This window comes from Sphingobacterium sp. (genome assembly GCF_039596235.1).
Lineage (GTDB): Bacteria > Bacteroidota > Bacteroidia > Sphingobacteriales > Sphingobacteriaceae > Sphingobacterium.
In genome coordinates this window covers 288,357-346,027 of record NZ_JBCNKE010000004.1, presented here as the reverse complement: position 1 = coordinate 346,027, position 57,671 = coordinate 288,357, and the positions used below count along the sequence as shown (strand labels likewise).

The 57,671-nt window shown below is 41.4% G+C and carries 45 protein-coding genes (2 of these 45 cut by a window edge); 24 read left to right on the top strand and 21 right to left on the bottom strand.

Features of this window, described 5'->3' with window-relative positions; genetic code table 11:
* From ABDW32_RS11255 to ABDW32_RS11225, 7 genes are all read right to left on the bottom strand, one after another.
* Positions 1 to 773: the 5' portion of a glycosyltransferase gene (locus ABDW32_RS11255; protein WP_343562413.1), read on the bottom strand. 142 nt of this gene lie to the left of the window's left edge; 773 of the gene's 915 nt are visible here — the first part of the coding sequence; it begins with the start codon at positions 771 to 773; its stop codon lies beyond the left edge, outside the window.
* A 3-nt stretch (positions 774 to 776) separates the two neighbouring features.
* Positions 777 to 1,649, bottom strand: coding sequence for a glycosyltransferase (locus tag ABDW32_RS11250; RefSeq protein WP_343562411.1), 873 nt, complete (start codon positions 1,647 to 1,649; stop codon positions 777 to 779).
* Positions 1,650 to 3,110, bottom strand: coding sequence for a lipopolysaccharide biosynthesis protein (locus tag ABDW32_RS11245; RefSeq protein WP_343562409.1), 1,461 nt, complete (start codon positions 3,108 to 3,110; stop codon positions 1,650 to 1,652).
* Between the two features lie 23 nt (positions 3,111 to 3,133).
* Positions 3,134 to 3,877: a DeoR/GlpR family DNA-binding transcription regulator gene (locus tag ABDW32_RS11240; RefSeq protein ID WP_120260408.1), complete on the bottom strand. Its 744-nt coding sequence runs from the start codon at positions 3,875 to 3,877 to the stop codon at positions 3,134 to 3,136.
* A 64-nt stretch (positions 3,878 to 3,941) separates the two neighbouring features.
* Positions 3,942 to 5,285, bottom strand: coding sequence for a hypothetical protein (locus tag ABDW32_RS11235; RefSeq protein ID WP_343562406.1), 1,344 nt, complete (start codon positions 5,283 to 5,285; stop codon positions 3,942 to 3,944).
* A gap of 121 nt (positions 5,286 to 5,406) precedes the next feature.
* Positions 5,407 to 6,132: a YebC/PmpR family DNA-binding transcriptional regulator gene (locus ABDW32_RS11230; RefSeq protein ID WP_077437239.1), complete on the bottom strand. Its 726-nt coding sequence runs from the start codon at positions 6,130 to 6,132 to the stop codon at positions 5,407 to 5,409.
* Positions 6,133 to 6,134: 2 nt separating this feature from the next.
* A complete protein-coding gene (locus ABDW32_RS11225) occupies positions 6,135 to 7,082 on the bottom strand; it encodes an NAD-dependent epimerase/dehydratase family protein (protein ID WP_343562404.1) in 948 nt (315 codons plus the stop codon).
* Between the two features lie 397 nt (positions 7,083 to 7,479).
* Between ABDW32_RS11225 and ABDW32_RS11220 the strand changes: the two genes are divergently transcribed.
* On the top strand, positions 7,480 to 8,469 hold the full coding sequence (locus tag ABDW32_RS11220; protein ID WP_120260404.1) for an aspartate-semialdehyde dehydrogenase: 990 nt from the start codon (positions 7,480 to 7,482) through the stop codon (positions 8,467 to 8,469).
* Between the two features lie 117 nt (positions 8,470 to 8,586).
* Here the strand turns inward: ABDW32_RS11220 and def are convergent, their stop codons facing one another.
* Positions 8,587 to 9,708, bottom strand: coding sequence for a peptide deformylase (def, locus tag ABDW32_RS11215; RefSeq protein WP_343562397.1), 1,122 nt, complete (start codon positions 9,706 to 9,708; stop codon positions 8,587 to 8,589).
* Between the two features lie 282 nt (positions 9,709 to 9,990).
* On the opposite strand from def, the gene ruvX reads away from it, so the two are divergent.
* The 3 genes from ruvX (at position 9,991) to ABDW32_RS11200 (ending at position 12,070) form a co-directional block, all read left to right on the top strand.
* Positions 9,991 to 10,404 carry a Holliday junction resolvase RuvX gene (gene ruvX / locus ABDW32_RS11210; RefSeq protein WP_343562395.1) on the top strand — a complete coding sequence of 138 codons (414 nt, stop codon included), beginning with the start codon at positions 9,991 to 9,993 and terminating at the stop codon, positions 10,402 to 10,404.
* A 137-nt stretch (positions 10,405 to 10,541) separates the two neighbouring features.
* Positions 10,542 to 10,970: an rRNA maturation RNase YbeY gene (ybeY, locus tag ABDW32_RS11205; protein ID WP_343562393.1), complete on the top strand. Its 429-nt coding sequence runs from the start codon at positions 10,542 to 10,544 to the stop codon at positions 10,968 to 10,970.
* Positions 10,971 to 11,293: 323 nt separating this feature from the next.
* Positions 11,294 to 12,070 (top strand): class I SAM-dependent methyltransferase, encoded by a 777-nt coding sequence (locus tag ABDW32_RS11200; protein WP_343562391.1) that lies wholly within the window; start codon positions 11,294 to 11,296, stop codon positions 12,068 to 12,070.
* Between the two features lie 106 nt (positions 12,071 to 12,176).
* Here the strand turns inward: ABDW32_RS11200 and ABDW32_RS11195 are convergent, their stop codons facing one another.
* Positions 12,177 to 12,596, bottom strand: coding sequence for a nucleoside-diphosphate kinase (locus ABDW32_RS11195; RefSeq protein ID WP_077437233.1), 420 nt, complete (start codon positions 12,594 to 12,596; stop codon positions 12,177 to 12,179).
* A gap of 300 nt (positions 12,597 to 12,896) precedes the next feature.
* Here ABDW32_RS11195 and ABDW32_RS11190 point away from each other — a divergent pair, with 300 nt between their 5' ends.
* The 5 genes from ABDW32_RS11190 to galK all read left to right on the top strand — a co-directional run bounded on the left by ABDW32_RS11190 (position 12,897) and on the right by galK (position 18,550).
* Entirely contained in the window at positions 12,897 to 13,745 is an 849-nt protein-coding gene (locus ABDW32_RS11190; protein ID WP_343562389.1) for a 4-hydroxy-3-methylbut-2-enyl diphosphate reductase, read from the top strand.
* A 79-nt stretch (positions 13,746 to 13,824) separates the two neighbouring features.
* On the top strand, positions 13,825 to 14,859 hold the full coding sequence (gene hemH / locus ABDW32_RS11185; RefSeq protein ID WP_343562387.1) for a ferrochelatase: 1,035 nt from the start codon (positions 13,825 to 13,827) through the stop codon (positions 14,857 to 14,859).
* Between the two features lie 12 nt (positions 14,860 to 14,871).
* On the top strand, positions 14,872 to 16,146 hold the full coding sequence (locus ABDW32_RS11180; RefSeq protein WP_343562646.1) for a metallophosphoesterase: 1,275 nt from the start codon (positions 14,872 to 14,874) through the stop codon (positions 16,144 to 16,146).
* A gap of 200 nt (positions 16,147 to 16,346) precedes the next feature.
* Positions 16,347 to 17,396: a UDP-glucose--hexose-1-phosphate uridylyltransferase gene (locus tag ABDW32_RS11175; protein WP_343562385.1), complete on the top strand. Its 1,050-nt coding sequence runs from the start codon at positions 16,347 to 16,349 to the stop codon at positions 17,394 to 17,396.
* Positions 17,397 to 17,398: 2 nt separating this feature from the next.
* A complete protein-coding gene (galK, locus tag ABDW32_RS11170; RefSeq protein WP_343562383.1) occupies positions 17,399 to 18,550 on the top strand; it encodes a galactokinase in 1,152 nt (383 codons plus the stop codon).
* Positions 18,551 to 18,642: 92 nt separating this feature from the next.
* Here galK and ABDW32_RS11165 read toward each other — a convergent pair whose 3' ends face one another.
* From ABDW32_RS11165 to ABDW32_RS11140, 6 genes are all read right to left on the bottom strand, one after another.
* The gene (locus tag ABDW32_RS11165) at positions 18,643 to 19,833 is read right to left on the bottom strand and encodes an aminotransferase class I/II-fold pyridoxal phosphate-dependent enzyme (protein ID WP_343562381.1); all 1,191 of its coding nucleotides are present in this window, start codon (positions 19,831 to 19,833) and stop codon (positions 18,643 to 18,645) included.
* Between the two features lie 216 nt (positions 19,834 to 20,049).
* Complete coding sequence (gene mfd / locus ABDW32_RS11160) at positions 20,050 to 23,388, bottom strand: transcription-repair coupling factor (RefSeq protein WP_343562379.1); 3,339 nt, start codon at positions 23,386 to 23,388, stop codon at positions 20,050 to 20,052.
* A 214-nt stretch (positions 23,389 to 23,602) separates the two neighbouring features.
* Positions 23,603 to 23,734, bottom strand: coding sequence for a hypothetical protein (locus tag ABDW32_RS11155; protein WP_343562377.1), 132 nt, complete (start codon positions 23,732 to 23,734; stop codon positions 23,603 to 23,605).
* Positions 23,735 to 23,736: 2 nt separating this feature from the next.
* Positions 23,737 to 24,321, bottom strand: coding sequence for a hypothetical protein (locus ABDW32_RS11150; protein WP_343562375.1), 585 nt, complete (start codon positions 24,319 to 24,321; stop codon positions 23,737 to 23,739).
* 175 nt (positions 24,322 to 24,496) lie between these two features.
* Positions 24,497 to 25,789, bottom strand: coding sequence for an HAD-IB family phosphatase (locus tag ABDW32_RS11145; RefSeq protein ID WP_343562373.1), 1,293 nt, complete (start codon positions 25,787 to 25,789; stop codon positions 24,497 to 24,499).
* A 247-nt stretch (positions 25,790 to 26,036) separates the two neighbouring features.
* The gene (locus ABDW32_RS11140; protein WP_343562371.1) at positions 26,037 to 27,008 is read right to left on the bottom strand and encodes an NAD-dependent epimerase/dehydratase family protein; all 972 of its coding nucleotides are present in this window, start codon (positions 27,006 to 27,008) and stop codon (positions 26,037 to 26,039) included.
* A gap of 107 nt (positions 27,009 to 27,115) precedes the next feature.
* Here ABDW32_RS11140 and ABDW32_RS11135 point away from each other — a divergent pair, with 107 nt between their 5' ends.
* Entirely contained in the window at positions 27,116 to 28,303 is a 1,188-nt protein-coding gene (locus ABDW32_RS11135; RefSeq protein WP_343562369.1) for a formimidoylglutamase, read from the top strand.
* A gap of 232 nt (positions 28,304 to 28,535) precedes the next feature.
* Positions 28,536 to 29,858: a DNA recombination protein RmuC gene (gene rmuC, locus ABDW32_RS11130; protein ID WP_343562367.1), complete on the top strand. Its 1,323-nt coding sequence runs from the start codon at positions 28,536 to 28,538 to the stop codon at positions 29,856 to 29,858.
* Positions 29,859 to 30,026: 168 nt separating this feature from the next.
* Here rmuC and ABDW32_RS11125 read toward each other — a convergent pair whose 3' ends face one another.
* The gene (locus tag ABDW32_RS11125) at positions 30,027 to 31,103 is read right to left on the bottom strand and encodes a DUF4407 domain-containing protein (RefSeq protein WP_343562365.1); all 1,077 of its coding nucleotides are present in this window, start codon (positions 31,101 to 31,103) and stop codon (positions 30,027 to 30,029) included.
* 169 nt (positions 31,104 to 31,272) lie between these two features.
* Here ABDW32_RS11125 and ABDW32_RS11120 point away from each other — a divergent pair, with 169 nt between their 5' ends.
* Both ABDW32_RS11120 and ABDW32_RS11115 read left to right on the top strand, forming a co-directional pair.
* Positions 31,273 to 33,384 (top strand): M3 family metallopeptidase, encoded by a 2,112-nt coding sequence (locus tag ABDW32_RS11120; RefSeq protein WP_343562363.1) that lies wholly within the window; start codon positions 31,273 to 31,275, stop codon positions 33,382 to 33,384.
* Positions 33,385 to 33,513: 129 nt separating this feature from the next.
* On the top strand, positions 33,514 to 33,834 hold the full coding sequence (locus ABDW32_RS11115; protein WP_077437219.1) for a hypothetical protein: 321 nt from the start codon (positions 33,514 to 33,516) through the stop codon (positions 33,832 to 33,834).
* A 139-nt stretch (positions 33,835 to 33,973) separates the two neighbouring features.
* Here ABDW32_RS11115 and ABDW32_RS11110 read toward each other — a convergent pair whose 3' ends face one another.
* Positions 33,974 to 35,359, bottom strand: coding sequence for a nucleotide sugar dehydrogenase (locus ABDW32_RS11110; RefSeq protein WP_343562360.1), 1,386 nt, complete (start codon positions 35,357 to 35,359; stop codon positions 33,974 to 33,976).
* A gap of 307 nt (positions 35,360 to 35,666) precedes the next feature.
* Here ABDW32_RS11110 and dnaG point away from each other — a divergent pair, with 307 nt between their 5' ends.
* The 3 genes from dnaG (at position 35,667) to ABDW32_RS11095 (ending at position 39,243) form a co-directional block, all read left to right on the top strand.
* Positions 35,667 to 37,667: a DNA primase gene (dnaG, locus tag ABDW32_RS11105; protein ID WP_343562358.1), complete on the top strand. Its 2,001-nt coding sequence runs from the start codon at positions 35,667 to 35,669 to the stop codon at positions 37,665 to 37,667.
* A gap of 10 nt (positions 37,668 to 37,677) precedes the next feature.
* Positions 37,678 to 38,034 carry a YraN family protein gene (locus tag ABDW32_RS11100; protein WP_343562356.1) on the top strand — a complete coding sequence of 119 codons (357 nt, stop codon included), beginning with the start codon at positions 37,678 to 37,680 and terminating at the stop codon, positions 38,032 to 38,034.
* A gap of 180 nt (positions 38,035 to 38,214) precedes the next feature.
* Complete coding sequence (locus ABDW32_RS11095; RefSeq protein WP_343562354.1) at positions 38,215 to 39,243, top strand: glutaminyl-peptide cyclotransferase; 1,029 nt, start codon at positions 38,215 to 38,217, stop codon at positions 39,241 to 39,243.
* 441 nt (positions 39,244 to 39,684) lie between these two features.
* On the opposite strand, the gene ABDW32_RS11090 is transcribed toward ABDW32_RS11095, so the two are convergent.
* Positions 39,685 to 40,704, bottom strand: a complete 1,020-nt coding sequence (locus ABDW32_RS11090) for a hypothetical protein (RefSeq protein WP_343562352.1) — start codon at positions 40,702 to 40,704, stop codon at positions 39,685 to 39,687.
* Positions 40,705 to 40,707: 3 nt separating this feature from the next.
* Entirely contained in the window at positions 40,708 to 42,123 is a 1,416-nt protein-coding gene (locus ABDW32_RS11085) for a DUF4270 family protein (RefSeq protein WP_343562350.1), read from the bottom strand.
* A gap of 119 nt (positions 42,124 to 42,242) precedes the next feature.
* On the opposite strand from ABDW32_RS11085, the gene ABDW32_RS11080 reads away from it, so the two are divergent.
* Positions 42,243 to 43,676, top strand: coding sequence for a HAMP domain-containing sensor histidine kinase (locus ABDW32_RS11080; protein ID WP_343562348.1), 1,434 nt, complete (start codon positions 42,243 to 42,245; stop codon positions 43,674 to 43,676).
* 65 nt (positions 43,677 to 43,741) lie between these two features.
* Entirely contained in the window at positions 43,742 to 44,416 is a 675-nt protein-coding gene (locus ABDW32_RS11075; RefSeq protein ID WP_343562346.1) for a response regulator transcription factor, read from the top strand.
* Between the two features lie 25 nt (positions 44,417 to 44,441).
* On the opposite strand, the gene ABDW32_RS11070 is transcribed toward ABDW32_RS11075, so the two are convergent.
* Positions 44,442 to 47,183, bottom strand: a complete 2,742-nt coding sequence (locus ABDW32_RS11070) for a TonB-dependent receptor (protein ID WP_343562344.1) — start codon at positions 47,181 to 47,183, stop codon at positions 44,442 to 44,444.
* A 176-nt stretch (positions 47,184 to 47,359) separates the two neighbouring features.
* Between ABDW32_RS11070 and ABDW32_RS11065 the strand changes: the two genes are divergently transcribed.
* Together ABDW32_RS11065 and ABDW32_RS11060 are read left to right on the top strand one after the other, a co-directional pair.
* Positions 47,360 to 47,902, top strand: a complete 543-nt coding sequence (locus tag ABDW32_RS11065; protein WP_077437208.1) for a TetR/AcrR family transcriptional regulator — start codon at positions 47,360 to 47,362, stop codon at positions 47,900 to 47,902.
* A 430-nt stretch (positions 47,903 to 48,332) separates the two neighbouring features.
* Positions 48,333 to 50,039: a glycoside hydrolase family 3 N-terminal domain-containing protein gene (locus ABDW32_RS11060; protein WP_343562342.1), complete on the top strand. Its 1,707-nt coding sequence runs from the start codon at positions 48,333 to 48,335 to the stop codon at positions 50,037 to 50,039.
* A gap of 116 nt (positions 50,040 to 50,155) precedes the next feature.
* Here ABDW32_RS11060 and ABDW32_RS11055 read toward each other — a convergent pair whose 3' ends face one another.
* Complete coding sequence (locus tag ABDW32_RS11055; protein WP_343562341.1) at positions 50,156 to 51,703, bottom strand: family 10 glycosylhydrolase; 1,548 nt, start codon at positions 51,701 to 51,703, stop codon at positions 50,156 to 50,158.
* 215 nt (positions 51,704 to 51,918) lie between these two features.
* On the opposite strand from ABDW32_RS11055, the gene ABDW32_RS11050 reads away from it, so the two are divergent.
* From ABDW32_RS11050 to ABDW32_RS11035, 4 genes are all read left to right on the top strand, one after another.
* Entirely contained in the window at positions 51,919 to 53,346 is a 1,428-nt protein-coding gene (locus ABDW32_RS11050) for an L-serine ammonia-lyase (protein WP_343562339.1), read from the top strand.
* A gap of 72 nt (positions 53,347 to 53,418) precedes the next feature.
* Positions 53,419 to 54,225, top strand: coding sequence for an MBL fold metallo-hydrolase (locus tag ABDW32_RS11045; RefSeq protein ID WP_343562337.1), 807 nt, complete (start codon positions 53,419 to 53,421; stop codon positions 54,223 to 54,225).
* Positions 54,226 to 54,661: 436 nt separating this feature from the next.
* On the top strand, positions 54,662 to 55,378 hold the full coding sequence (locus tag ABDW32_RS11040; protein ID WP_343562335.1) for a DUF4198 domain-containing protein: 717 nt from the start codon (positions 54,662 to 54,664) through the stop codon (positions 55,376 to 55,378).
* An 88-nt stretch (positions 55,379 to 55,466) separates the two neighbouring features.
* A protein-coding gene (locus ABDW32_RS11035; RefSeq protein WP_343562333.1) for a TonB-dependent siderophore receptor crosses the window boundary here: on the top strand, positions 55,467 to 57,671 show its 5' portion. The gene runs 207 nt beyond the window's last position; the window shows 2,205 of its 2,412 coding nt (coding positions 1-2,205); its start codon is at positions 55,467 to 55,469; the stop codon falls past the right edge of the window.

Here is a 57,671-nt window from a genome sequence, read left to right as displayed (position 1 = left end):
GGATGATCTGCTAAAGTCACCTGATAGGTTGATTCTGCAGCTGTATGCGTGCCTGTACCATCATTACCGATGTTCTGTGTCATCGAATTCCTCGGATACAAAACTAGCCCATTTTTTTTGAATATCGAAGCGTACCAGCGAATTGCCCAGGAGTTGATCTTTCCAGTGCGAAGCTCCTGTACCTGCTTCCAAAAGTTTTCTTTTCCTTCAATACTGAACTGATGAATTTGTTCCTCCGAAAAATCGGAAACAAGCTCATCTATGTTGGGGTTGAAATGTTGCCATGCACGATCCCATGTTGCCCATCCCCAGCTATTGGCGACCCGGAAGAAAAACGTTTCTGGAAGCTCATTCAGATTTTTTACAGGATAGCCATAGCCACTGATCTGCATCACCTGTTCGTCCGCTTTATAGCGGTCTAGTGCTTTATTAAAGTAATCGAGTGCAAATGCCGATGTTTCAAGATCATCTTCTAACACGATAATCTGTCCATGTTCATGGACGACCTTGGTAACACCATCGATAACATTGGCAGCTAGGCCCCAATTTTTGTCCCGCTCGACTATTTTAATCTGTTTAAAAGACCAGGACTTTTTTATAATCCGACGTACCTCTTCTACAGCCTCAATCGCGTGCTCATCTTTTGCGGCATCCGAATAAATATAGAGCACGGTCTGATCAGCGTATTTGTTTCTCTCAAGTGCAGCGAGTGTCTTGAGCGTATGTGCAGGGCGATTATATACAAAGAGTAGAACTGGAGCAAGACTGATCATCTATCAAAAAATTTTGTTAAAAGCTTTTTTATTAGCCTGACGGGTATTCCGGACTTCTCCGGTCTTGCCCAATAGTCTAAAAGCGATATTGAGATAACTTTTTGTTTCAAAAATACGACCTTTCCCTAAAGAAGACAGCATTTTCTTTATGCTTGCTAATATAGCCATCGTAAAAGCCTTTGTAAACGTATAATTGATATTGCAATACTCCGTCAGATGATAGACGAATTCACTCTTTAGAAAAGCTTTGTTATCCACTTGGCGTTGCTGTCTGTCGTGATAGGCCTTGGCATCTTCGGCCAGCACAAAATCCAGTCCATAATATTGGATGCGATTCGCGTAGTCTTTATCTTCTCCGTAGTGGAAAAAGATCGGAGAAAAACCACCAACTTTTTTGATTACTTCGTCGGGAATAAACCAAAATGCAGCATTCACGAATGAACAAGTTCGATAGGAATTCTTAAGCTGCGTATGCTTTGTATAGACTGAGAACCCATGGTCAAGTTTTTCCTCCGTTCCATCGTAATGGATGGGGGAAATAATTCCAATGTTTGTTGTATTTACCTTGACCAGGTTGGCGATACAGTTCTGATCTATCCAAGCATCCTGATTGACTAAAAATGCGTAGTCATACTCTTCCTTTAGGGCGATAGACAGTCCAATGTTATTGGCTTTTCCAAAACCGAGGTTTTCCGGACTTTCTATCAGTCTGACTGTAGGGTAAGTTTCTTTGATGATGCCGGTGGTGTGATCCCTTGAGTTATTATCTATAATAAGGATGTCCGTTGGATGGCTTGATGATAACAAGCTAGACAAGCATTTGTGAATCCAAGGCTCAAAATTATAAGAAACGATTATGGTAAGAATCTTGATCATCTATTTTTTTCGGATAACTGTGATGAAATAGTGAAACAATTCAAGTAGAATACTTGGTTTAAAGATTCTATTAACGATGATATATAGACATACAGCGATAGCAATAGTACTTGTAAACCGAAGATAAAGGTTGGCGATGGAAGTGGTAGCATAATGTGCTGCTAGGCAGCTAATCCCTGCTAAAACAGCATATGAGAACACATCCCGCATCAAGTAGTTGAATGAGTAAGTCATATAAGGTTTGGCCGAAGCGTACCAGACAAATATCCATAGCGCGTTTAGTCCAGCAGTTAGCGTAATTAATGTTTCGAGACCGAGCGATTTGCCAAAGACCAAAATTGCAATTTGGAGTAACCCAAAAATGACGATATTGCGCATGTAGATCTGAGACTTGCCCTTGCTGATAATCAAGCTTGAAAAGACATTACTTACTGAGTCAAAGGCCGCACCGATACAGAAAATCTGAAGAAATATTACGCTTTGTAGCCATTTATCTGTGATCGTGATAATAATAAAGTCTTGCGCTACCGTTGTTAAGCCAAACAGCATTGGAAAAGCCAAAAAGGCTGTGAACGATATTAACTTACGAAATACTCGTACCTGTCGGTCCTTTTCATCTTCTATTTCCCGAAGAATTGGCTGGGTGACATTATTGACCATATTGGTCAAAATGGACTGAGCCATTTGGCTCCATTTGTTGGGATTTATTGTATAACCTAACTCTCTTTCTGTATAATGATCCCCTAATACAGCTGCATAGACATTTTTATTGATATTGATAAAAATATTGGTTACCAAAATCTTACTGCTAAACCCGAAGATATCCCGAATAGGTTGAAAATCAAATGTGAAACTAGGTCTAAATTTGGAGAAATACCAAAATCCGAGCATATTGAAGCCGCTATAGGAAACAATTTGAACCGCAAATGCCCAATAGGCATAATTTTGATAAGCTAAGTACACTCCAATGGTGTTCGATAGAATGAGCGCCAAAGTTCCTGTGATTACCCGTTCCTTGATCTTTAAGTTCCTAAAGAGAAAGGCATTGTGTGCTACTCCAAAGCTACCTAGCCAAAAGGAAAGGAAAGTGAAGCGGCTCAAATCGACAAGTACGGGTTGGTCATAATGCAGGGCAATCAGAGGAGCTGCTAAAAAAAGGATAATATAGATGAATGTGCCTATCCCAACACTTGTCCAGAATACAGCATTGTAATCTTTATGCTGAACCTCCTTCTTATTGACAATACCATAGACAAATCCACTTTCCTGAAACGCGGATGCCAGGACTGAAAAAATAGTAATCAGACCAATTAACCCGTAATCCTCCGGATCCAGTTTACGATTGAGTAGAATGCCGAAGCCGAATCCCAAAAACTGCTGGATGATACTCGCCATACCACCCCACAGCAGTCCTTTTGTTGTTTTTGATTTTAATGAGTCATTTTCCGTTTGCGATGACATGCTGAATTAAATGAGCGGCAATATTAAAGTATTGCAATTGTATTCGCAAATTCTTTTAAGGAGACATCAGTCGGATTGATGTCAGTAATCAGATAAGAAATATCACGTAGCGGTACCACTTTCATTTTCTGGACGGAATTGAGCTTCTCTGCGATACTGAGTATAGCAACTTTCTTTGAGCATTTAATCATCGCACGCTTGATCTGCACTACTTCCCAGTCAGAGTCTGTTACTCCATCTTCCACGGAAAGTGAATTAGTGCCTAGTAGACAGAGGTCTACTTTTAGATCTGCCAATTCATTGGCTACCTGTGCGCCAGATACAATATTGGTATTCCTTGAAAGCTTTCCACCGACCAGGATCACTTCGAGGTTTGGTTTTTCGGCCAGTTCCAATGCAACTAACGGACTGATCGTGAAAAATGTACATTGAAGATGGTCAGGAATTGTCCGTGCCAGCTCAATCAGGGTTGTTCCTCCACCGACCAATACCGTCATGCCATTGGAGATCAAAGAGCTTGCTTTCTTGGCGATTTCTTTTTTCGCCTCTTTCGCGTAGACATTGCCGTCCTGAAAAGGAAACTGAAAAGATTTGGAAAGTGCTCCACCATAAACTTTTAATACCTTTCCATTTTCCGCAAGCTCGTTCAGATCACGTCTGATGGTATCTTCGGATACATTGAGCTGCACACTTAAATCTGAAGATAAAACTTTGTTATGTAGATTGATCTGATGTATAATAAATGCTTGTCTTTCTTCCTTTAACATTGATCTTTGGTTTTAATCGGAGTTTTTAAACTAGTTGAAAAAAATCAGTTTAAATGTATGAAAATTATTCTTCCTTTTTATCAATTTTTGTTAAACCCGCTTTAAAGCGAGGTTTAAAGCCTGTTGGTTTGTTTGTAGGCTGTTCCGGCACTGCTTCATCGCTCGGTTGTGGTTCGACAGGCGGATTGCTTTCATTTTGAGGAGACGTTGTTTGTGGAGTGTGTACTTCTATCTGTTCTGTGCTGATTTCTTCTTTTTGAGCAGCCGCTTCCTGTGTAGAACCAATATTTTCTGTCTTCGTTATCCCAGCCTTGAACCTTGGTTTAAAGCCTGTTGGTTTCGATGTTTCTGTAGTCGAACTGCCCGATACCTCAGCAGGTGAAGATGTATTCGCTGTAGTAGTACCATCCACTGTTGCTAAAGGCGTAGCTACATCCGTCCTCGGGGAGGCTTCGGCTTGAACAGGTTCAGCAGCGTTTGTTACGCCCGCTTTAAAGCGAGGTTTGAACCCTGTTGGTTTGTTTGTTGTTGGCTGTTCCTGTACTGTTTCATCGCTCTGTTGCGGTTCGACAGGCGGATTGTTTTCCTTTAGGGGAAGTGTCCCAGCCTTGAACCTTGGTTTAAAGCCTCTTGGCTTCGATGTTTCTGTAGTCGAACTGCCCGATACCTCCGTAGCTGCAGATGTATTCGCTGTAGTGGTGCGATCCGCTGTTGTTGAAGGTGCAGTTATATCAGCTTCAGAGGAAGCTGCGGCATGAGTAGGTTCTACAGTTTTCGTCACCCCCGGCTTGAACCTTGGTTTAAAGCCTGTTGGTTTTGCCGTTTCTGGGACAGTTTCTTTCGGCGATTCTTTAGGTGTGGGTGTTTCAGTTGTCGACTCGGTACTTTTAGTGACGCCCGGCTTGAAACGGGGTTTAAAACCTGTAGGTTTAGCCGTCTCTGAAGCAGCGTCTTTCGGCAATTCTGTAGGTGCGGACGGCTCCTCGGATGAATTCGCTGTGTTTTTAGTGATCCCTGGTTTAAAGCGTGGCTTAAATCCTGGAACCGAATTTGCAGCTGCTGTCGAAGGTTCTGTTTTAGGTTCCTCTTTCTGCTTAGCAGGCTCCGCTGGAGCTGTCGCTTTAAACCTAGGTTTGAAACCTGCAGGTCTTATGGCAGCGGCATCCGTTGCCGCCGGAGCCGTCTCAACAGGATCTGTCTGGAGAGTTTTTTTGACAACCACTATTTCTTCTTCCGCCAGATGATAGCTCTTACGAAGCTTGTTGAACCAAAACTTCTTGCTATGATCAAAACTTTTCTCGCCCATAGCAGAATAGTGTGCTTTGAACTCTTCAAATAAAGGTTCATCCGCCGCTTTTAAAGCTTTTAAATCAATTTTCTTTTTCGCGAAAAATTCTTCAAAAGTCATCCTGTTATGAGTTTGATATAGTCTATTACAAATGTAGTAATTTTTCTGACGGTGCTGAGAGGCCTTGCAATAAAAAAAGAGCGACAAGCGCTCTTTTTAGATATTTTGTGAGATAAACAGCTTAAGCCATATTATGGTATACAGCTTGTACATCGTCGTCTTCTTCGATTTTATCGATCATCTTCAATACATCAGCCGCTTGTTCCTCTGTAATCTCAGCGTGTGATAGCGCAATACGCTCCAATTTTGCCGAGGTTACTTCGATACCTTTTTCTTCCAGCAATTTTTGCATGTTACCGAAATCCTCAAAAGAAGTCTGTACTACAGCAACATCATTGCCCTCTTCATCAGCTTCAACGTATAATTCTTCCAAACCACCATCGATAAGCTCCAGTTCCAATTCTTCAAGATCCAATTCGTCTGTCGCTGCAAAGCGGAAGATGGATTTGCGATTGAAAATAAAATCCAATGATCCAGTTTTTCCCAAGGATCCTCCAGCTTTGGTAAAATAGCTGCGGATATTTCCTACCGTACGGTTGGTGTTGTCTGTCGCTGTTTCAATCAAGACTGGAACACCATGTGGGCCATAACCCTCATATACATATTCTTCATAGCCTTTTGAATCTTTCTCCGAAGCACGTTTTATAGCCGCTTCGATACGATCTTTAGGCATGTTTACAGCCTTAGCATTATGTATTGCTGTACGAAGTCTCGAGTTGGTTTCAGGGTGCGGGCCGCTTTCTTTAACCGCCATAGCGATCTCTTTACCTAAACGTGTAAATTGTACGGCCATCTTTGCCCAGCGTTTGAATTTCCGCTCTTTTCTGAATTCGAAAGCTCTTCCCATTGTTATATTTTGTTTTTAAGATTCTCAATCATATCGACTGTCATCTTCTGGATGTCAAACTCTGGCTTCCAGTTCCAGTCTTTGCTTGCGTATGAATCATCAAGACTTGCAGGCCATGAATCGGCAATCTGCTGTCTTGGATCATTCGCTACGTAAGAGATTGCAAAATTAGGAAGAATTTTTTTAATTTCTTGTGCGAGTTCTTTCGGGGTAAAAGTAATACCACCAAGATTATAGGCGTGACGGATGCTCAGACTTTCCTGTGGCGCGTCCATCAGTTCAAGCGTACCACGGATGGCATCTTCCATATACAACATCGGTAATGCGGTGTCCTCGGAAAGGAAACATTCGTAGGTGCCCGTTTTTAATGCCTCATAGAAGATATCAACAGCATAATCTGTCGTTCCACCCCCTGGTTCTGTCTTCCAGGAGATAATACCGGGATATCTTACACTACGGATATCCAATCCACGATGCTCCTGATACCATTCGATAAGACGCTCACCGGCAAGTTTACTGATTCCATAGATGGTATTCGGATCCATGATACAGTATTGTGCTGTATTCTCCTTTGGCGAGTGCGGGCCGAAGACAGCGATGGAACTAGGCCAGAATATTTTTGAAACTTTATATGTAACTGCAAGGTCAAGCACGTTGAGTAAGCCATTCATATTAAGCTCCCAGGCTTTTTCAGGATATTTCTCTCCTGTTGCTGAAAGCATGGCAGCCAATAGATATACCTGAGTAGGTTTATATTTTTGAAACAGGACGTCAAGACCATTTTTGTCCAGGACATTTGCAATTTCAAAATTCTCGTCGGGGCTTTTTGTTTGTGGTTCTCTGATGTCTGTGGTGACAACATTTTCTGCTCCGAATTTTTTACGCAGAGCGATTGCCAATTCAGTACCGATTTGGCCGTTTGCACCAATGATAATAATGCTTTCTTTCATGATGCAAATATAACGGCTTTTCAGTATCTAGCAACTGTTTGATGTAAAGGGCAGTCTTCTAAAAATGTTAATTTATAGACTCTTGGCACTGTTTTTATGAGATTTTAAACCGTTTCAATCGTTTGTTCTTTTTTTTTGAACGAGCAGCGAAAATTTTTATTTTTTTTGAATTATCGATACGCTGTTTTTTAATGCCATATACTAGGTTTTATATCGCTCGCTTTTTGATTAACGATAAAAAAAGAGCGGGAGTTGTGACTTTTTTAGCAGAGCAAGCTATATTTTGTTATTTTAATAGTGTAATTAGGGAATATTTTTTAAATTTGAAGAATTCATTCTTCAAGAATCAACTAAAAACAAAATCAAATTTATATACACAATTTAAACACAGACAAAAATGAAAGTGGCAGTAGTCGGCGCAACAGGCCTTGTAGGTACTGAGATGCTAACCGTGTTGGCGGCGCGAAATTTCCCAGTAACAGAATTGATTCCAGTAGCTTCAGAGCGTAGCAAGGGTAAGGAAATTGAATTCAAGGGAAAGAAGTATAAGGTGGTTACACCATCTGAGGCTATTGCTTTGAAACCTGATGTTGCATTGTTCTCCGCTGGAGGTGACACGTCCAAAGAATTTGCACCAAAATTTGCAGAAGCTGGGATTACAGTTATTGACAATTCTTCAGCATGGCGTATGGATCCGACAAAGAAGTTGGTCGTTCCAGAAGTAAATGGCGATGTGTTATCTGCTGATGACAAGATCATCGCAAATCCAAATTGCTCAACTATTCAAATGGTAGTGGCGTTAAAACCATTACATGATAAATATAAAATCAAACGTGTCGTTGTTTCGACTTATCAGTCCGTAACAGGTACCGGCGTCAAAGCTGTTAACCAGTTGATGGATGAACGTGCCGGTAAAGAAGGCGAAAAAGCTTATCCTTATCAGATTGATTTGAATGTCATTCCACATATCGATGTATTCCAGGAAAATGGCTACACCAAAGAGGAAATGAAAATGATTTTGGAAACAAACAAAATCATGCGTGACGATTCGATCAAGGTGACAGCAACAACTGTACGTATTCCTGTAATGGGTGGACACTCCGAATCATTGAACATTGAATTCGAAAACGACTTTGATTTAAATGATGTACGTGCTGCATTAGCTGCTCAAAGTGGTTGTATTGTTGTTGATGATCCTGCTAATCTTCAATACCCGATGCCAAAAGATGCGCACGGTAGAGATGAGGTTTTTGTAGGACGTATCCGTCGTGATGACTCACAACCAAATACACTAAATATGTGGGTAGTAGCAGACAACTTGCGTAAAGGCGCAGCAACAAATGCTGTTCAAGTTGCTGAACTATTGGCAGAAAAAGGATTGATCTAACTCAAGTAGATTCCATCATATTGAGCCCCCATGAAGCAGTTCATGGGGGCTCTTTTTGTTCCTCATACCTGCGTGATAGCTAGCTATGCACTGTGTGGATGTCTAACAAATCTGTTGCTATGGTGTCAAAGTCTTTGGCAAGATGGAAAAATCAATCTTATCATTCAATGGTACATAGCTGTCTTTTTCCTGCTCTTCCAGTCGGTCAGGAAATAATATGCCGAAGAGGTGATCCGTTTCATGCTGGAAGATTACTGCGGTAAACCCTTCAATATTTTCTTCGATAACTTTTCCATCTTTATTGATGTATTGTAAACGGATCGCGTAGCTCCGCAAAACGTCTTCTTTGCGATTCGGGATGGATAGACAGCCTTCGGCGCCTTTTCGTTTTAGCTTTGAACGCCATAGGATTTTAGGATTGATATAGAACTCAAAAGGTTGCTCCGGTTTGTCAAACCGCTGTACCCAAATGAGATTCTTGTTGATCCCAATTTGGGGTGCAGCTATTCCTACCCCCGGATGATTCGGGTCGCGCACTGTGGCAAACATCCGCTTGGACAGCGTCTCTATCAACGGATCATTGTACTTAACATCACTGCTTGTTGCTTTCAATACCTTTAAATCTTTTTCATCGGTAGTTTGTAATACACGAAGAAGTGTGTTTTCATCCCCTGATAGAATAATCTTCTTGTCAGCTTCTGTAAATTCTTGCCCGGCATTCAAGTTGACCGGTCGCTCATTCTTCGCTTTATGAAAGGCTTTTTCTCCTGCCATAATTTTTGTTTCTAAAGTGTTTTCAACTGGGGGAACAGGACAACGATAGCCGTTGCTGTAGGCACAATAAGGATTGTAAGCCTTATTAAAGTCTATCTCAATGCTGTTGCCCTTGATGTCATCTGTGGATAAGTCGATATAGCGTCCGCCACTATAACTCTCCTGGCCGTTTGTCTGATCTAAAAATGGTAAAAATAAATGTTTTTTGTAGGCAGGATTTTGAAATAAGGATACACTCTGGTAAATATTCAATGTTCTTTCTGCCCCGTTCAGCGGAAATGTCACAACTGCATAACGTTTGTATTCGTTACTGGTACCATCATAGGTGGGCATACGAAAGACAGGTTCATCAAATAAGACCTCTATTTTAGCTTTAATTTTATAGGTTGGATTTACTGGGAAGTAATCTAAAGACGCTACTTGTTCTGCTTTTAGTGGACCAAATTGCTCTTTGGCTAATTCCACAGCTTTTTCCTTGCGTTGTGCTAATATTTACTGCTCATAATTGCTCTGGGCATGACCATATAGGCAAAAGGCAACAAAGAGACTGGCAATAACTGTTTTTTTCATGTATATTTTTAATAGTCTATCAAAGTTATAGTTTTTTTAATGAATTGGAGTTTTATACAATAAAAAATAAAAAAATGTTGACGTTTCGTGAGCTAATCACATGCAGAAGTAGAATCTCAGCGCGCTCATATCTTGATACTCAAATCTAAATTGTACTTTTGTAAAAAAAATAGGTCCATGAGATTAATGGCATTTGATTACGGTACAAAACGAATTGGGATTGCAGTCACCGATCCAATGCAGATTATTGCCACGGCACTGACGACAGTGCATCCGCAGGATGTCTGGGACTTCTTGACAGAATATCAGCAAACTGAGGCGATCGAAACATTCGTTGTTGGCAAACCCAAGCAGCTGGATGGATCGGATTCCGAATCAGCTGCGCATGTGGTAGGCTTTGTGCGCAAACTGAAAAAGACCTATCCGGCTATCCCAGTTGTGGAAATTGACGAACGCTTTACTTCAAAAATGGCCTCCGCAGCCATTGCTCAAAGTGGCAAAAAGAAAAAAGACCGTCAGCAGAAAGGTTTGATAGACACGGTTTCGGCAACAATTATTTTACAGAGCTATATGGATAGCCGTGGTTTCTAAATTAACATTTGGGATGAATATCCTTGCGCTCAACAACTGACTTACTTGATTGGAGATCGTGGTTGGTTGATCATAAAACCCATCTTGCTGATCGAATAAAAACGGAGGCCGGGGAGCTCATTTAATAATAATTACAGATGAAAAGCATATTATTTTTTACAGAAGACATAGATTTCAAACTAAAAGAAAAAGGCAAGATCCGTCAATGGATTGCTAACGCGATTAAGGATGAGGGGTTTAAACGTGTGGGCGAACTGAATTTTATCCTTTGCTCGGACGCCTATCTGTTGGAGATCAATAAAGAATATCTGAATCACGATACCTATACCGACATCGTTACGTTCGATTCGTCCGAAGATGAAGATACCATTGCTGGCGATATTTTTATCAGTGTGGAGCGCATTCAGGAGAATGCACAAAAATTTAATGTTGCCGAGCGTGATGAATTGCACCGGGTCATTATTCACGGAGTTATGCACCTGTGTGGATATCCAGACAAAAAACCGGCAGATAAAGCAAAGATGACCGCCAAGGAAGATGAGTATCTAGGAAAAAGAAATTTCTAGATTTTTATATCCAATATTGGGGTATCCAAGCCATTGGATACCCTGTTTTTTTTTATCTTAGCCTATCTTTAATTTTGCCTTTCTATAGAGCCTTATTCAGATATCCATGCTGTGAAGTGGCGCTCTTTTTACCGCATTTTGCGGATTTTTTATGTAAATGATCTGCCTTTTTGGCTAAAATTTGCCCTCTAAATAAAGCACAAATTGTAAAATACAACCGCGATATCTTACCCGTACGTTTTCCTCTGAAAAACTTGTCTTTTCGATTATATTTGATTAGCTTCAAAATACAAATTGTCTAAACCATTTATAGCGTGTCTGATATGAACGAATTAGAGGAGTATTTCCGGAATAACAATGCCAAACTGATCAACAAATGGATGCATTATTTCGATGTATATGACCGCCATTTCCGCCGATTTAAAGACAAAGAGATCGTTGTATTGGAAATTGGTGTCTTTCAAGGTGGAAGCCTACAGATGTGGAAGAAATATTTCGGCGACAAAGCAAAAATCTATGGGGTAGATATCAACCCCAATTGTAAGGCGCTGGAAGAGGAAAATGTCGAAATATTTATCGGATCTCAGTCAGACCGCAAATTCCTTCGTAAAGTGAAAGAGTCAATCCCGCCAATAGATATCCTGATAGATGATGGCGGACATACTATGTTGCAACAGATTATTACATTTGAAGAGCTATTTGGACATGTAAAAGATAATGGGGTTTACCTTTGCGAAGATCTGCATACCTCTTACCAGGTTTTTTATGGCGGAGGACATAAACGCAATGGTACATTTATCGAATATAGTAAGAACTTTATTGACTACATCAATGCCTACCATTCAGAGCAGCGTGGGCTTAAAGTTAATGAATTTACTCGGTCGGTCAATTCTTTGCATTATTACGATAGCATACTGATTATTGAAAAGCTTAAGCGGGAACCGCCGACACATATGAGAACCGGAACCGCCACAGTAAAAGATTTTGATGCCCCTCCAACAGGTATCAGTGGCTTAAAATGGAAAATTAAGAAACCTGCCCTGACTGCGATCAACAAATTCCTCCGCTTTTTTAGGATAGGTGGATTTATGTGGCGATAGCAGATTGATCAACCTTCGATTTGCTAACTTATCGGAAGTCAATGTTCTGCCATAAAAAAAGCGTTGTACAACAGTACAACGCTTTTTTTTATCACATTACTAATGATTAAAATCTTTCAAATTGAGAGAAGAAGAAGTTACCTTCGATAGCCGCATTTTCATCAGAATCAGATCCGTGGATAGCGTTAGCATCGATAGATTTAGCATATTTATTACGGATTGTACCTTCCGCTGCATCAGCTGGATTGGTAGCACCGATTAATGTACGGAAATCTTCAACTGCGTTGTCTTTTTCTAGGATTGCAGCAACGATAGGACCTGAAGTCATAAATTCTACCAATTCACCATAGAAAGGACGTTCTTTGTGCACTGCATAAAATGCGCCAGCAGTTTCTTTTGATAATTGAATGTATTTCATTGCGATGATTTTGAAACCACCAGCAATAATATCGTTTAAGATTGCACCGATGTGACCGTTCGCTACTGCGTCAGGTTTAATCATCGTAAAAGTTCTGTTAGTTGCCATTATTTTAATTTTTTTGCAAACTTAGATAAATTGCTTTTTATATGCAATATAATTAGACTTATATAGGAACAATTTATTCGCCTTAGTGTGTTAATTTAATGTGCAGATGGTCGTAAAACAAGGCCAGTTTGATTGTGCTGAACACGTAGGTCCGGTCCTCTCCCTTCCATTGCACATCTTTTTGTCTTAAAAAATGTAATAGGCTCATTGGCAACAGATAATCGGCCGAAATAAAAAATCAACTGTAAACAAATCTATTCGATAAATATATTCGATATGAATATGTAACTTTGTAATGTTATGGCATTAAATCTAACAGTAGACATCGATAAAGATTCCGGCTTTTGCTTTGGAGTGGTATACGCCATCGATATGGCGGAGGAGATTTTGGAAGAGGATGGTTACCTCTATTGTCTTGGCGATATCGTACACAATGATGAAGAAGTCGCGCGCTTGAAAGCCAAAGGATTGCGTATTATTGATCATGCTGCATTGCCTACACTACAAAACGAGAAAGTGCTGATCCGTGCACACGGCGAAGCGCCAGAAACCTATCGTATCGCGTTAGAAAACAATATTACCCTAATTGATGCTTCTTGCCCGGTCGTTCTCAAATTGCAGAATCGAATCAAGACCTCTTTTGACCAGGATGAAAAGATCCTGATATTTGGAAAGCATGGCCATGCGGAGGTCGTCGGCTTGCAGGGACAGACAAATAATGAAGCGCTTGTATTTCAAGATATAGCTGAACTGGACGATGCCGATTTGCCAGCTTCATTTACGCTCTATAGTCAGACAACAAAAAGCGTGGATAAATTCTATGCCATCAAAGAGGAGCTGATCAGGAGAGGTTATGAAGTCAAGGCCAATGATACCATCTGCAGGCAAGTGTCTAACAGATATGAGGATCTTGGCGCCTTTGCCAGACAATATGACAAAATTGTTTTTGTGTCCGGTAAGAAGTCTTCGAACGGAAAAGTGCTATTTGAAGTCTGCCAAAAAGCCAACCCTGAAAGTTACTTTATTTCAGACCCTGCCGAATTGGATGCTTCAGTTTTTATTGAAGGCGACCGTATTGGTATATGTGGGGCAACCTCAACCCCAATGTGGCTGATGAAAGATGTAAAAGCTGCTTTAGAAGCGTTCTAGACGATTTTACCCGTCACAGATATTTCATATTACGCAAGTAAATCTGCGATACATGCTTTTTTGTTTATTTTTGTAGACTATGAGCAATAAAGCCAAAAAAGGGATTCTTTTAGTACAGTTAGGTACACCCGATAGTCCAACTACTCCAGACGTAAAAAAATATTTGACCGAATTCTTAATGGACCCCCGCGTCATCGATATTCCTTATTTCCAGCGGACGTTATTGGTGAAAGGAATTATTGCTCGTACCCGTGCACCAAAATCAGCAAAAATTTACGAAACAATCTGGGATAAGGAAACTGGATCACCCTTGATGCATTATAGTATACTACAGCGGGATTTGTTGCAGGAGTCGTTAGGTGAGGAGTACCATGTCGAACTGGCGATGCGTTACCAGAATCCATCCATTGAGTCTGCACTGCACAAGATGGAGGGGATGCTGCTCGAATCTATTCGTGTCATTCCGTTATTTCCCCAGTATGCGTCAGCTACTTCAGGTTCGGTCATTGACCGCGTGATGGAGCTGATCCGCAAATGGAACTATCTGCCTGAGATCAGTTTTGTAAGCAATTTCTGTGCGGATGAATTAATGGCAGAGACCTTTGCGGATCATGCGCGAAAATATGATCTTTCACATTTTGACCATTTTGTTTTTAGCTATCACGGCCTTCCAGTCAGACAGTTAGGTAAAGTGGATCCTACAGGCAAACTAAAATGCCCTGAGTCCGGTTGTGATTCCTGCAAAACAAATGTCAATACCTATTGTTATGTTTCTCAGTGTTATGCAACGACCCGGGCTATTGTTGATAAATTAGGGTTAAAGAAAGAACAGTACTCCCTGTGCTTTCAGTCTCGATTGGGTAAAGAACCGTGGATTCAACCGTATACTTCCGATCTGTTGCATGACCTCGCTGGTAAAGGCTACAAAAAGTTATTGGTCTTCAGTCCGGCCTTTGTGGCTGACTGTATTGAGACTATTGATGAAATTGGCGTAGAATATGCGAATGAATTCAAAGATTTAGGTGGAGAAGAAGTCTGTTTGGTGGAAAGTCTGAATGACGACCCTAAATGGATTGCCTCTCTGAAGCAATTGGCACTCAATGCCAAAAATTAAAACGAATTGATGATGTTGTTAGTAAATGCATGTGTTTTACTCATTTTAGATTTTTATATCTTTTTTGCCCTGCGTGCTACGAAGATTAAATTTCCCAAAACAAAAATATTCACCGTATTGTGGTGGTCGTATTCAGTACTATTGTTATTAGGTGTTTTTATATCTGCCAAATACAATATTCCATTGATCGTAAGATCCGTTATTTTGGTTGGATTCTTTCTGACAGCAGCTTCAAAGATATTTTTCTTTTTAATTTTATTGCTCGATGATATCCGTCGCGGTGGCGTCTGGGTCAAACGGCTGTTCAGTAAGAAAGAATCTGTTGAGGATGTTGTTGAAGATGCTGAAGAACCGTTACCCGAAAATCCGGTGAAAGGTATCAGCAGATCCGAATTTTTGACCAAAGCAGGGATTTTAATTGGAGCTTCACCGCTGATTCCACTGAGCTGGGGAATTATCTCCGGTGCATATGATTATCGCGTTAGAAGGGTCCCCTTATACTTGCCTAATCTGCCAAAGGCTTTCCATGGGATGACAATCGCACAGATATCCGATGTGCATTCAGGATCCTTTTATAACAAGACCGCTGTAACGGGAGGAATAGATATGTTGTTGAAGGAAAAGGCTGATGTAACATTCTTTACAGGAGATATTGTGAATGCCCAGGCGTCCGAAATGCGCGAATACCAGGATATATTTGCGCGGGTGAAATCTGACCTTGGTGTATTTTCAACATTGGGCAACCATGACTATGGGGATTACTATTACGGGAAAGAGGATTCTCCGGCAAAGCGGAAAAACCTGAAAGACGTGATTGATGTCCATAAAGTAATGGGATGGGACCTGTTAATGGACGAAAATCGCAAAATCAAAGTAGATGGAGAAGAACTCTGTATCGTTGGGGTGCAGAACTGGGGAACAGGCCGTTTCCCAAAACATGGCGATATCAAAAAGGCATTGACCGGAACCGAGGAACAACCTGTTAAATTACTATTGTCTCACGATCCATCCCATTGGCGCGCTCAGGTATTGGATACCGATGTCGATGTGATGTTTGCAGGCCATACCCATGGTATGCAGTTTGGCGTCCGTTCAGAAATGTTGCAATGGAGCCCTGTACAGTATATTTATAAAGAATGGGCGGGATTATATCGCGCGCAAGAAAACAAGCGTTTATATGTCAACGTAGGCTATGGTTTCTTGGGTTATCCAGGTCGTGTTGGAATCCTTCCGGAAATTACTATTTTTGAGTTAATCAAAGGGCAAGATCCGAAATTTAAGGCTTAACCTCCTGCATGAAGACTTTAGGCGTTCCGGCCATTGGCTTACTCAACCCTAGAAATGACTAACAAAAAGTGGGGCGATGATTTTAATACCTTTTTTGCAAAGCTTTAAAGAACTCATCTTTAGATAATTTTACTTTTTAATTTTAACTTTTTACTTAAAAAAGCTAATATTGTGTATTCTGTACACCAGTTATACATAACATGCAATCAACTTTAAACTTTGGGGATTCCCCTCACACACGCGTTAATATTCTTACCGGGGAAAAAGTACTTGTGTCCCCACATCGCAGCAAGCGACCATGGCAGGGACAAGTAGAGGACCTACCGGGCGATGATAGGCCAGCTTATGATCCCAAGTGCTATTTGTGTCCAACCAATAAACGGGCGGATGGGGATATCAATCCAGATTATAAAGAAAGCTTTGTTTTTGTCAACGATTTTTCGGCATTATTGAAAGATACCAGCCAACAGGAATTTAATGAGGATGAATTGTTTATTGCTGAGACTGAAAAGGGAATCTGTAAAGTTATTGCATTTACGCCACGTCATGACCTCACGCTGCCCGAAATGGAACAAGCAGCTATAAAGGCTGTAATAGATCTTTGGCAAAAAGAATTTGGAGAACTATCTAAGGTAGAATGGATACGTTATATCCAGATTTTTGAAAATAAGGGCGCTATTATGGGTTGTAGTAATCCGCATCCGCATGGACAGATCTGGTCACAGAATCATTTACCGGTAGAAATTCAGAAAGAATGTGTTCAGCAGAAAAAGTATTTTGACAAGAATCAGCGTACCTTATTGGCTGATTACGTCCAAGCTGAATTACGAAAAGAAGAGCGTGTTATCGATGAGAACGATTCTTTTGTTTCTTTGGTGCCTTTTTGGGCTGCTTGGCCTTATGAAACAATGATCATAAGCAAACGGCCTGTGCAAAATATTGCTGCATTTGACGAAAAAGAAAAGCAAGACTTTGCCGCGATTCTTAAATTATTAACCACACGGTACGATAATCTTTTCAAAACGTCCTTTCCATATTCTGCTGGTATGCACCAAGCCCCAGTAAATGATGGGGATCATCCAGAATGGCATTGGCATATGCATTTCTATCCACCCTTGTTACGCTCAGCGACCGTCAAAAAATTTATGGTTGGCTATGAGATGCTCGCCAACCCGCAACGGGATATTACACCCGAAGTCGCGGCCGAACAATTACGGAATTGTGCTACTATACATTATAAATCTAAGTAAGAATGATCGCAAAAGAAACTATAGTAAATAAATTTAAAAGCTTATATCAGGAAGAACCCCTTGTGGTGTCCTCTCCTGGACGGATTAATATCATTGGGGAGCATACGGATTATAACGATGGATTTGTCCTACCAGCGGCTATTGACAAGGCGATCTATGTTGCTGTCAGCAAGCGTGCGGACGATAATATTGTATTGTATGCCGAAGATTACCAAGAAAGCCATGACGTCCAATTAAATGAAATCGCTATTTCAGAAAAGCATTGGCCGAATTATATCCTTGGTGTGGTGGATCAATACCAGAAAAGAGGTGCCGTGTTGGGTGGGTTTAATCTTTATATCGATGGTGATGTGCCCTTGGGCGCCGGCTTATCTTCTTCAGCAGCAGTAGAATGTGCTGTTACTTTGGCCCTTAGTGAACTGTTTCAATTAAATGTGGAACAGATTGATATTCCGCAGATCGCACAAAAAGCAGAGCATACCTATGCCGGTGTGATGTGTGGCATCATGGATCAGTTTGCTTCTGCTTTTGGAAAAGAAAAAAATGTCATTAAGCTCGACTGTCGTTCCCTAGGGTTTGAATATGTGCCATTGGACCTCAAAGGATATGAGGTAGTGCTATTGAATACCAACGTCAAACATTCTCTCGCTTCAACGGCTTACAATACACGTAGAGAGCAATGTGAGCAAGCATCATCATGGGTAAGAGAAAAATATCCTCAGGTTAAAAATTTGAGGGATGTTACAGTGGATATGCTCGATGAACTGGTTAAAGATAAAGATGCAGATATCTATGCTAAAGCAAGTTTTGTTGTCCGTGAAAATGAACGGGTAGAGAAGTCTTGCGAAGCATTATCTGCAGGAGATATTACACAGTTAGGACAATATATTTTCGAGAGTCATGAGGGCTTGAGCAAAGTATATGAAGTGAGTTGCCCCGAGCTGGATTATCTGGTTGATTATGTAAGGCAATTCCCCGAAGTCATTGGTGCCCGGATGATGGGCGGTGGCTTTGGTGGCTGTACAATCAATATTGTTAAAGAAGGTGCCGTAGCCTCAATTTTACCGAAATTGGAGAAAGAATATCAACAGAAATTTGATAAGGAACTTTCCGTTATCCAGGTCGAAATTGCCAATGGTACCCGTGTACTTTAACTAATAAATACATAAAGTTGAGGAGAGCGGGCAGTTTTTAACACTTGCCCGCTCTTTGATTTTATGGGATTAAAGCTGGACTGTCCCCAAATTTAATCAAGTTTCCCCAACGCCTGCTCGAGGTCATCAATTAAATCTGCAACATTTTCAATACCCACAGAGATACGCAGCATGCCTAATGTGATTCCAGAAGCTTCCTTCTGTGCTTGTGTATGATGGCCACCCCACATGCTGGCCGGATGTACGATCAATGACTCTACACCGCCTAAACTGGCAGCATTGATAAATATGTTCAGGTTGTTTATTAAAGCCTGTGCATTTTTAAAGGCCTGTTCTTCATCCTTTCCATCGATCTCAATACAGATCATTCCTGAGAAACCGTTCATCTGACGGGCCGCCAGTTTATGCTGGGGGTGACTGGAAAGTCCTGGATAACTTACCTTCTTTATCTTCGGATGCTGATCTAGAAAGTGCGCAAGTGCTAAGGCATTTGCATTGATCTGTTTCACACGTAGACTCAGCGTTTTTAGTCCACGGAGCAGTAGCCAAGAGTCCATTGGGGCCAAAGACGCTCCCAAAGCAACACTGCGTTTCCAGACTTTCGCAATATAGTCCTGACTTCCGCAGACAACTCCAGCGGTTAGATCGCTGTGTCCACCCAAATATTTCGTGGCGCTATGCACAATGATATCAATCCCAAAGTCCCGCGGCGTCTGGTTTATAGGGGAGGCAAAGGTATTGTCAACCATACTCAAAATATTATGTTGTTTGGCTATTTCACCAACGGCCTTTAGGTCCGTAATATTTAAATTCGGATTGGAAGGAGTTTCAATATAGATAAGTTTGGTGTTTTCCTGAATAGCATCGGCAAAGGCCTTAGTATCTGTTTGATCTACCGCAGTTACCGTAATACCATAGTCGCTCAGAAACTCTTTGAAAAAAATAGCCGTACCAGAGTAATGAGCATGTTGTGCAACGATGTGGTCCCCGGATTTCACGATAGCTAGTATGGCTGTACTGATCGCAGCCATGCCTGTGGCAAATACAAGTGCATCTTCTGTTTTCTCCAGTTTAGCCACTACGGCCGCAACCTGGCTGTTGGTTGGATTACCATGCCGGTGATAAAAATAAGGATGTTTGGGCTCCGTCGCGGCCTTGATGTATTCCGCTGGATCACTGTCCGCAATATAAGTTGATGTTTGAAAGATAGGAGCAGTTACTGCAGCAGTTGGATTGAAATGTTGTCCTTCATGGACGAGTATCGTTTCGGTATTGGATGCCATGCTAATTTTTATTGATCAGTGTTCGTTTTTTGTTGGCATCAATAAAACCCATGCATTTGATTATTGGATATTTCTGGTCTTGATAGCCAATGAAAAATCTTCTTATTGTGATTTGTGCCTAGTGCGTGCACAATAGGAAGGCTTTTCTTGTCTACCAAATATAAATAAAATCTACAAAATAAGTAGATTTTATTTATAAAGGATAATCCGATAGTTTTAGGATAACATCTGTTTGAGGAGGTTTAGCGCGTAGCTGATTGTATTGACATTACTTAGCGCAAGGCGAAGTTGCCCTTTTACTTCTTTGAGGTTACTGATCTCAGGGTGGGACTGTACAAATGACAGCACCCTGCCGAATTGATCCGATTCAAAATAGCTCGATTTTGGGTTATTCACAAAATAGCCTTTTAGTGTATTCTTTTTATAGGATATCTTTTCGAAGCCAATTGTTTTTCCAAACCATTGCAGGCGTAAGGTATTGAATAGCTCGAACACTTCGTGCGGGATTGGACCAAAGCGGTCTTCGAGTTCTTTTTCAAATGCCGCCAGCTGCTGTTCGTTCTCGAGTTTGGAAAGCTCCGTATAGAGATTATAACGTTCCGTAATATTTGTTACGTATTCATCCGGGATTAATACCTCAAGATCGGTATCGATTTGTGTAAAGGAAACATATTTGCGTTCTTTTTCATCTGCAAAGACCTCCGAGAACTCATCGTCTTTCAGCTCCTGAATGGCTTCATCCAAGATTTTGTGATACATTTCAAATCCTATTTCAGCAATAAAGCCCGACTGCTCGCCACCCAGTAAATTTCCTGAACCCCGGATATCCAAATCCCGCATCGCAACATTAAAGCCTGAGCCCAGCTCTGAGAATTCCTCAATCGCCGAAAGCCGTTTGTATGCCTCCGGCGTCAATGTCGATAATGGCGGGCTCAATAAATAACAGAAGGCTTTCTTGTTCGAACGTCCTACACGCCCGCGCATCTGGTGCAGATCACTGAGGCCAAACATGTGCGCATGGTTAATGATAATGGTATTGGCATTCGGTATATCAAGGCCTGCTTCAATAATCGTTGTTGCGATCAATACGTCAAAATCATGGTTAATGAATTTAAGCATCACATCTTCCAGTTCATCTCCTTCTAGCTGACCGTGGGCAACACCGACACGTGCTCCGGGTACCAGCTTGCGGATTAAATTCCCCAGCTGGGGAAGGTCCGCGACACGGTTGTGGATAAAGAATACCTGTCCACCCCGATCGAGTTCATAACTGACTGCTTCGCCGATCAAAGCCTCATTAAAGACATGCAGCTCGGTCTGTACCGGTTGACGATTTGGAGGAGGGGTAGAGATGATACTTAAGTCGCGCGCTCCCATTAAGGAGAAATGTAAGGTTCTTGGGATGGGGGTCGCTGTTAAGGTCAGCGAGTCTACATTAGCACGCATCACTTTCAGTTTTTCCTTCACCGCTACACCAAACTTTTGCTCTTCATCTATGATCATTAAGCCCAGGTCCTTGAATTTGACATCCTTGCTGACCAAGCGATGGGTACCGATAATAATATCTATTTTTCCTTCTGCCAATCTCGAAAGCGTCTCTTTGATCTGTTTGGTCGTTTTAAAACGATTGATATAATCAATATTACAAGGTAATCCTTTTAGACGCTCTGTAAATGTCCGATGATGCTGTAATGCCAAGATGGTTGTTGGAACCAATACAGCGACCTGTTTGCTATCTGCTACGGCTTTAAATGCTGCCCGGATGGCAACTTCTGTCTTTCCAAATCCGACATCACCGCAGATCAACCGGTCCATTGGATGCGGTGATTCCATATCCTTTTTTACATCTGCGGTCGCCTTTTCCTGATCTGGTGTATCCTCATAGATAAACGATGCTTCCAGTTCATTTTGCAAATAGCTGTCTGGAGAGAAGGCATTGCCATGTTGAGCCTTCCGTTTGGCATAGAGCATAATCAGGTCGCGTGCGATATCTTTTACCTTCTTCTTGGTTGTCTTCTTTAATTTATCCCAGGCATCTGTACCGAGCTTGTTCATCTTGGGGACAGTACCCTCCTTGCCGGAATATTTTGAAATCCGGTTTAAGGAGTTGATATTGACGTAAAGCAAATCATTGTCTGCATAGATCAGCCGGATCATCTCCTGTGATTTACCGTTGACGTCGACTTTTTCAAGGCCACCATATCGACCAACGCCATGGTCAATGTGCGTGATAAAATCTCCGGGTTTGAGATCCCTTAGATCTTTCAATGTAATCGCCTGCGAACGTTCGTAAGCTTTTTTGCGCTTGTATTTGTAGTATCGGTCAAAAATCTGATGATCCGTATAACAGGCTAATTTCAAGCTGTCGTCCCTAAAGCCTTCACGCAGTGCTTTGTGAATAGGAATAAAAGTAGCCGATTTGTCCAGATCCTCCAATATTGTATAGATCCGCTCTACCTGTTTCGTTGAATCCGAAAAAATCAGGTTCTGGATGCGATGACTCTCATTTTCCTTGAAATTATGGATCAGCAGATTAAAGTCTTTATTAAAAGAAGGCTGCGGATGGATGTCAAATTTGAGAACGATTTCCCCCTTATAGAAAAACTGTTTCCCAAACTCAATGATCGGAAAATCAAAAAATAAGGCATTTAGGTTTTTCTCATCCGTAAACTCATGCTCGGGATCATGCCAGTCCGGATTATCTTTCTTCTGTTTGTCGGTCAGGCTAACCCACAGTTGTTTTGCTTTTTTTAAGCCATCCTTGACAATATCAAGCGTGAACTGGGCGTCTTTAATCCAGATGGAAGCCCCCTGATCAATGTATTCCAGCAAGGAAATATGCTGCGAAGTCAGGAACTTGGCCTGCACATTAGGCACAATGGTAACCTTATGTATTTTATTGACCGAGAGCTGAGATTCAATGTCAAATGTCCGAATACGTTCAATATCATCGCCAAAGAATTCGATGCGGTAGGGAAGGTCGTTCGAGAAAGAAAAGATATCCACGATGCCGCCCCGTATTGCAAATTGTCCGGGTTCATAGACAAAATCTACACGTTCGAAATCATATTCGATCAAAAACTCATTGATAAAATCAATACTTAAAGCCGTATTTTCAGTAATCTCCAGCGTGTTTTTCTCCAGATCCGTACGATTGATGACCTTTTCAGCAATTGCTTCCGGGTAGGTGACCACCATCTTTGGCAATTCCGACGTATGATTGAGCGAACTTAATGTTTCTGCTCGCTGCAGTACATTTGCCGAATCTGTCTGTGTGAAATCAAAAGCTTTTCGGTAAGAGGAGGGGAAAAAAAGTACCTGTTTGTCCAGTAAGCTTTCCAGGTCACTTAAAAAGTAGGAGGCATCTTCATGTGTTGGCAAAATAAACACCATTGGACGCTCCTGCAATTTGTAGGAGGAGACGGCAATAAATGCATCCGAAGAACCGATAAGACCTTTGAGTTGAATCTTTGGATTTTTGGATTGCATACCCTTTGTAAGCGACTGGACTGATTCGCTTTGGCTGTATTTTTCTAGTATTTCTTGAATTCCCACGAGCAAAAATTTCGAATAATTGCGAATTTAATTAAATCCTCTTAAGTATGTGGTATGTTGTGCTAAATTTTTTGGTAAAAAAATAATCAAGAGAAGAATTTTTACTGCTAGAACAAAAAGGGAATGTCCTATGAATTGTGGGCTGAAATAGTGTGGCAGCCGAGCAATTATACTACCGCTCAGGGAATACTAGCCATTGAGATTCCGCAAAGAACTACGTTGCTAAGTGCAATGTATAGGCAAAAGCCAATATGATCAAAAGTATCGCTAGATAAAGTAATTTATGCTGCTCATAGGCAGTGACACGATAGGATCCAATTTTAACACGGTTTTTGCTGTTTCTCATGATTAACTTAGGTCAAGCTCAATTCGCTGTTCACTAATATAGCTTTTTAATGTGGTATTGCCAAAAGCATGTAGCGTGTTTTGAAAATCTTCCCGATAATCGAACTGAAAGTCTTCATGCAGTTTATCATATTTACCAACCGCATGTTTAATACGGCCCGTGATATATTTGTGCAATTTATGGGCTGCCGATTGATAGGATGAATCAAATAACCGCTCATAGTCGCCTATGACCCGTTGTAAAATATAAAAACGGAATTCAGCTTCACTGGTTTTGTCTTTGGTCACTTTCTCATGCTCGTTCACCAGGCCACTTGCCTGTTTGACCAGCTTGCTCAGCCCGATAAAATTGCTGTGATGCGGTGTATTGCCAATCTGGCTTGTTCCGATGTCAAATAGTTGAGCTAATTGCTTCCGCAATTTATCAATACGTTCCTCCAGATCATATTCGTTCTCCAGCAATTGAAAATGCAATTGTTTCATCAGCATTTTGTCCTTACTGATCAGACGGACAAGTAATTTGTCTTTTTCTTTTTGTGGAAGCTCAAGGACAGCTTTCTTTAACTCGGCATCTTGATGTAGAGACATAATATTACGTAAAATTATCTTGTTATTCGCAATGAAAGAGCAAAGATAAAAGACTCCTGATTGTTCAGCTAATAGTCCGTTATCCTTGCCCCTTTATCCATTTCTTCTCAGCGTCCTGATGATGTAGGCGAAAAGTATCATCCCGACCCTACAGCATAACTCAGCCGGTTAATTGTTAATACAATATTCTAAACTTGATGGTATTTTCAATCTGTTTCAATTGTTTCAATAGATCTTTATCATATTCACCCTGGATATCAGTTACCGCATAGCCGATGTCACCTTTGGTCATTAAGAACTGTGCGACGATATTAATGTTGTTTTGCGCATACACCTTATTGATCTGTGCCATGATACCCGGTACGTTTTTATGAATGTGCAGCAATCTTGTTACCTGTTTTACTTTCGGTAAAACCAGATTTGGGAAATTGCGGCTCAAGTAGGTGTCACCGTTGTTGATAAATTCGGCCATACGGCGTGGAATAAATTCTGAATTTTTCTTTTTCCCCTTCTTGTCATCAAACACGACAATTCCCTTAGCGTTGCAGATATCTTTATTGATATGCCCCTTGATATCACCCAAATAACCTATTGTTTTTAATTTATCAGCCTGTTGGAGCTGTTCGTCAGTGATGTCAATATTGTCACCTAGCAGAAGCATGCCGACATCTTTTACATATTTCTCTTCGAACGTCTCTTTTGTACGGATCGAGAAACCATCTCGCTTCAAAATATGGGCAGCAATTTCCGGAACATCCCCGACAATAAGACAAAGAATACGGTTTTTAGGATACGAGATCGCACGAGGTAGATCATTGACATAGAGGAATTCATCAAAACTTGGAGTGATAAAATCCGCTTTTTCGGTGACACTTTTTCGTTGGATATTCTCCGTAAAGGCAAAGAACTTTTCGATTAAACCCGATTCTTTCAACTGGAAATCCGAATAACCGTCACCGATACCAAAAAGCCGCCCCTCGATATTCAGCTGTTTTAAGAGCTGTACTTTCCCGCCTTCATTGGATAATGGATTTTCCTCATCAAATCCGATAATATTGCCCTCCTCGTCAAATCGAAATGTATTGGCGTAGATATTCTCGGTTTTGATATGATAAGGTGTTACTACAGGCGTGATAAATTCCTTAAAACCACCGGAAACAATCCAGGCTGTGTCCGAATGTTTTTTGAAAAACTCGCGGTTGCGCGAGAAGGAAGTTGAAACTTTTTTCTTGAGATGAGATACCAGTTTATCCAAGTGGCTTCTGTTGGCATTCAGTAATTTCACTCGGCCAGCCAATGCTTCACGGAAAGAGAGCTTTCCCTCCATGGCAAGATTGGTATACCTTTCAATTTCATTGTAGATAGATTCGCGGTCAGGATGATTTTCGAGGGAGATCCGGGCGAGCTCATCGAGTGCTTCTACTTGGGTAAATGTACTATCAAAATCAATGATGTAATAGTTTTTCATCTTAATTATTTGTTTTTTAATGGTGATGAAGCTATCATGAGGGCTACTTATTGCTATCGAACTTTGACTTGCTTAACTCATGATGGTTTCATCTTAATTATTTGTTGTTTAACGGCGATGAAGCGATTATGGGCAAACGATTCAATTCCTCTGCAAGCAGCTGTGGCTTGTGATGGTTTCTTTATTTTTAATCGTAGTTTACTAAGCTCATGACGGGTTCAGGGTTCGGTTGATTAATATTTTGTTTTTACTGCTTGCTGTATAAATTTGCGATTTCTTTTAATGTTTGTTCCAGTGGACGGTAACTGTGGTTCAAGAGTGACTGTAGCTTCGCATTGGAGTATTGCAGTTTCGCACTTGATGCTGCTGCCGTTTCTTTGGTCAGGGAAGAGTCTGTCTTCTTGAAAACAGAAAGCATGCTGGAAACAGTGGATGCGATCTGAAGAAGTGTTTCGGAGACCTCAATCGTGGGTTCAGGCTTGTTCATCAGGACACTGGCCACACTCAGCAAATCCTTATTGGGAATGTTGAGGTGATTGATAATATAGCGCTCAGCCGTGATTTCATCTTTTTCCATCAACTGGATCATAATCGTCGCGACGTCTTCTACATCAACAATCCCCACACTTCCTTTGGGATAAAATTTTAATCCCTTATGTATCATCGAGAATATGGCACCAGATCCTTTATCTTTGGCCGCGGCACCCAATATTACAGAGGGGTTTACAATAACGGCATCGAGCCCCTCGGTAATCCCCCGCCACACTTCCATTTCCGCCTGATATTTGGATAGCGCATAATTGGAAGTCGTTGGGCTATGTTCCCAATGGTCTTTTTCAGATACGGGTAAGTTATTCTTGTTGGTTCCCAATGCGGCGATTGAACTCACATGGAGCAGGCGAATGTTTTTTTCTAAACAAAGGTTGACAATATTCGCCGTTCCTTCTACATTGACCTTAAAGAGAGATTTTGCATCTTTTTTCTGATAGGAGACCAGCGCCGCACAATGATACACCTTGGTCACACCTTCCAGCGCATCTTCCAGTTCAAAATAATTGGTGATATCCGCATCAATCCATTGGATCAATGATGAAGATAACAAAGCGGCTGGAATAGTCGATTGAGCTCTCTTGGTCGCAATGACGTCAATTCCCTGATCTATCAATTGTTTGATCAATGTAGATCCTAAAAAACCTGTTCCTCCTGTTATTAATATCACCTGATAAAGATACTGTTAAAAATAATGTTTTCAAAAGTTAGTTAATAAATGGATATTTGTGAGAGTTGCATCCCGAAAAATAAGATGTTTTAAACAAATTATAGCTTATGTCATCATTGTCCGTATTCTTTAGTCCGATTTCAATTGCAGGTATTTCTCCGGAGCATGGTTTCTTAAATTCCCAGTTAGGGAATGTGATTCAGGCTTATGAAACAGATTTTCCTACCTGGGAGGAAAATGAACCGCCCCAATTGGCCATTATCGGTGTACAGGAAGATCGGGCATCAGTTAATAATAATGGGACAGCTAAAGCCCCGGATGCTGTACGCAAACACCTTTATACGCTTTATCAAGGTGATTATAGGATGAATATTGTCGATTTGGGCAATATAAAAGCCGGTAATAGCATTCAGGATACCTATGTAGCTTTGAAAGCTGTGGTAGAAGAATTGGTAAAAGCCAATATCCTTCCGATCATTATTGGAGGTGGACAGGATCTGACCTATGCGCAATACCTGGGGTATCAGAATTTGGAACGTAAGATTGAACTTGCCATTGTGGATTCACGTTTTGATCTCAATCAGGAGGAAGCTGAAAACGTCAGCCTCAATTCCCGGTCTTATGTCAATCATATTATTCTGCATCAGCCCGATTATTTGTTTAACCTGAATTCCATTGCTTATCAGACCTACCTTGTCAGCAAAGAGTCTATCAATATGTATGACAAATTGTTCTTTAACGCTACTCGCTTGGGGATGATCGCGGGTAAAATGGATCAGTCTGAACCTCTGATCCGGGCTGCTGACCTGATTAGTTTCGATATCGGCGCCATACGGTCATCAGAGGCTCCGGGCAATGCCAATGCAATGCCAAATGGTTTGTACGGTGACGAAGCCTGTCAGCTCGCACGCTATGCAGGCATGTCAGATAAATGCAGCTCTATTGGTTTCTATGAATTAAACCCAACATTCGATCCCATGGAACAAACAGCCATGTTGGTGTCACAAATGATCTGGTGTTTTATTGATGGTTATTATAATCGCAAGCAAGATACACCATTATATCCCAAATCGTCCTATATTATCTACCGTACAACCCTTGAAAATGAGGAGCATGAATTGGTTTTTGTGAAAAGTAAAAAGTCTGACCGCTGGTGGATACAAGTACCTTATTTTGGCTCAAAATCGGTCAATGAACGATATTATCTTGTGCCATGCCGCTATGAAGATTATCAACTCGCCGTTTCTGGTGAAATGCCCGATCTGTGGTGGAAGACTCACCAGAAGCTGCAGTAACTAAGCTTACAGCAGTATCTTGAGGAGACTTGATGAACGCCTCAATTCATGTCGGAGTGAGGAAAGCATGCTCCAATGGCGATGACATACATTACTCAATTAATAACGATGTGATGGCGCAAGAAGACCATTGTATATCGCTATAAGTAGACAAACTTATCATTAATAAAATTTGATCGCAGCATTTTTGTCAGAATGGATAAGGAGCTGCTGTTCTCATAAAATATAAATTATGGAATTATTTTTTTTCGCAGGAATTGTCCTATTGCTGGTCATTTTAATCATTTTGGTATTGAAAAGAAATGGTGCTGCCAACGTGGGTGTAACCCAAAATAAAGAAGTGGAAACATTGAAAATAGAGCTAGCACGCTCCCAGCAACGGGAACAAAGTTTGCTGGAAGAACGTTTGATGCTCAGAAGTGAATTGGACAAGGAGCGGGAAAATCTACTCGTTGCCGAACGTTCGCTTGAAAGTACACGTTCCTTTTACGAGGCGCAGCTGGATAAGTTTCAGGAGCAAAAAAATGAAATTGCCGAAATAAAAAGGCAGTTTAACAATGAATTTCAAGTGATCGCCAATAAAATTCTGGAAGAGAAAACACAGAAATTTACTGAAACAAACCACCGTTCGCTGGGTCTGATCCTGGATCCTTTAAAGGAAAAAATCAAACTATTTGAAGAGAAGGTAGATAAAAATTATAATCAGGAAGCGGCCGAACGAAATTCCCTGAAAGGTGTTGTGCTGCAGTTGGTCGAACAGAGCCTCCAGATTAAAGATGAAGCCAATAGCCTCACCAAAGCATTAAAAGGAGATACAAAAAAGCAGGGGAATTGGGGGGAAGTGATTTTGGAAAGAGTTCTGGAACGTTCGGGACTGATGAAAGACCGTGAATTTAGGCTTCAGGTTTCTCTGATGGATGCAGAAGGGCGGAGAATGCAGCCCGATGCAATTATTGATCTCCCCGAAGATAAACATCTTGTTGTGGACTCCAAGGTCTCTTTGATTGCGTATGAGCGTTGGGTGAACGCCGAGACCGATGAAGACCGGGCAATTTTCGCGAAGCAACATGTACAGTCGGTTGAAAATCATGTCAAGGAGCTCTCCGCCAAAAATTACCACGAGCTATATGGGATTGAGTCACCTGAGTTTGTGCTATTATTTATGCCAATTGAATCGGCATTGAGCATGTCCGTCGCAGAAAAACCAGACCTATTCAGTGATGCTTGGGACCGAAAGGTCGTTATCGTTAGCCCCTCGACACTGTTGGCGACATTGCGTACCATCGCCAGTATCTGGAAACAAGAACGCCAGACACGCAATGTGATTGAAATTGCCAAAGAAGCCGGAAGTTTGTACGATAAATTTGTGAGCTTCCTGACGGATATGGAGCAGGTTCAGAATCAGCTGGAACGGGCATTAAAAAGTCATGAGGATGCGACCAAAAAGCTGTCCACTGGAGCTGGCAATGTTATCGGAAAAGTGGAGAAGTTGAAGCGGTTGGGCGCAAAGGCAAATAAGCAGATCGATGCTAAGTTTCTGGACGAAGATGAATAATTTAGATGCTCCTGTCCGACAGGTTCCGCAGGCATAACAACAAAAGATTGAAGAGCTGCTCATAAAAGCGCTGGGCTTCTTGCAAACAAGCTCTTCAATCCTCAAGCTAAGGTCGTAAGCCGAAGGCTTAACACCACCAAAGTCTCACTACTAAATACTCGTATCTCCTTACAACTCTTTCATCCGTTTATTGATTGACACATCTACATATGTATCCTTTAAGCGATCAACAGCCTCTTTTTCAGCAACGAGATTGGTGTCCGATTCATAGTCATGTAAAGCGCGTAGATTTTGGATTTCATTGTCATAAGGATCCCGTCCGGCCAAAAGCTTGACAATCACTGGAAGACATTCTAAAAAGACAAACAGTAGCGCAATAAAGAATACCGCATTCGCATTGGATTCGTTGACCTTTCCATTAGCATCATAACGTAGATTACCTAACGCCGAATTGCGATCAGCGAAACCTGCGACGTTGACTGCACTGTCCAGCGAGGCATTTGACAGAACTTTTTGATCCAATATGCCTTCAAATTTTTGCTTTTGACGGATCGCGTTCTGTTGTGCTGTTATCTTATTGCGTAGCGTGTCCAGATACGCTTCTTTCTTTTTGAGGTCTTCTTCCTTCATTTTAGCATAAGGGCCATAACCCATTACCCCTGAGGTTTCCGTGGTTTTATTACCATAGATTTCATAATTCAATTTGGTGCGATCGGTCTTGATACTGGACTCCAGCGAATCACGTTCCACACTTGTTGCCTTTAATTGATTGACCTCATTGCTGTATTTTTTGTTGAATGTGCTGTTCAGGGTATCGATTTTTGCACGTTGGTCAGCCAGATAACGTACCCGCAAATTCTCCCGGATCTCCTTGTCGAAAATTTTCAGCTCCAAAGGCCGGGAAATAACTAAACCAATTAAAATCGCCAACAGAATACGGGGTAGGGCTTGCAGGAGTTGCATCCATCCGCTTTTGGATTTATTGATACTCAATACAATATAGCGATCCATGTTGAAAATCGCTAAGCCCCAAATAATGCCAAATACAACGGCTAGCAGCCAGTCCAATGTTCCCCCACTAAACACAAAATACATCGCATAGCCGCCAGAAAGACTGGCAAACAATCCAGTGAAAAAAATAGTAGCACCTATGGCTGTGTACTTACTATGCTCCTCCGGATACTTTTCAAGAGTTTCTTGATGTACACCTGCACATCTCCAAAAGAAACGGTTAATAGCACTCATTTAAATAGTTTTCTCCAAATTGACAGATTATTTTTAACAACGTTACGAATAAGTTTTTGTTTTACAATAGGATGACGGTTTTTCGGGTTCTCCCTGTACAAAGAAACGACACTCCCGTATTTGCCTAATTTTATTATCTTTGAAAAAAAATCAGGAATAATCAGACGATATGAAGAAAAGACAACTTTTGCCATTTTTAATGCTAATGGCAACTGCGATTGTTGGTTGTGAGGAAAAAAAAATGATGACAGATAATCCTCTTTTATTAGCCTATGAAACACCCTTTAATGTTCCACCATTTGACAAGATCAAAAACGAACATTTTAGACCTGCCTTTGAAGAGGCGATAAAAGTACATAATCTGGAGATTGACTCGATCGTCAATAACTCCGATAAAGCGACTTTCCAAAATACAATAGTAGCCCTTGAAAATGCAGGCAGCTTATTAAATAATGTATCTACTGTATTTCATAATCTTAATAGTGCAAATACAAATGACAGTATTCAGGCGATAGCAAAAGATCTAGCCCCAATATTGTCTAGCCATTCGGATGAAATTTCGATGAACGCCAAGTTATTTGATAGAATCAAAGAGGTTTGGAATGGCCGCAATACACTTGGTCTGGATGCTCAGGACAATAAACTTTTGGAAGAGACCTATAAGAGCTTTGTACGTTCTGGCGCGAACCTGAAAGAGGCTGACAAAGAAAAAATGAAAAAAATCAATGCCGAACTTTCGACATTGACAACACAATTCGGACAAAATTTATTGGCGGAGACCAATGCATACCAATTGGTGCTTGATTCTGCTAGCCAATTGGAAGGTTTGCCTGAATCATTAAAAACTGCCGCAGCTGACGAAGCTGTTGCCAAAGGGAAAAAGGATAAATGGGTATTTACCTTACAGAATCCTTCGATAATGCCATTCTTGCAGTATGCTAAAAACCGTGATTTGAGAAAACAGATCTGGGAAGCATATCAGATGCGGGGTAACCATGATAATACGAATGATAACAAAGCAATCATTCAAAAAATTGTTAATCTACGTCTGCAAAAGGCGAAACTATTGGGCTATAAATCGCATGCAGCCTACGTTCTGGAAGAATCCATGGCTAAGACACCTGAAAATGTCTATGCTTTGTTGAATAAGTTATGGACACCTGCTTTGGCAAAAGCCAAGGGTGAAGAAGCTGATATCGCAAAAGAAATTAAAGCTGAAGGTGGTACTTTTACGGTGGCACCTTACGATTGGAGATATTACACTGAAATTATCCGCAAAAAACGTTTTGCATTGGATGAAGATGAGATTAAACCTTATTTGAGTTTACCTACAGTACGCGAAGGCGCTTTCGCAGTAGCAAACAAACTATATGGTTTGACATTTGTTGCCCTAAACAATGTGCCGACTTATCATAAAGAAGTGGAAGTGTATGAGGTGAAAGACAAAGATGGCTCACATCTGGGACTTTTGTATGCCGATTTCTTTCCGCGCGAATCCAAACGTGGCGGTGCTTGGATGACATCTTACCGCGATCAGTCCACAAAAGATGGTAAGCGCGTTGCTCCGGTAATTTCTATTGTCTGTAATTTCACAAAACCTGTTGGTAAAAATCCTGCATTGCTGACATTTGATGAAGCAACTACACTATTCCACGAATTTGGACATGCTTTACATGGTCTACTTTCCAATGTGCGTTACAGATCAATGGCTGGAACTTCCGTACCACGTGACTTTGTCGAATTGCCATCTCAGATCATGGAAAATTGGGCTGCAGATCCCGAGGTACTAAAAACCTATGCAAAACACTTTAAGACCAAAGAGGCTATGCCTGATTCTTTAATCCAAAAAATGGAAAAAGCAGGCACTTTTGATCAAGGATTTGCCACTGTGGAATACCTGTCAGCAGCATTGCTTGATATGGATTACCATGCAACAACCAAAGAAATTTCAAAAGATGTCAATGGCTTTGAGAAAGCGGCCATGAAGAAAATAGGTGTTATCGATGCAATTATTCCGCGTTATAGAAGCACTTATTTTCAGCATATCTTTGCTGGAGGTTATTCTGCAGGATACTATGCTTATATCTGGTCGGAAGTGTTGGATTCAGATGCTTTTGCAGCATTCAAAGAAAAGTCTTTGTATGATAAAGCAACAGCGGATTCCTTCCGTAAGAATGTCCTCGAAAAAGGAGGAACAGATGATCCGGCAAAAATGTACCGTATCTTTAGAGGAGCAGACCCAGATCCGAAATATTTACTGAAAAAAAGAGGATTGAATTAATCTACTACAAAACAAAAAAAGGAGATATAAAAAAATATATCTCCTTTTTTTGTTTTAAAACTTGTTATTCTAAAAACAATGCTTACATTTGGATATTATTTATAATGAATCTAAATAAATATAGATAGTATGTGTGACACCAAAATTCTAAGTCAACGCGGAGATACCCACATTAGTGTTTGCCACAAGTGCAAAACATATTATATCTGGCAGCAGAGTTTTGTGCTGACATTTACACAGAATAAGTTTTTCGATTTCCTGAACATCATTAAGAGTAATGGTGACGAACTTTTCTTCAGTTCATTCCCGGATGGTGAGTTTCGCTTGATTATGAAGACGCCTTACCCGGACATTGTTTTCTCGTTCGATGAAGAGCAATGGCAAAATTTTAGGGATGCCTTACAAGAATCGTATTACATGAATGAATTTTACGGCATGTTAAACAATTAAGATAAAAAGTCCTGTTGCTTCGCTTGTGTTTCATCTCTCTTTCCTTATGCGTTGCCAACAGGCACAAACAAAACCCTCAGTGATATCCGTATAAATGTACAGATAACTCCTGAGGGTTCTTCTTTATCTCACAATGCGGTTATTCGCCTATCGCATAATATTTAAAATCGAGGGCTTCAAGCTGTTTCCGGTTCAATAATTTCCGTCCATCAAATACAAAGGCTGGTTTCTTCATCTGATCCTTGATCTTCTTCCAGTCGTAGCTTTTGAATTCATCCCATTCTGTTAAGATGGCAACAGCGTGTGCGTCGTCACAAGCTTCATAAGGTGTATTGACCACTTTGACTAAGGCCCTGTTTTCTTCGGATGTACGGGTGTTCAGATAGTCTAGGTCCGCGTAGATACGTTCTGCAGATACTTTTGGATCGTACACTGTAATTTCTGCCTGCTCATTTAACAGATAATCGGCCACGTAGATCGCTGCGGACTCACGGGTATCGTTGGTGTCTTTTTTAAATGCCCAGCCCAAAAAAGCAATCTTTTTTCCCGAGACCGTATTGTACAATGTCTGGATAATATTGTCGGCAAAACGTTGCTTTTGATAATCATTCATTAAAATAACCTGATCCCAGTATTCTGCAACTTCCGTAAGGCCATAGCTGCGTGCGATATAGACAAGGTTGAGGATGTCTTTTTGAAAACAGGAGCCCCCAAAGCCTACCGATGCTTTTAAAAATTTAGCGCCGATACGTGTATCCATACCGATTGCTTTGGAGACCTCATCGACGTTGGCGCCTGTTTTTTCACAAAGCGCGGAGATCGAGTTGATCGAAGAAACCCGTTGTGCCAGAAAAGCGTTGGCGGTCAATTTAGAAAGCTCAGAAGACCACAGATTGGTCGTCAGGATTTTGCTTTGGTCTACCCAATGCGCATAGATATCTACTAATGCTGCAATTGCTTCTTCATTTTCTCCCCCGATAAGGACACGGTCCGGATTGATTAGATCTTGTATTGCTGTCCCCTCGGCGAGGAACTCAGGATTGGATAAAATATGGAAATTCACCCCATTACCGGTATTGTCAAGGATACTTTTTAATGCAGCAGCCGTACGTACCGGAAGAGTGGATTTTTCGACAACGATCTTGTCATTTTTGGCGACTGCAGCAATCTGACGGGCACAAAGCTCAATGTATTTTAGATCCGCAGCCATTCCCTTTCCTTTTCCGTAATTCTTGGTCGGGGTATTGACCGAGATAAAAATCATATCGGCTTCATCAATAGCTTTGTTGATATCGGTTGAGAAAAACAAATTGCGGCCCCTCGCTTCAGCCACAATTTCCTGTAGCCCCGGTTCATATACAGGAAGGTTTTCCAGGTTGTCATCATTCCAGGCTGCAATACGCTCAGCATTCATGTCAACAATGGTGATCTCAATATGCGGACATTGTTTCGCAACAACCGACATGGTTGGTCCACCCACGTAACCAGCTCCTATACAGCATATTTTCTTGATAGTTTTACTCATTTTGATTATCTTAATCAGCTATAAATTGAACAACAAATGTAAAGAATTCGAAATTGTTTTTTGTCGATAAAAGTCAATATTTCATCGCAAAACTTTAAAAAGCGAATTTATAGGAGATATAGCCTGCGAATGGAGCCACCCTCACGCCCGTCCGAATGATCGTTGAGGCGGAACTCAGGTAGACAATACGAAAAAATCTCTTTCGCCGAGCTTGAATACAAAGGAATCGGGGTGGTATAAATAATCGGATTGAGACTGAAATCTATCAGATTTATACTAATTTTACATTAAAAATAGGAGCACGATTTTGATAAAGCAAGAGGTTATTGACAAAGTACTGGAAACGGCTCGGATAGAGGAAGTGGTGGGTGACTTCGTTGATCTAAAGAAGCGTGGTACCTCCTTGATCGGCAATTGTCCATTTCATCACGAAAAGACACCCTCATTCCACGTTTCTGTCTCCAAAGGGATCTACAAATGTTTTGGTTGCGGTGTCGGAGGCGATTCACTCAAATTTGTGATGGAACTGGAAAAGTTCTCCTATCCCGAAGCCATTCGTTATCTGGCCGATAAATATTCCATTGAGATTGAAGAAGTTGAGCGGTCTCCAGCACAGCTCGCTGCACAGGACAAAAGAGAAAGTCTGTATGTCTTGAGTGCATGGGCAGGTAAATTTTTCGTGGAACAGCTCTGGAAAAGTGAAATGGGGCAGGTCATTGGACTCAACTATTTCAAAGAGCGGGGATACCGTGAGGATATCATCAAGAAATTTGAACTGGGTTACTCGCCTGAAGAGTGGACGGCATTGGTGGATAAAGCACAGGAAGCCGGCTTCCATCCAGATTACCTTGCTGCAAGCGGGCTTGCTATTGAACGTGACGATAAGTCGCTCTACGATCGCTTTAGAGGACGTGTCATGTTCCCGATCCATAATCTGACCGGACGTATTATCGGATTTGGTGGACGTACGCTAAAGACCGATAAGAAGGTAGCCAAATATGTGAACTCACCCGAAAGTGAGATCTATCACAAGTCAGATGTACTCTATGGGTTGAATTTTGCCAAAAAGGCAATCATGGAAGAGGACAACTGTTATCTCGTCGAGGGCTATGCCGATGTACTGTCTGTACATCAGGCCGGTGTTGAGAATGTGGTTTCTTCTTCGGGAACTTCCCTGACGACAGGCCAGATCAAATTGATTTCCAGATTTACCAAAAATGTAACCATACTCTATGATGGCGATGAAGCTGGAATAAAGGCTTCATTACGTGGTACCGATATGTTGCTGGAAGAAGGGTTAAATGTAAAGGTATTGCTCTTTCCGGATGGAAATGACCCCGATTCTTATGTGCAAACCTACGGTGCTACTGCCTTTAAGGATTATGTGAAATCCCATCAGCAGGATTTTATCTTCTATAAGACCAATATTTTACTTCGCGATGCCAACAACGATCCGATTAAAAGGGCTGAGGTAATACGTGATGTTGTTGAAAGTATTGCTTTAATCCCCGACGAGATTAAAGTGTCTGTTTTTATTCGCGAATGTAGTAGTTTATTGGATATTGAGGAGCGTATTTTGCTTGCTGAACTCAACAAAATAAGGCTAAATAAGGCAAAGAAAGCAGATAAAGATGCCTCCCGTAAGGCGCAAACCCCTGCAAACACGGGAATGCCTCCGTTTGGAATGGATGGCCCGCCGCCCGATTTCTTTATGACTGACGACGAGCGCGCAGGTGTTCCGGCAATGGAAGTGACTGAGCAGCCAGCACAGCTGACCGCCGAGATCCTGCAGGAACGTGAGATTGTCCGCATCCTAATCAACTACGGCGATTACCTGGCGACTTGGGAAGGTGATGGCGATATTCCGGTTGCTGGTGTCTTACTAGGTAATATCAGCGATATCGAATTTAAAGATAAGGGCGCTGCATTTATTCTGAAAGCTTATCGGGATGCTGCCGAAAATTATGAAATCCCCGATCCAAAATTATTTTATTCCCATGCAGATGCTGCCGTTTCCGAACTGGCGATCAATTGTGTGGCGACAAAATATTCGCTCAGCGAAAACTGGAACGATGATAAACGCAAAATCTATGTGAGCCAGGAATATGAACACCTTAAGCAATTGGTTGTCGAGGCCATTTACCGGATAAAAAAGCAAAAAATCAGCGCCGAAATGCATCATATTCGTGAAGAAATGAAGCAAGAACAGGATATTGCTAATCTGGAAGTGCTTCTCTTTAAATATCAAAAACTCAAAGAAGCAGAACGTCTTCTAGGCGGATTTTTGGGAAATACAATTGTCAAGTAATCCGGATAATATGGCGAAACATCTTGAAATAGGAGTACAGGGCGAAAAGTTGGCCATGGAATACCTGATCGAGATGGGTTATAAAATAATGTTAAGAAATTGGCGGTTTAAGAATTTAGAGGTAGATTTGATTGTCATGGACGGAGATACGCTTGTATTTGTAGAGGTCAAAACACGGTCAACGGCAGATTTTGGCGAGCCGTTTGAGTTTGTGGATGTGCGCAAGCAAAGGCGATTGATCCGGGCAGCGCAGGCTTATATAGTAAAATTTGCATATGTAGGTGAAGTGAGATTTGATGTGGTAGCCATAATGAATAATGCTCATTCCAAACTTACCCATATAAAGGATGCGTTTTGGGATAGTTGAAAAAGCATTTAGCAGGTAGATCCAAAGATAGGAATCTTGGGCGTGTAAATCATCAGTTTCCCAGATTTCCGATTTTGAATTAGACTTTTTATGTTATAAAAATGAAGCGATTATGATTTATTAAAACATATGTTTTATAGCAATCTGATTGTTTTATCAGCTCAAAAATTGATTATATAAATGAAAAAAATCACGTATTTTGTAGCGATTGCAGCTTTAGCTTTTGCTTCCTGTAAGTCGAAAAAATCTGCATTGGAATTTGCTTCGCCTGGAGCAAACCAAGCTGTTTTAAAGGGTAGCCCAGTGCAACTGAAATTGAAATTTGATGCAATTACCATGGATTCTGTCGCTTATTTTGTAGACGATAAACATGTGGGCTCCTCGACAGATACTGTAGCAATTACAGTGGAGACCAAAGATATGGCCTATGGTACACGTAATATTTCCGCGACGGTCTATAGTGGTGGTAAGTCCAACTCCGTGTCGAGCACTTTTTATGTGGTTCCGGCGGCTGCAAAGAACTATGGATTTCAGATTGTCAATAAATTCCCTCATGATACTACTGCATTTACCCAGGGACTTCAGTTTGCCGATGGTGTATTGTATGAATCTAATGGTCGTTACGGTGAGTCTAACCTCAGAAAGGTGGATCTGACAACTGGAAAGATACTGAAAGAAATAAAATTTGATGAGAAAACCTTCGCCGAGGGGATGACATTAGTTGGTAATAAATTGTTTATGCTGACCTGGCAGCAGGGCGAGGGATATGTGTTTGATAAAAATTCATTAGCAAAAGAAAGTTCATTTAAATACGAAAATAGTAAAGAGGGATGGGGGATTACCTATGATGGCAAGCGTTTGATCAAATCAGATGGCTCCAATAAATTGTTTTTCCTGGATGCGGTTACTGGAAAAGAGTTGAGCTCAATTGCTGTATATGACGAGAATGGTCCTGTAGACCAATTGAATGAACTGGAGTATATTGATGGAAAAGTTTACGCAAATGTCTATCAGAAGGATATTATTGCAATTATCAATCCCGAAACAGGTGCTGTAGAAGGAAAGATCAACCTGGTTGGTATCTATGAACATACTGCAGCTTATGATAATGAACTGAATGGAATAGCGTATGATCAGGCTAATAAACGCTTGTTTGTAACCGGGAAGCTCTGGAATACCTTATATGAAATCAAAGCCATTGAAAAGTAGTATTTCAAACGATATACATTTTAGATAAACGGGGCTGTCCACTTGGATAGCCCTTTTTTATGCAATGTTAAACGTACACTCTCAATACATCAATCGGATATTTCGATGCTTAAAGTTAATCTTGACTTTTGGACATCTTCTTTTATTTTTTACATGAATTTAAAAGCGCAAATACTATACTGCTAAACAAAGCGTCTGGATAAGCTCATGCAAGACAAGACACGATCTGCATGATTTCTCCCAACCTTTAAGCTGCTATCGATTTTTTGAATGATCTTGGGCCTGAATATTCTTGCCGGGTTAAAAGGTGGTCATGTCCATGAAGGGTTGTATTTTGTGTTGACGCCCGAATCCGACTGTGCAAATATGATACAGGGCTCTACTATAAAAAAAAGGGATGAACCATTGGTTCATCCCTTTTTTTATAATTTTATTTTGCGATTAATAAACCGGAACGAAGCTCCAGTTATCATCAAAACGTGTTGTGCCATTTAGACCTGTTGCAACATAACCAGTTGACCCAATTGCAAAACCGACAGCATCTTGTCTTGAGCCACCATTAAAAGCAGTATTGTCATATGTCCAACTATCACCACTGATATTATATTTAACAACAGAGCTGCTTGCTGTACCTTTTGATCCACCTACCAAGAAGCCATTGTTGCCAATTACGAAAGCTGCGGCATTTGAGCGATTCACACCACGATCGCCATCTAAATCAGCTAACTGTGTCCATTTGCTACCGTCAAATTTGTAGAAATCTGTTGGGTAACCACCATTGGAAACGCCACCACCAACATAAGCAGCATTACCTGATACAAATACAAAAGCACCTTTTCTCTTCGCTGCAAATGGAGCATCAGGAATTGCTTCCCATTTATTTAAATCTGGGTCATATTTGAAAAATTGATTGGTAAATGCAGTACCATTTGCAATGGTAGTTTCTCCTGTGCCCACATAAGCTTTTCCGCCGATAGTGAAGGCTACTGCATTTGCTAATACAATAGGTAAGTCAGCTACTTTAGTCCATTGTTTTCCTTTTTCTGCTGAAGGGTCAAATTTATAGAAATCTTTCAAGAAATTTGCGCCATCATTACCGCCACCTACATAACCAAAATCACCGATAGCAAAAGCAATTGCACCACGACGACCGCTACGCGCATCTTTATCTGCTAAAGTATCTTTTTCGCTCCAGGTATTGGACGCTGGATCATAAGCATATGTGTTTTTTAAATGAACAGCCTTGCTACCTGCATTACTTGATTGACCAGTAGTTACATAAGCGATGTTCTTTATTACAAAACTTGCTGCGGAAGATGTTTGTGGACCTTTGTAAGCTGCTTTTTGAAACCACTCGGTCGATTTTTCTTCACTAGTGTCATTGCTTTTTTTACAAGAAGAGAATGTTGTAACTGTAAATACAAAAGCTGACAATACGAGTAGCCAATTTTTCTTGTTCATAAATTATTGAAATTTAGTATAAAGGATGTTTAATTTAATTCTTGGATCATTACCATCTTTTGCCAATATCAACCGATCCGCTGTTCTTGATAGCTGAGAAGGTGTCACTATTGTAGCCCCGCTTGCAGTTCTCGTTGTTACTGGCAACGGAGGTAAAGATAGATATAATGAAGTGTTTTTATATGCTGTTGTTTTAATTTTATTTAAATAATCAATCAGATTAAAGGTGTATTTGCCATTTGCATCCCCAATTTTAATCAATGGGGCAGATTGCACTGGATTTTGCGCATCTCCTGATAATGATGCTAAGGCACTCACCGGCGTCCCTTCGCTATTAGCGATCATAAGAACCAGATTTTCAGGTTGCGCATAGCCCTCTAGCGGGTTATTTTCTGCTTCAATGACAAGTTCCACCTTATTGATTGAAATTGTTGGATCGTTTACCAAGGTTAATAACGTAGGGAACTCAATTTTCGCTACAACACCGCTCGAACCTTCGAGGAATGTATTACCATCGGTTTTTTCAACATCAATCTGCGGGTTAGCAATTGTCATCGGCGCAAACTTGGTTGCCGAGCGATCTGCTTCAATTTGATTGTATTGGTATGCTTTGTTGTCGATAGTAAAAGATTGTTTGCTGCTTACCTTATTCCCCTCATTGTTCTCAAAAGAATAATGTACCTGAAGAAAAACGGTATCCTTAAAACCAATAAGCGTTGTATTGTTTTTATCCGGAACCAGCGCTAAGCCCTTAAAATATTCCTGAAAACTCGTGTTATTCTGAACCCTGTTATCCCCATTTTTTATCAACCTGAAAAGTTCATTACTGATCGAGCTATTGAATTTAAAGAACAAGGAATCCGTTGATTTGACGCGGGGGTTAAAGGAAAGTTCAGCTAAAGCTGTGCTCTCGTAAGCTAATTTTTTATTGCTGAATATACTTGGAGTAGTCACATAAAATGGTCTTTCAATCGCCGGTTGCGTCGGATCTATTGGCGTCAATGTAATATCTTCCGTAACACGATGAACTGCAATTTTCTGAACTTTGGTTGTATCGCCGTAATAGTATTTGTTCGGACTCAATACCAAAGACACCGAATCCAATACGGCATCCTCCGGAATAGCGGTGCCGTTTATTGTACCGATGCCTAAACGCATATAAGAAGTAGATTTGATACTACCAGTGACCGCATTGCTATTTTTTCCTACCAGAATTGTCCCTGTATTTGAAGTTGGAAGAGGATCCAATTGATAAGTGGAAACTTTGACGGAAACAGTATCAATTGGTACTACGCCAATCGTTTCATTTCTCGAATTATCCAAAGAAAGTGAAATGTCCTTATTACAAGCGACAAAAGCTGCCAATGTAAAAAGCGGAAGTAAAAATTGTATACTACGTCTCTTAAAGTTTTTGATCATATTAATTTTTGAATAGTGCAAAAGTAATCAATGCTTACTGTTAATCAGTGTTATATTTTGTTAAATATGGTTAATTACCACAGCGATTGCAAATCTAGTAATTTAAATTTGTTTTCGTTATGGGTAGAAGATTTAAATTGCTGATCAGCTTGATCGTTTTAATAGGCACAGGAATTACCATTGTGCTTGGCGTCTGGCTTTACGGAAGTTATACCAATCGGCGGGATCTTTTTCTTTCTACTGCCGAGCGGTCGCTTTTTAATGCTGTACAGGAAGTCTATCAGGCAGCAAATGGTGATCAACGATTGGATGATCCTGAGACAGAGAGAGACCGGCTTCTCAGGGATGTGAAAAAAGAATTGCTACCCTCATTATCCGAAGTTGAACTTGATCGGGCTTTGCAAAGGGTGCGCGCCCGTCAGCCCCATAAGGAACATACATTTCGTAGCGATCCAGATCGTAAAGGGAAAATATATTCTAAAGATCGTGATCATCAGAATGCCATTATTCCGCCTTTCTTGTTCCGTGACTTTGAAATGAGCAAAACGAATCTGGATCAGATCGACAGGAAATTCACAGAATCACTGAGCAATAAAGGTATCTCCGTGCCCTATGAGTTGAGCGTCGTCACGATTCCACGCGAGCAGGTAAAGGATGTGCGTCGCGAATATCGGGAGAAGAACCTGGCCTGGACCAGACCGATGATGGTCAACCCTATAAAGAATGAATTCTTGGTCGTAAAATTTCAGGAGGACTGGAAATACCTGCTTTACAGCTTAAGCTGGCAATTGCTGATTTCGCTGCTGTTGATCGGTCTTTTGTTAGGCACCTTCTTTTACCTGATGAAAACCATTTTTAACCAGAATAAAATGGCCGAGCTCCGAAAGAACTTTGTGGATAATATGACCCACGAACTGAAAACCCCGGTATCCACCGTAATGGCAGCAATTGAAGCCATACAATTGTACGGCGTGCGGGACGATAAGGAAAAGATGGATCGTTACCTTGATATTTCAAAAAAAGAACTTGAACACCTTTCCGGTATGATCGAGAAAGTACTGCAGATGGATATCGATGCTTCGCGGGGAATTGTTCTGCAACGCTCAGATTTTGATATTGTCGCCATGGTGGCAGGTGCTATTGAGGTGGCTCAACTTAATAAAACAAAAACAGTAGAAGTGGAGCTCCATGCCGACCCGGAGTCGATCCAGATCAAAGGCGATGAATCCCATCTGAAAAATGTCATCAATAATTTATTGGAGAATGCCATGAAATATTCGGGGCCACATGTCAGCATTAAAGTTGACATTAAAGCTGCCAAGGAACATGTTCAGGTCCGTATCCGGGATAATGGGAAGGGCATTGCGCCCGAATACCATCAGCGGGTTTTCGATATGTTTTTTAGAGTACCTTCGGGAAACTTGCATGATGTCAAAGGCTTTGGCCTGGGACTTGCGTATGTCAAGCAGGTTGTGAAGCGTCATGAGGGTAAGATCAGTGTCGAGAGTGAATTGGGAAAAGGAAGTACCTTTATCATCAAGTTACCATATTAGCCAATAGAAAGCTATTTTCACTGTAGCTTAGTATAAAAAAACGTTATTATTGAACGACGGGAATTATGATTAATATTTTATACGTAGAGGATGAGCCAAGTCTGGCGATGATTGTGGCAGATAGCCTGGAAGCTAATGGCTTTCACGTTGTACACTGCAACAATGGACAGGAAGCCCTGGAGTCTTTTAGCATAGCAAAACCGGACATCATGGTGGTAGATGTAATGATGCCTGTTATGGATGGCTTCACATTGGCTACCAAAATTCGGGAGATGGACACCTTGCTGCCCATCATCTTTTTAACAGCCAAAGTACAGACCGAAGATGTGGTTCGGGGATTTCGTCTTGGCGGAGACGACTATGTTAAAAAGCCGTTTAAAATCGAAGAATTGGTTGTACGCATAGAGTCTTTGTTGAAGAATAATCCCAAAATGTTATTTGGACAGAAACTGATGATCGGTGATTATACGCTGGACAGTTTGAAGCATCAACTTACCTATCAGGAAGAGGTTCTTAAATTATCCTTTCGGGAAAGCGAACTGCTACGTAAGCTGTACGAACAGAAAGATAAAGTGATCGCTAGAGAAGAGATTATGCGTGCTTATTGGAGCCACGATAAGTATTTTACAGGGCGAAGCCTAGACGTATTTATTAGCCGCATCCGTAAGTATCTGAGCCAGGATCCAAGAATCAAAATCACCAATATACGGGGGGTGGGATATATGCTTACGGTGGATTGATAAGCTTGTTCCACGTGGAGGATGTTTATTGTTTTCGCATTCGATTAGCCTTTCCGCCCATACCCCGGATATGGTAGGTAAAACTCAGGATAGCATATCGGGTAATTGCATTGGATTGGGATACACGTACCCAGAGGTCGTTGATCTGTTGATTAACATTTTTGTTGTCATTAAAAATATCAAAAACCGTTAGATTGATCTCTGCATTTCTCTTTTTGAACAACTTCTTACCGACAGAAACATTCCACAATAAACTCGTTGTGCTGGGCGCGTTGAGAATGCTTCCGTTATATAAGTAATTGAACGTCGAATTTAAGGTCCAGCTTTGCCATAATGTCAATGCGAGAGAATTGCTGATGCTGTGTTTATAAACAGCGTAATTCGATTTTTCTGTTGCCGAATTTTTTGAATAGGCTAGATTCCCGTTATAATCCAAGCCGACGATGATCTCCTTACTGAAAGCGGTGTTCACGCCGACACGTTGATTGATGCCATAGGTTTTTGCATCTACTTTTTCTAGATTCAACAAGGTGTAATTTTGGTTGAAATAGACATTATTATTGAGATTGATATTGAGTTTTAACGGTTCCACGCGATAACCAAGGCTATTGTGCCATCTTAAGTTGTATACACCGTCAAAATTTTCCGGTTTAATAAATTGGCCTCCAGGCCCTAGTATGACATTGTCCTCAATGGCAAATGCCGAATCGGTTGTAAAGATCGTGTTTGAAATCTTGTTCTGAATAAAATCTGCAGTAAAATCCGACGTAAAGCTTCTGCCCGAGGCCTTATTGACAGACCTAAACTGCATCACCAGGTTATGGTCGTATTCTTGTTTTAGGCTCGGGTTGCCCGAAGTAATGCGCAATGGGTTCTGATTATCTATAAAATCCTGTAACTGTTCAATAGCAGGTGTATTCGTTTTGGCATTATAGCGAAATTCAATACGTGTTTCTTTGTTGAAGTTATACTGGAAATTCAAGTTTGGCAGCAGACTGTTGAAATGACTCTTTGTTTTTAATGTGTTCGGAAATAGCTTGTCATTTGTCTGATTGGCGGTCTGATAATCCAATCCGACCTGAAAGCGTATACTGTCTTTTTTATTGAACAAATAAGATAGCCCCGCGCTGTGGTAAACAAAGTCATTGCGAAATTCATTCGAAAGACGGTTTTTCAACTCGCCCAACTGCTCGGTTTCTGCCAGGAATTCATAGGTCTTACGATCAGAATACCGGGCTGTATTCCGAAAAGTATAATTCCCCTGCAAACGAGCGTATTTACTTAACATTTCGGTATAGGCAATTTTGGTGCGAAAACCATTATTGTCGCCAGTAGAGTAATTTCGGTTGTTTACGGTGTCCATTCGGCTGAAGTCCCCATTTTTATAGTACGTGTTTAAAGCGTAGTTTGCCGCGTTCCCCTCGTTGGTGCTGAACGATCCATTCAGATTAAGGCTAATCGTCCGCCCGGGTTTGTTCAGCCTGCGCATATAGGTCAGATCCCCGCCCCAGTTGAAATTTTCGCCGAAACTGCTGTTGTTCCGCTCGGATTTATTGAGCATTTCACTTAGGTTTAATAGGGTATTTCCCAGCGAGCTACTATGCCTATTATTGCTCTGGTAAGAAAAAGTAGGTTGTATGTCCAGTTTTTGAATAGTATCTATTTTCCAGTTTGCCCGAAGGGAAAAAGCGTGATTGTTTGTATAGGTGCTGCCGGATTGTTGCTGATTATTGATCTGGTTGGCTCTATTGCCTGCGGTGTATTCCGTTTTATTTTGGCTGATCGTATTATTATCGGTATAGTTGTAGGTATAATTGGCATTGAAATCCATCCGGTCGGCAAAAAAACGGTCGAGATAATTGAATCCGGCATTGAAACGTGTTGTAACTCCCTGTCCGGTACGGCCGCGCGTATTGCCGCGTGGCGCAAAACCATTGGGCTGGTTGACGTTATTGCTGTTGATATCTATGGAGTACTGACGCTTTGGGTTCATTTTGGTGACTTGAGTATTTACAGCATACTTGTTGTCCAGACCGGCTCCGCCGCTGATCTTTCCAAAATAAGATTTCCTTTTATCTGGCTTGGTGACGATATTGATCACTTTCATCCGTTTGCCATCGTCAAATCCGCTGAATTTCGCTTGCTCGGTTTTGTCATCAATGAGCTGAACTTTGGCAATGACATCCGCTGGTAAGTTTTTAAGCGCAACTTTTGGATCGGTGCTGAAGAATTCACGGCCATCAATAATAATCTTGTTTACGGCTTCCCCCTGCGCCTTTACATTACCATCTTCATCAATTTCTACACCCGGGATCTGTTTGACCAGTTCGTCGGCATCCGCAAATTCAGGTGTGACATATTTTTTGGCATCGAACTCTAAGGTATCTCCCCGTACCTGTACACTCGTCGGAGAGATACTGATTTCGTCCAGCACGATCTCTGAGCTGTTGAGTTTAAAATTGACCTCGACGGTCTTACCAATTAATCTGATCTTCCGGATATCTGCCGTATAACCCATTGGCTGTACCGAAATCAGATAATCGCCATTCGGAAGTGCTACGCTTGTAAACCTGCCCAAGATATCCGTTGGTGTCTGCAGTTTACTGGAATCCTTTAAGGCAATGATTGTGACACTGGCGCCCGAAATAGGCTTAGAACCACTATTATCCAAGAGTTTCCCGGAGATATATTGTTGTGCAAAAGCATTCATCGTTAACAGTGTTAAACTAAGTGAGAAGATAACGATGGTCCAGGTCTTGGTTTTCATTGGTCAGGGATATCTGCGTGGTTTGATGCGCTGTTGCCGGTTATATTTTTTTATTTGTCAAATTTATGCGACTATTTGATACGAATTACTATCATTTTAGTTACAATAATCCTAACTGAATGGAAAGATTAGATATATTTGCAGTAGAATTAACAATCAACTGAACGGCATAGTATATGAAAGAAAGTGTTTTGAGTAGGAAGGAACGTATTATGAAGGAAGCATTGCTGCTTTTTTCAGATCAGGGTTATACCAATACGTCTACCAAAACAATAGCACAGAACGCTGGTGTTTCTGAGGCTTTGATATTCAAACATTTTGGTAACAAGGATGCGCTCTTGGTCTATCTGGTTAAATCCGGATACCGCAAGGTTCTTACCCACCACCGGGGGATGATGACCTATCGCGAACCCAAAGATTTTTTGCGTACTATGATCAACCTTCCAAATAAGTTGGTCAGTGCCGAACCCATATTCTGGAAATTGCAGGAAAGACTGTCCCATCATCCTTTTTCCAAGCAGCAACATGAACAGTTTATGAAACCGGTACAGCCGATTATCCATCGTGCTTTTGAGGAATTGGGGTATGAAAATCCTGAATTAGAAACACAATTCCTGCTATTGATCATTGATACGCTGTGGAAAAAAGAGGCTATCGGTGAATTGGATCATGTTATGGAATTGACGCTGTTCCTCGAGAAAAAGTATAATTTGATATAGTATCTAGTAATGAGTATTTAGATTCCGGTTGTTTACGCTTACAGCCGATATCTCGTGTTTTTACTCCTGGGTATTTTAAGCTTGCTTAAGCTTACAGCTGATACTTCGTCCTGTCTTTTAGTACCGAGTACTTAGTAACTAGTATTTAAATCCTGGCTGTTCGAGCTTATTGCGGCTACTTAGCTATAGCTGGCATTCATTACCTATCAAACCATTACCAGATTCATCCCGAACCCGGTTCTCGGCAAAATCAATGATAGACACTGCGTACATCCAGCATATTTCTCATATCCTGTATTATTAAATTTCTGTTTGAGTGCCCGGATTGCGTCTTTCTGCATGTTTACATGAAATTATTGCAAAAACAATTTCATATTATCCAAAATAATAGCGTTATTAGTATTCTTTAAGACATTATACAAACTAATTTATGTTCAAAAAATTCAGTCTGGGCCTATTGGCATTGGTCGGTGCGTTATCCATTGCGAAAGCACAGGACAAGAAAGATTTTGTAAAATACATCAATTCTCAGCATGATTGGGTAGATGCCGTATTTAATACCTTGACACCAAAGGAAAAGGTGGCTCAGTTGTTCCTTGTACGCGCCCATACCAATCTCGGTCAAAAATATATTGATTCCGTTGCACAGGTTGTTCAGGATGAGCAACTGGGCGGGCTTGTCGTTTTTCAGGGCGGTCCTGTACGCCACGTGGACATGTTCAATCGTTATCAGTCTGTATCCAAGGTGCCCTTATTGGTCACATTTGATGGCGAGTGGGGATTAGGTATGCGTATGCCGGATTCTACCTTATCCTTCCCTTACCAGATGACATTAGGCGCTGTTCAGGACAATCAATTGATCTACCGTATGGGACGGGAGGTTGCGCTGGATTTTCATCGCATTGGTATGCATTTCAATTTTGCACCTGATGTGGATATCAATAACAATCCGAAAAATCCGGTTATCGGAATTCGCTCTTTTGGCGACAATAAATATAATGTCACCAAAAAAGCAAAAGCGTATATGGACGGCATGGTGGATGGCGGTATCTTGGCTTCCATTAAACATTTTCCGGGACATGGTGATACAGATGTCGATTCACACTATGATCTGCCTCAACTTCCTTTTGATAAAACCAGATTGGATACGCTGGAAATGTATCCTTTCAAAGAACTTATTAAAGCTGGTGCACCAGCGGTTATGGTAGCACATATGAATATCCCTATTTTGGATGATACCCCCAATATGCCGTCTTCGATTTCGAAAAAGGTTGTTACAGATCTTTTGCGGAATGAACTTGGCTTTAAAGGCTTAACAGTGACTGACGCCATGGATATGAAAGGCGTCAAAAAGTTCTTCCCGAATGGTGAAGCCGATGTTCAGGCCATTGTTGCAGGGCATGATCTGCTTGAAGTATCGGAAAACAGCAAACGCGCCATTGACCTTATTCTGAAAGCTATTGAATCTGGCCGGATCTCGCAGGCAGATATCGATGCACGTGTGAAAAGAGTACTGGCAGCTAAACTATGGTTAGGATTAGATAAATACCAGGCGACCCCACAACAGAATCTGTATGCGGACTTGCATCGCGCATCTGCGGTTCAGTTGATTGATGAATTATCCAATGCCGCTATTACAGCCCTTAATTCGACGGAGAAATTGAAATCTTTTAATAAGGATCTGCCTACAGCAATTGTTAATGTCGGTATTTCTGCCAATCAAACCTTCCAGAATGATCTCGCTGCTGCATTGACCAATGAAACACAGTATTTTGTGCCGGACAGTTTGAGTAAGGACGATATGAAGTATCTAGTGAAGGAAATCAAGAAAAACAAACAATTCATCATCGCGGTCCACGATACGCGGTTACGTCCGCGTCCGACCATGCAGCTGAATGAAAATGTGCAGAAATTGATTAAAAAATTTGCAAAGAAATCCATTTTGACGCTTTTCACAAATGTATATGTAGTAGATGGCGTGGAAGCAACCAAGAAAGCAAAGACAATTTTGCTGGCTTATCAAAATGATGCTTTTATGCAGAAGGCTGCTGCCAAAACAATATTGGGACAAAATGTTCCCAAAGGAAAATTGCCTGTTACCATCAATAAAAAATTCAAATACGGACAGGGCAAATAAGATCGCCTTAAAATCACACCAATAAAAGGGCCCTCAAGGATCGCTGTACTTATGACAGTAACGCGATCCAGGAGGGCTCTTCTTATTTTTGTCAATGCTAACCGTTCAGACGAAGATTAGCTCTCCTCATCTTTCTCCCGGCTGTCCGAGGGGCGGCTTTCATTTTTCATGCGGTCTATTGCGGTGACGACATATTTGTAACGTTGGTTTTGTTTGATGTCATCATCCGTATATTGGAGTTTATCGGCATCGTATGTGATAAAGATAATTTTGCTGGGATCTTTGATATTGACCCGCTCCCCTACGACAAAGCGATAGACGACATAGCCATAGGCCGATTGACCATCACTAGCCACATCAGGTTTCTGCCAAAAGAGCGTATTCATTTTCCCATTGGCGGATGATTTGACCAACAAACCAAAAGGAGCGTTAGGCGGAATACTGTCCAGCCAAGGCATTGCTGGGGGCAGAGCCGGTGTGCGGTACAGGTCATTTCGCATGGAGTCCTGTAGTCCGGCTAAATTATCTGTGAGCGATCGGGAACTGAAATATATACTCCCTTCAACATTATGTTCTTCGCGTAGGTGGCGAACCTGTCTGGGGATCTGGCTTTTGTCAGTCCATCCAGTCTTATTTTCTGTTACGCGGTAGGCGCCATGTCCCACATAAAAATGCCGCCCATAGGTATGTCGTTGCCACCAGGATACGAGAACCTCATACGCCGCAGCACGGTTTTTAAAGGGGAAGTAAATCTGTGGATTGATATAGTCGATCCAACCCTCCTGCATCCATTTTACGCCATCCGCATAGAGTTCACGATAAGCACTTAGCCCGCGTGTTTCCGAACCGATGCTATTGTTTTCCTTGTTATCCCATACGCCACATGGGCTGATCCCGTATTTGACATAAGGTTTTATTTTTTTGATGGCGATTCCGAGATCACGCACCAGCATGTTCACATTATTGCGTCGCCAGTCCTCAATATTTTCAATGCCATTATTATACTGGGCAAAAGTCAGCTGATCCGGTACGGTTGTATTCCGGCTATCGGGATAAGGGTAAAAATAATCGTCAAAATGGATACCATCTACATCATAGTTCTTGACGACATCCATAATGACATCGATGATATATTTACGGACATCCGGTAGCCCCGGGTTGAAAAGCTTTTTTCCGGCGTAAGTAAAGAACCATTCGGGATGACGTTTGGTAATATGATCATCGGAGAAATGTGCGGGATTCAAGGTGGTCGACGCCCGATAGGGGTTGAACCAAGCATGCAGCTCCATGCCTCTTTTGTGTGCCTCTGCAATAGCAAACTCTAAAGGATCATAAAATGGGGCCGGAGCCAGTCCCTGCTTCCCGGTCAGGTACCTGCTCCAGGGTTCACGACCTTTGCCATAAAATGCATCTGCTGCAGGCCGTACCTGTAGAATAATGGCATTTAGTCCAGCACTACGGTGCTGATCCAGGAGATCGATAAATTCCTGCTTCTGCTGGGCAACATTATTGCCTGCTTTAACAGAAGGCCAATCTATATTACCTATGGTAGCAACCCATACACCACGAAACTCTCGCTTGGGTATTTGTTGGGCATATGTTCTAGTCGAAAATAAACAGACAAAAAAGGCAAAAAAAGAATATAAATATGTTTTTCCCGTCATTCTATAAATAGTAGCCAACAAAGATAGGGAAGCATTTCTTACTTTTTCCCTAAAAAATGTAAGATGTTTGTTGGATACTTGTTAAAAGAATGTCAGCTTGGTTTTCAAATTGATAATAATACAAATACAGGTAACATTGTATATTAATTTGTGCTAATTTAGATGCGGTTTTCACAAGAGCTATGGTAAGCGAGCTAACCGCAACAATAAAGATTATGAGCAAAGAACAAATATCCGTTTTTGATATGTTTAAGATTGGTATCGGACCATCCAGTTCGCATACCTTAGGCCCTTGGCGTGCCGCCCAGCAATTTACTCATGTCCTCAAGGCAAAGGGTTTATTGAATGAGGTGGAGCAGGTCAAGATTTTGCTTTATGGATCTTTAGCCAAGACCGGTTCCGGACACGGTACAGATATCGCTGTTCTGCTCGGATTGAGTGGTGATGACCCAGTGACTTTCGATGTGGACCAGGTGACACCAAAGGTGGCACATATCAAAGCGGTGGGCGAACTGGAGGTTGCGGGTGAGCGCACAGTTCCATTTTCCTACCAGGAAGACCTGCTGTTTTTGTACACAGAGAGTTTGCCTTTCCATCCAAATGCAGTTACTTTTCAGGCTTTTCTATCGAGTGGTAAGGCCATTACGGAGACCTATTATTCAATTGGTGGCGGGTTTGTCGTTCAGGAAAATGATACCGAGAGTGTATTATCCGAAGTAGATCTTCCCTTTCCGGTGGATACCGCGCAGGAACTGTTGCATTGGACGATGAAAACAGGCTTGAAAATATCGGAGCTTGTTCTTGAAAATGAATGTGCATGGCGGGAGGAAAGTGAAACCGTTGCTGGTGTCCTGAATATCTATAAAACCATTTACGAGTGTATTTACCGTGGCTGTCACACTGGCGGTACTTTACCCGGCGGCTTAAATGTAGAACGCAGGGCTGCGAAATTAAACAAGAAATTGATGCAGGGGCGTAGTTATCGGGATTACGAATCATGGGTGATGGCCATTCGTGAAGGTGGACAGAATTTTCAATATATCCTGGACTGGGTAAGCTGCTTTGCACTTGCCGTTAACGAAGAAAATGCGTCTTTCGGGCGTGTAGTTACGGCTCCCACCAATGGTGCATCAGGAGTTATACCCGCAGTTTTACAGTATTATATTACCTTCCATGATGGAATGCGGGAAAATAAAATCGTACAGTTTATCCTGACCGCTTCGGAAATAGGTTCCATCTTTAAAAAGAATGCAACCATTTCAGCTGCCATGGGTGGTTGTCAGGCCGAAATTGGCGTCTCCTCGGCAATGGCCGCGGGTGCACTGACAGAGGTATTGGGCGGATCACAGCGTCAGGTACTGATGGCGGCAGAGATCGCCATGGAACACCACCTCGGATTGACCTGCGATCCGATCGGAGGACTGGTGCAGATTCCTTGTATAGAACGCAACACCATGGGAGCAATAAAGGCCATTACCGCAGCCCAACTGGCTTTACAGTCAAATCCTGACAAAGCTAAAGTCAGCTTGGATACAGTGGTCAAAACCATGTGGGAAACCGCTTTGGATATGAACGCCAAGTATAAAGAAACAGCAGATGGCGGTTTGGCAGTCAATATCCCATTGAGTTTGCCGGAATGTTAAGGTTCAACTGAGTGTTCTTGTTTTTTGTATCTTTGCTGCAGTAGAATATATACTCATAAATAGTATACGCGAATGAAATATTGTGCAATCGCCTCCGGGAGTAATGGAAACTGTTATTATATCGCCAAAGACGATTCGGCTATCTTAATTGATGCTGGTATCAACAGTAAACATATCCATCTCCGGATGTACAATCTGGGGATCATTCCCACACAGATTAAAGCAATTTTTATTACGCATGAGCACTCCGATCATATCCGTGGATTGTCCGTTTTTGCAAAAAAATACAATCTGCCCGTGTATATCACGAAAGGAAGTTATGAAGGCTCCAGATTACATTTGCCACCCCACCTGGTCAATATCATTGCATCCAATGAGGAAGTTGAAATAGGAGGACTAAAAATTTATGGGATCCCCAAGTATCACGACGCAAAAGAACCCTGTAGTTTCCTTGTCTCGGATGGCATTCATAATATAGGTGTGCTGACCGATATCGGACGGCCCTGTGAAAATGTGCAGCATGTGATCCAACATTCCGATATCCTCTTGCTGGAATCCAATTACGATGAGGATATGCTGCATACGGGCAGATATTCCTATTTTTTGAAAAATAGGATCAGCAGCGGATGGGGACATCTTTCCAACCGTATTGCCGTTGAACTATTCAATCAATATAAAACCGATCGACTCAAACATCTGATCTTAACACATCTCTCCGGTGAAAATAATACGGTCGATCTTGTTCAGGCGACATTTGAGCCCCATTGTGAGCAAATTACACTTCATGTGGCTACACGTTATCAGGAGACTGAATTGTTTGACATTGCCCAGATTTTAAACAAGAAGACTGTTCCTGTACCAACAGCCTGCCTCGAATAATTCACCAAAAAACCGGCCAACTGATTTTATGAATCACATATGCTGTACTTTTAATTTAAAGTAGATGTTTCTCTTCACAAGCCTTGGTAAACTTCAAAAAACGAAAAAGTTAAAATAAAGTTGATATCCCAATAATTCCTTTTATATTTGCTTTGTTTTTAATCAGTCTAAATTAGGTGACAGAAGTCTAAGGAGGAAATTCAAAACAAAAACACCATGCAATAGACGGCAATCTATTACATGGCGAAAAACTACAGTCAGCGGCAACTGGCTATAGTTGACTGAAGCAGCAAGCTGCTACAGTGGCTTCCGATATAGGATATGGAAGGACTTGCAAGATAACGAATTTTGCGGTTTTATTTGTTAACCGGTTTGTTTTTTACCTGTGAGATCCTCCATAATAAGTTGAAACACTATAAGTATCAATCAACATATTATGAAAATTTTAACTTCGCTTTTTACATTCCTTACAGTATTGTTTTACTGTAATAGCAGTTACGCTCACGCACTTTGGATAGAATCCGCTCCTCGTGGAACAGTGAATCAGTCGCATGAGGTAAAAGTCTATTATGGTGAATATGTGACCAATGAGAGAGATCAGATTGAAAAATGGTATTCTGACGTAAAGGATTTCACCTTGTTATTATATGTTCCGGGAAAAGCGCCTGTCCAAGTGCAATTGACCAATAAAGGTGACCATTTCAGTGGGTCGTTCCAACCGACCGAACAAGGGACCTACTTTTTATCGATCGTAAAGACGCCTAAAGACTTAGGTGGGCAGACCAAATATGAGTTTTCTTCAGTAATGCCTGTTGTCATTGGCAAATCGAGCAAATTCGATTATAGTGCATTAAAAAATCCATTGCAGGTTGAGTTGCTCAATTCAGCCAATGCAAAAAAAGGAGCTAGCTTACAGGCAAAGATCACCAGCGAAGGGAAAGTGGTTCCCAATGCCAAGGTATCTGTTTTCTCGTCCACAGGTTGGGGAAAAGAATTTGTAGCCGATGCCAATGGTATTATTACATTTGATGCCCTCTGGTCAGGTGCTTACGTACTCGAAGCAAGTACATTTGTCGAAAAAGCAGGTGAACATGGGGGAAAACCCTACGCATCATCCTGGCAGGGAAGTACAACCTTTTTTGAAGTAAAATAAAAATCGATACCTACAAATCAGATGGATTCATTTTAAATCTCACATTCAAAATGAATCCATTTATCACATATCTACCAGTGAAATACACATGAATAAAACGTTATCCTTTCTAGCTATTCCGATGATCAGCTCAATTTTTTCTGTGGCACAGGCGCAGAGCAAATTGAAGATTGACGGTATCCTTGTCAATGAAAAATCCGAACCTATTTCGGGTGCAACAATTAAACTATCGCCTACAGGCTTGACCACCAGTACAGATGCTGAAGGGCGCTTTATTTTCTATAAACTCGCGCCGAATACATATACCATCGAGATCAAAGCTTTTGGTTACAGCAAACAGACGATGACAGCGGTCCTCAGCGGTGAAGACAGTCATTTGGGTGAAATTAAACTCAGTGACCAGTCTGAGGCTATTGATGAAGTAGCCGTTTATGGAAAATATTATCAAAATTATAAATTTGACAGTATATCCGGATCACTGCGTTTAAAGACGCCTATCTTGGAACTGCCACAAAATATCCAGGTAGTCTCATCGGATTTGATGGCTGACCAGCAGGTTTTTGATATTGTCGACGGGATCACCCGTAATATCAGTGGCGCGACACGTCAGGGGCACTGGGACAATCAATATGCCAATATCCGTATGCGCGGATCCAAGATCCCTGCCTTTCGTAACGGAATGAACATCGAGGCTTCTTGGGGGCCTACTGCTGAAGATGTCAGCATGATCGAACGTATTGAGTTTGTCAAAGGTCCGGCCGGTTTTATGCTGGCCAGCGGAGAGCCAGGAGGTTTCTACAATGTCGTAACCAAAAAGCCAACAGGTCATACCAAAGGATCTGTTACTCTTAATACCGGTAGTTTTGATCTCTACCGTGGGGCTGTGGATCTGGATGGAAAAATTACCAAAAACAATAAATTGCTTTATCGTCTGAACGTAGCAGGGCAGAAGAAAAAGTTCTTTACAAAATACAATAATAGCAACCGTCTTGTCATCGCTCCGGTATTGACCTATAATATTGATTCGCTGACTGCTATTACAGCAGAATATACGTTTCAGGGATCTTCTTACTTGAGCAATGGAAATTATACCTTTTCGCCAAAGGGCTTTGCCGATCCGGGGATTGCCAACGACTTTTTCTACGGTGATCCCGGGATGGAGCCTGGGAAGCTTAGAGACCATAGCGCCTATCTCTATTTTGATCGAAAACTTAGCCAAAAGTGGAAATTCCACGCCCAGGCAGCTTATTTTAATTTCGATATGAAAGCAACCAGTACCTGGTTGAACTATATGACAGCAGCAGGGGATATGCCGCGCTATTATAGTACAGCTGATGAGCATGGTGAAAATAAATTTGGACAGCTCTCCCTTAATGGTGAGGAGCGAACAGGTAATATTAGACATCGTATTTTAGCTGGTGTTGACTATGGGAACAAGAAGTTTTGGGGAGATTTTAGTTCCTTATCGGATTCGATTCCTTCAGTCCCACTCAATGTTTATAATCCTATGTACGGTATTCCTGAGTCCGTCTTTCCAAAGGTTGACCGTACCTTGGACATTAAGGAACGGGCAAAGAGCCAAACGTATATTACAAGCTCATCATATACTTCCTTCTATGTTCATGACGAGATGGCATTCCTCAAGGATCGTCTTAAATTATCTTTGGGACTGCGTTTCACCTCATCCAGTGTGGTCTCAAAAACAGGAGCAGATCCGGTAAAGGACAAGGTGTGGAGCCCGCGGGTGGGATTAAACTATTTGGTGACTCCTTCAACAAGTGTTTATGCCCTGTTTGACCAGTCCTTTGTACCTGTACCGGGAGCTGATTGGGAAGGCAATGCTTTCAAGCCAATACGTGGCAATAGCATGGAAGCCGGTGTGAAGAAGGAATGGGCTGGCGGAAAATGGATCTCTACATTAAGTGCTTATCAGATCAAACGCAAGAACGCAACGGCTACAGACTTTGACCATCCACTTCCCAATGGCAATGGTTATTTCATGATGCAGTTGGGTGAGACAACAAGCAAAGGAATTGAGTTTGATATCACGGGTGAAATTGTCAAGGGATTAAATGTCAATGCGAATTATGCATTGACGGACTCTAAAATTTCAAAAGATACTAAAGCGGAAAACATAGGAAATATAACGCCTAATACGGCAAAACATACCGCGAATGCCTGGGTAACCTATCGTTTGCAACAAGGTCCATTAAAGGGTGTTGGTTTTATTGGAAGCGTTCAGGGGATGTTTGATCGTGCTATTGGTATAACAAAGGAATCGAATTTTAAGAAT

Excerpts from the sequence above, each read along its gene's own strand:
- ABDW32_RS11230 (WP_077437239.1), bottom strand. The coding sequence starts at position 6,132 with ATGGGAAGAGCTTTCGAATTCAGAAAAGAGCGGAAATTCAAACGCTGG.
- ABDW32_RS11040 (WP_343562335.1), top strand. The coding sequence starts at position 54,662 with ATGAAAATTTTAACTTCGCTTTTTACATTCCTTACAGTATTGTTTTAC.
- ABDW32_RS11095 (WP_343562354.1), top strand. The coding sequence starts at position 38,215 with ATGAAAAAAATCACGTATTTTGTAGCGATTGCAGCTTTAGCTTTTGCT.
- ABDW32_RS11225 (WP_343562404.1), bottom strand. The coding sequence starts at position 7,082 with ATGAAAGAAAGCATTATTATCATTGGTGCAAACGGCCAAATCGGTACT.
- ABDW32_RS11045 (WP_343562337.1), top strand. The coding sequence starts at position 53,419 with ATGAAATATTGTGCAATCGCCTCCGGGAGTAATGGAAACTGTTATTAT.
- ABDW32_RS11060 (WP_343562342.1), top strand. The coding sequence starts at position 48,333 with ATGTTCAAAAAATTCAGTCTGGGCCTATTGGCATTGGTCGGTGCGTTA.
- galK (WP_343562383.1), top strand. The coding sequence starts at position 17,399 with ATGATCGCAAAAGAAACTATAGTAAATAAATTTAAAAGCTTATATCAG.
- ABDW32_RS11240 (WP_120260408.1), bottom strand. The coding sequence starts at position 3,877 with ATGTTAAAGGAAGAAAGACAAGCATTTATTATACATCAGATCAATCTA.
- hemH (WP_343562387.1), top strand. The coding sequence starts at position 13,825 with ATGAGCAATAAAGCCAAAAAAGGGATTCTTTTAGTACAGTTAGGTACA.
- ABDW32_RS11125 (WP_343562365.1), bottom strand. The coding sequence starts at position 31,103 with ATGAGTGCTATTAACCGTTTCTTTTGGAGATGTGCAGGTGTACATCAA.
- ABDW32_RS11190 (WP_343562389.1), top strand. The coding sequence starts at position 12,897 with ATGGCATTAAATCTAACAGTAGACATCGATAAAGATTCCGGCTTTTGC.
- rmuC (WP_343562367.1), top strand. The coding sequence starts at position 28,536 with ATGGAATTATTTTTTTTCGCAGGAATTGTCCTATTGCTGGTCATTTTA.
- ABDW32_RS11070 (WP_343562344.1), bottom strand. The coding sequence starts at position 47,183 with ATGAAAACCAAGACCTGGACCATCGTTATCTTCTCACTTAGTTTAACA.
- ABDW32_RS11155 (WP_343562377.1), bottom strand. The coding sequence starts at position 23,734 with ATGAGAAACAGCAAAAACCGTGTTAAAATTGGATCCTATCGTGTCACT.
- ABDW32_RS11085 (WP_343562350.1), bottom strand. The coding sequence starts at position 42,123 with ATGATCAAAAACTTTAAGAGACGTAGTATACAATTTTTACTTCCGCTT.
- ABDW32_RS11245 (WP_343562409.1), bottom strand. The coding sequence starts at position 3,110 with ATGTCATCGCAAACGGAAAATGACTCATTAAAATCAAAAACAACAAAA.
- ybeY (WP_343562393.1), top strand. The coding sequence starts at position 10,542 with ATGAAAAGCATATTATTTTTTACAGAAGACATAGATTTCAAACTAAAA.
- ABDW32_RS11250 (WP_343562411.1), bottom strand. The coding sequence starts at position 1,649 with ATGATCAAGATTCTTACCATAATCGTTTCTTATAATTTTGAGCCTTGG.
- ABDW32_RS11115 (WP_077437219.1), top strand. The coding sequence starts at position 33,514 with ATGTGTGACACCAAAATTCTAAGTCAACGCGGAGATACCCACATTAGT.
- ABDW32_RS11165 (WP_343562381.1), bottom strand. The coding sequence starts at position 19,833 with ATGGCATCCAATACCGAAACGATACTCGTCCATGAAGGACAACATTTC.
- ABDW32_RS11180 (WP_343562646.1), top strand. The coding sequence starts at position 14,872 with ATGTTGTTAGTAAATGCATGTGTTTTACTCATTTTAGATTTTTATATC.
- ABDW32_RS11120 (WP_343562363.1), top strand. The coding sequence starts at position 31,273 with ATGAAGAAAAGACAACTTTTGCCATTTTTAATGCTAATGGCAACTGCG.
- ABDW32_RS11090 (WP_343562352.1), bottom strand. The coding sequence starts at position 40,704 with ATGAACAAGAAAAATTGGCTACTCGTATTGTCAGCTTTTGTATTTACA.
- ABDW32_RS11175 (WP_343562385.1), top strand. The coding sequence starts at position 16,347 with ATGCAATCAACTTTAAACTTTGGGGATTCCCCTCACACACGCGTTAAT.
- ABDW32_RS11235 (WP_343562406.1), bottom strand. The coding sequence starts at position 5,285 with ATGACTTTTGAAGAATTTTTCGCGAAAAAGAAAATTGATTTAAAAGCT.
- ABDW32_RS11050 (WP_343562339.1), top strand. The coding sequence starts at position 51,919 with ATGAGCAAAGAACAAATATCCGTTTTTGATATGTTTAAGATTGGTATC.
- ABDW32_RS11150 (WP_343562375.1), bottom strand. The coding sequence starts at position 24,321 with ATGTCTCTACATCAAGATGCCGAGTTAAAGAAAGCTGTCCTTGAGCTT.
- ABDW32_RS11100 (WP_343562356.1), top strand. The coding sequence starts at position 37,678 with ATGGCGAAACATCTTGAAATAGGAGTACAGGGCGAAAAGTTGGCCATG.
- ABDW32_RS11080 (WP_343562348.1), top strand. The coding sequence starts at position 42,243 with ATGGGTAGAAGATTTAAATTGCTGATCAGCTTGATCGTTTTAATAGGC.
- ABDW32_RS11200 (WP_343562391.1), top strand. The coding sequence starts at position 11,294 with ATGAACGAATTAGAGGAGTATTTCCGGAATAACAATGCCAAACTGATC.
- ABDW32_RS11065 (WP_077437208.1), top strand. The coding sequence starts at position 47,360 with ATGAAAGAAAGTGTTTTGAGTAGGAAGGAACGTATTATGAAGGAAGCA.
- ABDW32_RS11145 (WP_343562373.1), bottom strand. The coding sequence starts at position 25,789 with ATGAAAAACTATTACATCATTGATTTTGATAGTACATTTACCCAAGTA.
- ABDW32_RS11055 (WP_343562341.1), bottom strand. The coding sequence starts at position 51,703 with ATGACGGGAAAAACATATTTATATTCTTTTTTTGCCTTTTTTGTCTGT.
- ABDW32_RS11220 (WP_120260404.1), top strand. The coding sequence starts at position 7,480 with ATGAAAGTGGCAGTAGTCGGCGCAACAGGCCTTGTAGGTACTGAGATG.
- ABDW32_RS11135 (WP_343562369.1), top strand. The coding sequence starts at position 27,116 with ATGTCATCATTGTCCGTATTCTTTAGTCCGATTTCAATTGCAGGTATT.
- ABDW32_RS11195 (WP_077437233.1), bottom strand. The coding sequence starts at position 12,596 with ATGGCAACTAACAGAACTTTTACGATGATTAAACCTGACGCAGTAGCG.
- ABDW32_RS11110 (WP_343562360.1), bottom strand. The coding sequence starts at position 35,359 with ATGAGTAAAACTATCAAGAAAATATGCTGTATAGGAGCTGGTTACGTG.
- ruvX (WP_343562395.1), top strand. The coding sequence starts at position 9,991 with ATGAGATTAATGGCATTTGATTACGGTACAAAACGAATTGGGATTGCA.
- ABDW32_RS11075 (WP_343562346.1), top strand. The coding sequence starts at position 43,742 with ATGATTAATATTTTATACGTAGAGGATGAGCCAAGTCTGGCGATGATT.